This is a genomic window from Rosistilla carotiformis (genome assembly GCF_007753095.1).
Classification (GTDB): Bacteria; Planctomycetota; Planctomycetia; order Pirellulales; family Pirellulaceae; genus Rosistilla; species Rosistilla carotiformis.
Genome location: NZ_CP036348.1, coordinates 1 through 57671, shown reverse-complemented (window position 1 = coordinate 57671; position 57671 = coordinate 1). Strand labels below are relative to the sequence as shown.

49 protein-coding genes and 1 pseudogene (1 of these 50 running past the window's edge) are annotated in these 57671 nt (G+C 55.6%); 35 read left to right on the top strand and 15 right to left on the bottom strand.

What is annotated here, in order from left to right:
- The 12 genes and pseudogenes from Poly24_RS00255 to Poly24_RS00200 all read left to right on the top strand — a co-directional run.
- Positions 1 to 510, top strand: the end of a protein-coding gene (locus Poly24_RS00255) for a sulfotransferase (protein ID WP_197452212.1). Its footprint begins 516 nt before the window's first position; the window shows 510 of its 1026 coding nt (coding positions 517–1026); its start codon lies beyond the left edge, outside the window; the stop codon is at positions 508 to 510.
- A 117-nt stretch (positions 511 to 627) separates the two neighbouring features.
- Positions 628 to 1902: an ABC transporter ATP-binding protein gene (locus Poly24_RS00250; RefSeq protein ID WP_145088818.1), complete on the top strand. Its 1275-nt coding sequence runs from the start codon at positions 628 to 630 to the stop codon at positions 1900 to 1902.
- A gap of 26 nt (positions 1903 to 1928) precedes the next feature.
- Entirely contained in the window at positions 1929 to 2696 is a 768-nt protein-coding gene (locus Poly24_RS00245; protein WP_145088815.1) for a methyltransferase domain-containing protein, read from the top strand.
- 3 nt (positions 2697 to 2699) lie between these two features.
- The gene (locus tag Poly24_RS00240; protein ID WP_145088812.1) at positions 2700 to 3602 is read left to right on the top strand and encodes a hypothetical protein; all 903 of its coding nucleotides are present in this window, start codon (positions 2700 to 2702) and stop codon (positions 3600 to 3602) included.
- A gap of 98 nt (positions 3603 to 3700) precedes the next feature.
- On the top strand, positions 3701 to 4987 hold the full coding sequence (locus tag Poly24_RS00235; protein WP_197452211.1) for a glycosyltransferase family 4 protein: 1287 nt from the start codon (positions 3701 to 3703) through the stop codon (positions 4985 to 4987).
- Between the two features lie 207 nt (positions 4988 to 5194).
- Positions 5195 to 5686 (top strand): acyltransferase, encoded by a 492-nt coding sequence (locus Poly24_RS00230; protein ID WP_145088807.1) that lies wholly within the window; start codon positions 5195 to 5197, stop codon positions 5684 to 5686.
- 2 nt (positions 5687 to 5688) lie between these two features.
- A complete protein-coding gene (locus tag Poly24_RS00225) occupies positions 5689 to 6819 on the top strand; it encodes a glycosyltransferase family 4 protein (protein ID WP_231753381.1) in 1131 nt (376 codons plus the stop codon).
- Positions 6816 to 7727: a sulfotransferase family protein gene (locus tag Poly24_RS00220; protein WP_197452210.1), complete on the top strand. Its 912-nt coding sequence runs from the start codon at positions 6816 to 6818 to the stop codon at positions 7725 to 7727. Before Poly24_RS00225 ends, Poly24_RS00220 begins: the two co-directional genes overlap by 4 nt.
- 323 nt (positions 7728 to 8050) lie before the next feature.
- Entirely contained in the window at positions 8051 to 8968 is a 918-nt protein-coding gene (locus tag Poly24_RS00215; RefSeq protein ID WP_145088798.1) for a glycosyltransferase family 2 protein, read from the top strand.
- A gap of 218 nt (positions 8969 to 9186) precedes the next feature.
- A complete protein-coding gene (locus Poly24_RS00210; protein ID WP_145088795.1) occupies positions 9187 to 10158 on the top strand; it encodes a glycosyltransferase family 2 protein in 972 nt (323 codons plus the stop codon).
- A gap of 1142 nt (positions 10159 to 11300) precedes the next feature.
- Positions 11301 to 12486, top strand: a pseudogene (locus tag Poly24_RS00205) (IS3 family transposase); the annotation flags it as partial.
- Between the two features lie 770 nt (positions 12487 to 13256).
- On the top strand, positions 13257 to 14282 hold the full coding sequence (locus tag Poly24_RS00200; protein WP_197452209.1) for a glycosyltransferase family 4 protein: 1026 nt from the start codon (positions 13257 to 13259) through the stop codon (positions 14280 to 14282).
- Between the two features lie 549 nt (positions 14283 to 14831).
- On the opposite strand, the gene Poly24_RS26795 is transcribed toward Poly24_RS00200, so the two are convergent.
- On the bottom strand, positions 14832 to 14999 hold the full coding sequence (locus Poly24_RS26795) for a hypothetical protein (RefSeq protein ID WP_197452208.1): 168 nt from the start codon (positions 14997 to 14999) through the stop codon (positions 14832 to 14834).
- 422 nt (positions 15000 to 15421) lie between these two features.
- Between Poly24_RS26795 and Poly24_RS00190 the strand changes: the two genes are divergently transcribed.
- The 11 genes from Poly24_RS00190 (at position 15422) to Poly24_RS00140 (ending at position 28299) form a co-directional block, all read left to right on the top strand.
- Positions 15422 to 16075 (top strand): acyltransferase, encoded by a 654-nt coding sequence (locus tag Poly24_RS00190; protein WP_145088785.1) that lies wholly within the window; start codon positions 15422 to 15424, stop codon positions 16073 to 16075.
- Positions 16072 to 16545, top strand: a complete 474-nt coding sequence (locus Poly24_RS00185) for an acyltransferase family protein (protein ID WP_145088782.1) — start codon at positions 16072 to 16074, stop codon at positions 16543 to 16545. Before Poly24_RS00190 ends, Poly24_RS00185 begins: the two co-directional genes overlap by 4 nt.
- A gap of 277 nt (positions 16546 to 16822) precedes the next feature.
- Complete coding sequence (locus Poly24_RS00180) at positions 16823 to 17263, top strand: acyltransferase family protein (RefSeq protein WP_145088779.1); 441 nt, start codon at positions 16823 to 16825, stop codon at positions 17261 to 17263.
- A gap of 432 nt (positions 17264 to 17695) precedes the next feature.
- Positions 17696 to 18085, top strand: coding sequence for a four helix bundle protein (locus Poly24_RS27740; protein ID WP_145102526.1), 390 nt, complete (start codon positions 17696 to 17698; stop codon positions 18083 to 18085).
- A gap of 162 nt (positions 18086 to 18247) precedes the next feature.
- Complete coding sequence (locus Poly24_RS00170) at positions 18248 to 19621, top strand: O-antigen ligase family protein (protein WP_145088776.1); 1374 nt, start codon at positions 18248 to 18250, stop codon at positions 19619 to 19621.
- A gap of 178 nt (positions 19622 to 19799) precedes the next feature.
- Positions 19800 to 20267, top strand: coding sequence for a DapH/DapD/GlmU-related protein (locus tag Poly24_RS27710; protein ID WP_145088773.1), 468 nt, complete (start codon positions 19800 to 19802; stop codon positions 20265 to 20267).
- Positions 20268 to 20469: 202 nt separating this feature from the next.
- A complete protein-coding gene (locus Poly24_RS00160; protein ID WP_145088770.1) occupies positions 20470 to 21762 on the top strand; it encodes a glycosyltransferase family 4 protein in 1293 nt (430 codons plus the stop codon).
- A complete protein-coding gene (locus tag Poly24_RS00155; RefSeq protein ID WP_231753379.1) occupies positions 21759 to 22889 on the top strand; it encodes a glycosyltransferase family 4 protein in 1131 nt (376 codons plus the stop codon). Before Poly24_RS00160 ends, Poly24_RS00155 begins: the two co-directional genes overlap by 4 nt.
- Positions 22890 to 22975: 86 nt before the next feature.
- Positions 22976 to 24115 (top strand): glycosyltransferase family 4 protein, encoded by a 1140-nt coding sequence (locus Poly24_RS00150; protein WP_391556900.1) that lies wholly within the window; start codon positions 22976 to 22978, stop codon positions 24113 to 24115.
- The gene (locus Poly24_RS00145; RefSeq protein WP_197452206.1) at positions 24105 to 25385 is read left to right on the top strand and encodes a glycosyltransferase family 4 protein; all 1281 of its coding nucleotides are present in this window, start codon (positions 24105 to 24107) and stop codon (positions 25383 to 25385) included. Before Poly24_RS00150 ends, Poly24_RS00145 begins: the two co-directional genes overlap by 11 nt.
- A 370-nt stretch (positions 25386 to 25755) precedes the next feature.
- Positions 25756 to 28299 (top strand): polysaccharide biosynthesis tyrosine autokinase, encoded by a 2544-nt coding sequence (locus Poly24_RS00140; RefSeq protein WP_145088762.1) that lies wholly within the window; start codon positions 25756 to 25758, stop codon positions 28297 to 28299.
- 232 nt (positions 28300 to 28531) lie between these two features.
- Here Poly24_RS00140 and Poly24_RS00135 read toward each other — a convergent pair whose 3' ends face one another.
- Positions 28532 to 29545, bottom strand: a complete 1014-nt coding sequence (locus tag Poly24_RS00135) for a YheT family hydrolase (protein ID WP_197452205.1) — start codon at positions 29543 to 29545, stop codon at positions 28532 to 28534.
- Positions 29546 to 29834: 289 nt separating this feature from the next.
- On the opposite strand from Poly24_RS00135, the gene thpR reads away from it, so the two are divergent.
- Positions 29835 to 30410 (top strand): RNA 2',3'-cyclic phosphodiesterase, encoded by a 576-nt coding sequence (gene thpR, locus Poly24_RS00130; RefSeq protein ID WP_145088756.1) that lies wholly within the window; start codon positions 29835 to 29837, stop codon positions 30408 to 30410.
- Positions 30411 to 30521: 111 nt separating this feature from the next.
- Here thpR and Poly24_RS00125 read toward each other — a convergent pair whose 3' ends face one another.
- Together Poly24_RS00125 and Poly24_RS00120 are read right to left on the bottom strand one after the other, a co-directional pair.
- Positions 30522 to 31052, bottom strand: coding sequence for a hypothetical protein (locus tag Poly24_RS00125; RefSeq protein ID WP_145088753.1), 531 nt, complete (start codon positions 31050 to 31052; stop codon positions 30522 to 30524).
- 213 nt (positions 31053 to 31265) lie between these two features.
- Complete coding sequence (locus Poly24_RS00120; RefSeq protein WP_145088751.1) at positions 31266 to 31631, bottom strand: 2Fe-2S iron-sulfur cluster-binding protein; 366 nt, start codon at positions 31629 to 31631, stop codon at positions 31266 to 31268.
- 284 nt (positions 31632 to 31915) lie between these two features.
- On the opposite strand from Poly24_RS00120, the gene recA reads away from it, so the two are divergent.
- From recA to Poly24_RS00090, 6 genes are all read left to right on the top strand, one after another.
- Entirely contained in the window at positions 31916 to 33049 is a 1134-nt protein-coding gene (recA, locus tag Poly24_RS00115; RefSeq protein WP_145088749.1) for a recombinase RecA, read from the top strand.
- A gap of 34 nt (positions 33050 to 33083) precedes the next feature.
- On the top strand, positions 33084 to 34580 hold the full coding sequence (locus Poly24_RS00110) for a trypsin-like peptidase domain-containing protein (protein WP_145088746.1): 1497 nt from the start codon (positions 33084 to 33086) through the stop codon (positions 34578 to 34580).
- Positions 34581 to 34764: 184 nt separating this feature from the next.
- Positions 34765 to 37578, top strand: a complete 2814-nt coding sequence (alaS, locus tag Poly24_RS00105) for an alanine--tRNA ligase (RefSeq protein WP_145088743.1) — start codon at positions 34765 to 34767, stop codon at positions 37576 to 37578.
- A gap of 549 nt (positions 37579 to 38127) precedes the next feature.
- A complete protein-coding gene (locus Poly24_RS00100; protein WP_391556928.1) occupies positions 38128 to 38544 on the top strand; it encodes a hypothetical protein in 417 nt (138 codons plus the stop codon).
- Entirely contained in the window at positions 38534 to 38986 is a 453-nt protein-coding gene (locus Poly24_RS00095) for a MarR family winged helix-turn-helix transcriptional regulator (protein WP_145088737.1), read from the top strand. Before Poly24_RS00100 ends, Poly24_RS00095 begins: the two co-directional genes overlap by 11 nt.
- Positions 38987 to 38990: 4 nt before the next feature.
- Complete coding sequence (locus tag Poly24_RS00090) at positions 38991 to 40400, top strand: alkyl/aryl-sulfatase (RefSeq protein ID WP_145088735.1); 1410 nt, start codon at positions 38991 to 38993, stop codon at positions 40398 to 40400.
- Positions 40401 to 40469: 69 nt separating this feature from the next.
- Here Poly24_RS00090 and Poly24_RS00085 read toward each other — a convergent pair whose 3' ends face one another.
- Positions 40470 to 41378 carry an alpha/beta hydrolase gene (locus Poly24_RS00085; protein WP_197452204.1) on the bottom strand — a complete coding sequence of 303 codons (909 nt, stop codon included), beginning with the start codon at positions 41376 to 41378 and terminating at the stop codon, positions 40470 to 40472.
- A 135-nt stretch (positions 41379 to 41513) separates the two neighbouring features.
- Positions 41514 to 42971: a hypothetical protein gene (locus Poly24_RS00080; protein WP_145088732.1), complete on the bottom strand. Its 1458-nt coding sequence runs from the start codon at positions 42969 to 42971 to the stop codon at positions 41514 to 41516.
- Between the two features lie 251 nt (positions 42972 to 43222).
- Here Poly24_RS00080 and Poly24_RS00075 point away from each other — a divergent pair, with 251 nt between their 5' ends.
- From Poly24_RS00075 to Poly24_RS00065, 3 genes are read left to right on the top strand one after another with little or no spacing between them, the layout of a single operon-like run.
- Positions 43223 to 44383 (top strand): ABC transporter substrate-binding protein, encoded by a 1161-nt coding sequence (locus Poly24_RS00075; protein WP_145088729.1) that lies wholly within the window; start codon positions 43223 to 43225, stop codon positions 44381 to 44383.
- Positions 44383 to 45156 (top strand): ABC transporter permease, encoded by a 774-nt coding sequence (locus tag Poly24_RS00070; protein ID WP_145088726.1) that lies wholly within the window; start codon positions 44383 to 44385, stop codon positions 45154 to 45156. Before Poly24_RS00075 ends, Poly24_RS00070 begins: the two co-directional genes overlap by 1 nt.
- Positions 45153 to 45932 carry an ABC transporter ATP-binding protein gene (locus Poly24_RS00065; RefSeq protein WP_145088723.1) on the top strand — a complete coding sequence of 260 codons (780 nt, stop codon included), beginning with the start codon at positions 45153 to 45155 and terminating at the stop codon, positions 45930 to 45932. The genes Poly24_RS00070 and Poly24_RS00065 overlap by 4 nt, the downstream gene beginning before the upstream one ends.
- A 33-nt stretch (positions 45933 to 45965) precedes the next feature.
- Here Poly24_RS00065 and Poly24_RS00060 read toward each other — a convergent pair whose 3' ends face one another.
- From Poly24_RS00060 to Poly24_RS00050, 3 genes are read right to left on the bottom strand one after another with little or no spacing between them, the layout of a single operon-like run.
- The gene (locus Poly24_RS00060; protein WP_145088720.1) at positions 45966 to 48038 is read right to left on the bottom strand and encodes a BatA domain-containing protein; all 2073 of its coding nucleotides are present in this window, start codon (positions 48036 to 48038) and stop codon (positions 45966 to 45968) included.
- Entirely contained in the window at positions 48035 to 48994 is a 960-nt protein-coding gene (locus Poly24_RS00055) for a DUF58 domain-containing protein (protein WP_145088717.1), read from the bottom strand. The genes Poly24_RS00060 and Poly24_RS00055 overlap by 4 nt, the downstream gene beginning before the upstream one ends.
- Positions 48991 to 49995 carry an AAA family ATPase gene (locus tag Poly24_RS00050; RefSeq protein WP_231753378.1) on the bottom strand — a complete coding sequence of 335 codons (1005 nt, stop codon included), beginning with the start codon at positions 49993 to 49995 and terminating at the stop codon, positions 48991 to 48993. The genes Poly24_RS00055 and Poly24_RS00050 overlap by 4 nt, the downstream gene beginning before the upstream one ends.
- A 432-nt stretch (positions 49996 to 50427) precedes the next feature.
- On the opposite strand from Poly24_RS00050, the gene Poly24_RS00045 reads away from it, so the two are divergent.
- Both Poly24_RS00045 and Poly24_RS00040 read left to right on the top strand, forming a co-directional pair.
- Positions 50428 to 50847, top strand: a complete 420-nt coding sequence (locus tag Poly24_RS00045) for a hypothetical protein (protein WP_145088711.1) — start codon at positions 50428 to 50430, stop codon at positions 50845 to 50847.
- Between the two features lie 35 nt (positions 50848 to 50882).
- Positions 50883 to 52079, top strand: coding sequence for a S26 family signal peptidase (locus Poly24_RS00040; protein ID WP_145088708.1), 1197 nt, complete (start codon positions 50883 to 50885; stop codon positions 52077 to 52079).
- Between the two features lie 137 nt (positions 52080 to 52216).
- On the opposite strand, the gene Poly24_RS00035 is transcribed toward Poly24_RS00040, so the two are convergent.
- The 6 genes from Poly24_RS00035 to Poly24_RS00005 form a co-directional block, all read right to left on the bottom strand.
- Positions 52217 to 52681, bottom strand: a complete 465-nt coding sequence (locus Poly24_RS00035) for a 6-pyruvoyl trahydropterin synthase family protein (RefSeq protein WP_197452203.1) — start codon at positions 52679 to 52681, stop codon at positions 52217 to 52219.
- Between the two features lie 16 nt (positions 52682 to 52697).
- Positions 52698 to 53279 carry a GTP cyclohydrolase I FolE gene (gene folE, locus Poly24_RS00030; protein ID WP_197452202.1) on the bottom strand — a complete coding sequence of 194 codons (582 nt, stop codon included), beginning with the start codon at positions 53277 to 53279 and terminating at the stop codon, positions 52698 to 52700.
- 78 nt (positions 53280 to 53357) lie between these two features.
- Positions 53358 to 54626 carry a diaminopimelate decarboxylase gene (gene lysA / locus Poly24_RS00025; protein WP_145088700.1) on the bottom strand — a complete coding sequence of 423 codons (1269 nt, stop codon included), beginning with the start codon at positions 54624 to 54626 and terminating at the stop codon, positions 53358 to 53360.
- 32 nt (positions 54627 to 54658) lie between these two features.
- Positions 54659 to 54976, bottom strand: coding sequence for a DUF721 domain-containing protein (locus Poly24_RS00020; RefSeq protein ID WP_145088697.1), 318 nt, complete (start codon positions 54974 to 54976; stop codon positions 54659 to 54661).
- A gap of 8 nt (positions 54977 to 54984) precedes the next feature.
- Positions 54985 to 56100: a DNA polymerase III subunit beta gene (gene dnaN / locus Poly24_RS00015; RefSeq protein ID WP_145088694.1), complete on the bottom strand. Its 1116-nt coding sequence runs from the start codon at positions 56098 to 56100 to the stop codon at positions 54985 to 54987.
- Positions 56101 to 56579: 479 nt separating this feature from the next.
- Positions 56580 to 57671, bottom strand: coding sequence for a helix-turn-helix domain-containing protein (locus Poly24_RS00005; RefSeq protein WP_197452201.1), 1092 nt, complete (start codon positions 57669 to 57671; stop codon positions 56580 to 56582).

Here is a 57671-nt window from a genome sequence, read left to right as displayed (position 1 = left end):
TTGAGCATGCTGCTCGCGGAGGCGCCTGCGGTCTTCGCTGATGTGTCCGAATTCGACATTCGTGAAGCGTTTTCTCGCATGTGGTTATTTCATCAAGCGGAAGCAGAGCGATTTGCAAAGTTTACGTTCTACTATGATGAAATACTTGCCCATCCCGCATCAGCGATAGAAGAGCTTTGCAGATCCGGATTGCTCGACTTTGCATTGATGAAAAAGTATCTTGCGAAGTTATCCAGTCCCCGGGAAAAGCCCGACACTCCGAGTGCGGAGAAAGAATTCAATGAAATCTTTTCTCGACAACGAGATAGATACTGCAACTCCAAACTCGGCGACCTTTGCAAACATGGTGGCACCAAAAATGATATCCGCCAAATGGTCCACGAAGGAATCTTGCATCAGTGCAACACGGTGAGTTCTGAGTTAGCCAACATGCGATCAAGCAAGTTTATCCTGTGGTGGTATGGAAAGTTCATTAACCCGAATATCTATGGGACTCCGAATGACCTCTAGAGTAAGCTGTTGCTGCCGAAAGGCTGTGGCAGGTTGGTGCAATTTGATTGTGTATTGCTCTCGATACTTATCAAATTGCAAACATTGTTCTTTGTCGGGCAGTGGAAAGGAATTCGGATGTCATCGGACATAGCAATCCGCATCGAGGGTCTGTCAAAGAGCTATCGGTTAAATAGTCAGTCAGGTGGCAACAATCGCAATCTTCGCGAGGCCTTTTTATATCGATTGAAGCATCCGCTTCAGCGTGGAACGTCGGAGGACTTCTGGAGTCTCAAAAATATAGACCTTGAGATTAAGCGTGGCGAAGTGGTCGGTATCATTGGTCGAAACGGAGCTGGGAAGTCGACTTTGTTAAAGGTATTGAGTCGAATAACGGAGCCGACAGCCGGGCGAATCGAATTGCATGGCCGAGTTGGTGCATTGTTAGAAGTGGGAACCGGGTTTCACCCCGAGTTGAGTGGGCGCGAAAACATATTCCTGAACGGTGCTATACTTGGTATGGGGCGTTCAGAAATCAAAAAGGAGTTTGATGCAATCGTGGAGTTTGCCGGCGTTGATAAATTCCTTGATACGCCTGTAAAGCGTTACTCGAGCGGCATGTACGTGCGGCTTGCATTCGCCGTCGCCGCTCATCTGAATCCAGAAATCTTGATAATCGACGAGGTTTTGGCTGTAGGAGACGCGGAGTTTCAGAAGAAATGCCTTGGGAAAATGCAGGAGGTTGCCGCTGGCGGTAGGACCGTGCTGTTTGTTAGCCATAATTTGTTAGCAGTTTCACAGCTTTGCACATCCGCATGCCTACTCGCTGGCGGGGGGCTTGCCGCGTCCGGTACAACGCTTGACGTGTTGCAAAGGTATCGATCCTCACGCGAACATTCAAATCATTTGTGGGAGAATCCAAGAGCTAATTCGCCTTCGGAGTGGCCAGTTGTAATCGAGACATCCTGTCGGCAGGCGGGTGACATCGAAGGCGATTTTGATTGTGAACTACCAATTGACATCTGTGTTCGTTATCAATCCGGCTGCGTGGGAAAGCGAATTTACTTTGGGATATGGCTTAAGGACGATAGTGGTAATTTGGTGCTGACCAGCGCGAACGCGCCAGGAATGTCGATCGAGCCCGATTTGTTTTATGACCATGAGCTACCGCAAGGGGTTTACGAATGCGTTTGTACGATTCCAGCGATGCTTCTTAATCAAGGTAGTTATAGTGTTACCGTGGTGATGGGCGAACCTCCGTTTCGGTCGCGTGAACGCCTGGAAGACATCATTGCATTTCGGATGGCGGACCGAGAGCCACGGAAGGACGCGCCACTTAATTGGCAAGGCATCGTTCGCCCGATTCTTGATTGGAAGACCATTCGCACGTCAGATATATCTGATGGTATTTGAAGATACATACGAAAGAAGTTGCAATCGTGAATGCTAAATCAATGGAAGGATTCTTCTACTCGGAAAGAGATCGGCTAACGAGACGATCGGCCGAGATTATTCTCCAATCGCTGCAACCGGTGGTCGAGTTTCGCTCGTTAATTGATGTCGGTTGCGGAGTGGGGACGTGGCCGGCGGTTGCCAAGTCGGAATTTGGCTGCCAGCGCGTGCATGGAGTGGACGGCGAATGGGTCGATCAGACGCTGCTGCAGATTGACAGATCCGAATTCACCGTCACGGAGCTCGCCAACGGGAAGGGGCCCGACGTGCAGGCGCTCGGGCGATGGGACATGGCGGTTTCCCTCGAAGTTGCCGAACATTTGCAGCCACAGGATGCAGATTGGTTTGTCGAATTATTGACGTCTCTCAGTGATGTTGTGCTATTCTCCGCTGCGATTCCTCGCCAAGGTGGGTTTGGGCATCACAACGAACAGTGGCCTAGTTACTGGGGGGAAAAGTTTAAAGCTGCGGGGTATCAATGTGTCGATTTTATCCGACAGACGCATTGGGAAGATGATTCCATCCTTCCTCACTATCGTCAGAACTGTTTTGTCTTTATGAATCGAAATAGAGGTGAGCCGATTGATGGTTTTGAATCCGTGTTGTCGGAGTTTTCGCTTCCCATGGCAGCAGTGCATCCATTTTATTGGATGCAGCGAACGGAGGAGCACCCCGTTTACTTTCGACATGCGTGCTCTGTTGCCGTGAAAGCGTTTCGAGATGCTGTGAAGCGACGCTGTGGTTTTGCAGGCTAGCGGATGGTCATCGATAAAATCATCACCCTTGCAAACGAGCGGGTGCGTTTACAACTAAATGTTTTGATCCGCTCATTGCGAAACGTTGGTTGTGATTTACCCGTCTGGGTCATTCCGTACGATGATCGAACAACTTTCCAACTTCCGGAAGGTTGCCAGTGGTGGGCCAATGAAGAACTGTACCAGTGGATTGGTCGGCACGGGCTGTCGGGAAACCATCGGCAGTTTCAAACGCTCACGACTTCGAATTTTCAATATGCCGATGTTGATATTGTGTTCCTGGCGGACCCACGTGGCGTGCTCGAGTCCCACACGGGATTGGTTACCGCAGACACCGAGTGGAGTAAGCCGTTCAATGTAGCGGTGGAACACAGCAAAGCGTTGTATGCGAAAGAATCGTCAACATGGATGTTGCAACGATTTAACGCGGGCCAATTCGCATTGGATAGAAAGCTCTACGAAAGTACCGAGTTAATTGAGACCGCGGAATCAGAGAACTGCGCGGCCACCTGTATCGGGTCCAAGCAGCATGCGCAACCGGGCGTAAACCTGTTGGTGCATCAGAAAGGTGTTAAGACAACCAACCTCACCTTGGCACCTCACAATCTACAATCGACTTGGGCGGGGGATTATCCTGGTGAATACGATTCTATTTGGGGGCGCCGGGGGCAGCCGTATCTGATCCATTACGCGGGAGAGTCGATTCCATATAGAGACCTGCCGATCAATCGCTTGTTTAAAGAATATTTGTCTTCGTCTGAGCGCGTCGAGTGGGAGGTGCAATGTGAAGACAAGCTGGAAATGTTGAAGCGTAAATACAGCCCGCCACCTATTCACAAACGGATTCTTCATCGTCTGCGTCCGATTTGGAACCGATTGTTGTTTCAGGCAAATCGAAACACGTGATGCGGGCAATTCATCCCAACAACTCCATGTTTGTGCCCTCCGCAATCGGTTGCCAAACTACCAAGGTAGGTTCAACGAATGAGCGCCCCCGAATCGCGATGGACATCACCATGATGATTCCCATGCGGGGATCGGCGAGTCGCGTGACTGGAGTTGGGCGGGTCGTAGAACAGGTTTTCTCTGGCCTGCAACAGTCGGAAGGGTTGCGTCTACGGCCCGTCGGTGCAACAAATCGAATTTGGCAATCTGTCATTGAGAATGAATCGGTCGTGCGCTGGGTTCGCGAACATCTGCCGCATTCTTATCGTGCTGAAGGTGCGTTTGCGCTTCGGCTGGCATCTTTGTCTTGGGCCTATCGTTTGGAATATGATTGCAGCGCGCATCCGATCGCGTCAGCAAATCTTTTCCAGCGGATTGTATTGGCGTTGGTCCGGCGTTGGAACAAGGCAAATTTGAAATTGACGATCTCTGCTGAGAACACGGATTTGTTCATCAGCACATTTTTCGCATGTCCGTCTGGGTTGGATTCAAGGGTTCCGCGACTATCTTTTGTTTACGATCTCTATCCATTGCGATTCCCCGACAATGTGACTCGTCACACCGCGTCGCAACTTGAATCGTTGTTCGATGATCTCGATGCGCAACGGGACCATGTGATCGCTATTTCGCAATATACAAAAGATGACTTTTGCCAGTGGACGGGGTTCCCACGGGAACGCGTCACGGTGGTGCCTCTTGCTGCCTCGGATTTGTTTCGCCCAATTGAGGCTGGTGAATGCCGCGGCATTCTCGATAAATATGGCATTGCGGATTCGCCATTTTTCTTGAGTGTCGCAAATCCGCAACCCCGGAAGAACACCTCAATTGCAATTCGTGCATTTTGCCAATTTCTCAAAGCGACGCATGAGAGTGATGCCCAGTTGTTGCTCGTCGGCGATCCGTCTAGTGGGTATGCTGTTGACGAGTTGCTGCGAGAGTTGAAGCAAGCCGATGGGATGCAGGGGCGGATTCAGATGATTGGTGGTGTGGAAGACCAAGACCTACCGGCTTTCTATTCTGCTGCGACCGCGTTTCTGTTTCCTTCTAAATTTGAAGGCTTTGGTCTTCCCGTCTTAGAGGCGATGCAGTGCGGAACGCCTGTGATCTGTAGCAACGCCACGTCGATTCCGGAAATCGTTGGCGACAGCGCGATCCAATGTCGACCCGATGATGAGGATGCGTTTTGTGCGGCGATGCTTCGCGTATTTCAGAATCCCCGCGTCGCGGATGATCTGAGGCGAGCGGGTTTGGAACGCGCACGAGAGTTCAGTTGGGAAAAAACGGTGGACGTCGTGAAGTCGTTGATCAACAGGGTGATCGCAGAGTCGACGGCGCAGCGCCATTGAAGTGGGAACTGGCCTAAACCGAAGCTCGCTCGAAACGCTACCTTGTCTATGAATCTACAGACAAAAAAGATTGTAACTGGGAAGGGTTTGCGTACACCTGCGCTAGCGCCTTTGCGGGCTTGTCGTCGTTGGTTGATCCGACAGGCTTGGAGTTGCAAACAGGCCTTCGGTGACTGGTATTGGAATGGATTCGTGGAACATCTGGCGATGCCCAGCACATTGCGGATGTGGTTGTTGAAACGAAACCCCCGGCTATCGATACCAGATGGGACATTGGTTCAATCCGGATGCTATTTCGAATCGAATCCGATTTCCTTTGGTCGCGGTGTCTACGTGAACAAACGCGTTCAGTTTTATGGAGAAGCGGAGATACGACTGGGCGAGAATGTTGCCGTTGGTTTTGATACCGTGTTTACGACGACGACGCATCTGGGAAAGTTTGAGGATCACAGAGCCGCTGGTGGCGAAGAACACCCGATTCGCATCGGCGACGGAACGTGGATCGCTGCGCGGGTGACCGTGTTGCCAGGGACGATCATCGGTCGTGGATGCATTGTTGCGGCGGGCGCTGTGGTCCGAGGGGAATGTCAGCCCAATGGCCTGTATGCAGGGGTTCCGGCGAAACGAATTCGCGATCTTCCTACAGGGGCGTTAGCGCGGCGACCAGGCTTCGATTCGGAGTGCGCCGTAGAGAAATGAAGTTGAAGCATCCAAGCGAGATCTCCGCTGTCGGCATTTTTTCACTACTTGATATGAGTGGCTACGGCGGTCTGGAAACGTATGTACGCGACTTAACACACGGTCTGTCGGAAGATGGAATCGATGTCAACTGGAGTGGCGGGCAAGCACCAGGTGGACGCGAATGGCAGTCCGTTTGGCAACCGCGGATCGATCGGTTGTTGCCGGTGATGACCAGGCCATCAATGCGGTGGATTCCAAAAAGGTATTCACGATTGGCAGGTTGGCGGCAAGCGAAAGCGGCAGCCGATTGCTGTGATGTGATTCATGTGGTGGGGACGGGTTGGCAGCTGTTTGGATTTCCATTGCTCGCTGCGGCAAATAGGTTGCGGGTTCCTGTCACCTGTTGGCCGGCTGTCCACCCTGGGACTTGGGGCGATGCGCCACTCGATGTAGATCTCTACAATGCGATGGACGCGATTTTTGTTCAGTCGGACTTCGAAGCCAACCACCTTGCCTCGCTTGGGGTCGTGTCACCGAAATTCATTCGATGTGGATGTGCGTGTTCGCAAGTTGGCACAGGTGACGGGGAACGATTTCGACGTCGTTACCGATTAGAGGGCCACCACACGGTGGTGTTGTTCGTCGGTCGCAAGTCGCGCGCGAAAGGTTACCATCGGCTGCGCGAAGCGATTGCTCGGTTGCATCAAATGGGGCAGCCGGTCTCTTTAGTTTCCATCGGGCGCGATTTGGAGCCACCGTACCCGAGCTTGCCCGCCGAAATCGATATCGACTTGGGGCCGGTCGACGATGGAATCAAGCAAGATGCTTTGGCGGCTTGTGACCTATTTGTACTCCCATCGGAGGCGGAATCCTTTGGGATCGTCTATTTGGAGGCGTGGCGCTATGCCAAACCAGTGGTCTGTGGAAATGCTGCCGCGTCGGCTGAGCTTGTGGAGCGACATCAAGGTGGATGGGTTAGCGATGGTACCTGCGAATCGATCCTCGCGCAAATTCAAAAGTTTCTCAAGAATAGGTCACTTGCGACCCAGTTGGGTTTGGCTGGCCGCCGTGCTGTGGAAACGGATTACACGCTCGAAGTAATTGTTGAGAAACACAAAATGACATGGCAAAAGTTGAAAGATTCGAAATGAAGACTCCAGTATTTATTGTTGGTGAAGCACGTTCAGGCACATCGATCGCGCATCGTTGTCTGCTGCTGCATCCCTCGTTTCGACTCGCCAATGGTTCCTCGACGGCACTGGCGGAAACCAGTGCATTTGTCCATCCAACCAGGATCGTCGATGACTTTCGCGAGGATGCCGGGCTCTGGGAATATTTACTGGGGCGGGACGATATCGGATCAGAGATCGTTTCGAAGCTGCGGCCATGGCGAAACGTGGCAATGCGTACATGGCCTGCCTATCGATTGGCCAAAAGGTTCCGGATGGGTTCGCGCAACCTATGGAATGCCGGCCGATATCCTGAAATCTTGCGCTGTTATTTTGCTGCGGCACAGCGTGCGCGAGGGCAGGAACGATTGCTCGACAAATCGCCGACCCATGTCTTTGTGATCCCGGAGATTTTTTGGACGTACCCGGACGCAAAAGTGATCTATTTGATGCGTGATCCCGTAGATACATTTGCGTCCTACAAAAAGCGGTATGAGCGAGAGAAGGCAGCCGGGGCATCGGAACAGAGTCTTCAATGGCTCCATGTCACGATCGATGGATTAACAACCAGGCTCCGCAAAAATTGGAAGCGAGTTCAACGCGCCCACCAGAGATGGCCCGATCATGTTGCCGTGATCCGCTATGACGCATTTGTAGGCGACTACGACAATGTAATGCCCGCCTTGCTCCGCTGGCTCGATGAACCGGAAATTGTTGTGCAACCGACGCAAACCGATGAATCATGGTCCGCAGATCCTCAATTGATGGCCGGTCTGCGTCCGCGAGCGGAATCCAATGATGAAGTGATTTCAAAATCGGAAGTCGAAAAGATTCACGCATTGATGTCCGATGCGGAATCGATCCTTCCTCGTTTCATTTGTCATTCTTGAAAATTCTATTTGCCAAAATGTATATCGGATGTTCTGATTCGACTTGCCGACGATGGGGCTTTAGCCAAGCTTGAGTCATTGGGCGTCCGAAAACGACGGTCAGCTCTCACGTAGGGGCTTCCCAAGATCTATTTTGACACGATGAACTTCGATAGCGATCCTAATTGGCAGCCTTCCGATGGGACTGTCACCTGGTTGGCTGCAGATCAAAGAAGAGGCTAGCTAAATGCGATTCCGCATCTCAAAACGCATTGCGCTAAAAATGACACAACTTGATTGGATTCAGAGATTTTTAGAACTGCAGATTTCGGGAGGATCAAGCTATTAATTCTCTTACGGCGACTGTTATCGTTCCGACTCGCAATCGCCCAGATTTTGCAGATCATTGCCTAAGATTGATCTTCTCTCAACTTGAAAAATCTCAATTGGCGAATCGCGTGTCGGTGATGATAACAGACGATAGCGACAATTCTAAGACACAGGAGCTTGTCGAGTCGAAGTATCCGAAAGTGCTGTACCAGCATGGGCCCAAAAACGGACCAGGCGCCAACCGAAACTCAGCGGCTCGTATGGCTACTTCGGATTGGTTGATTTTTATTGATGACGATTGCAGTCCGCAATCCAATTGGTTGGAATCTTTCGTGTCGATGTTGGATCAACATAGCCCTTCAAGCCCCATTTGTTGGCTTGGAGCAACGATACGGGATGGTGAATTGCCCTCGCTTAAGTATGAAGCACCTCATAATCCAGAAGGGACAAATGGGATTACGGCCAATTTCGCGATATCACGTCAAAATTATTTGGCGGTGGGGCAGATTGACGAGCGATATCGAGTCGCATTTGAGGATATTGAATTTTTCGCGCGGTGTCAGGCATGGGGGCTCGAAGTATCTGCAGCTCCTGAGGTAATCGTGCTTCATCCAATCCGTCGTATACCAAGCCCAAGGAAGCTTTCTCAGCGTTGGCATGGTAAAGTCGTATTCGCTCTGGACCAGGGGGCATCGCCAGGTCGCGTCTTGTGGAACCTTCCGTTGCATGCTGCCCTAGTGATTCGTTCTCGTTATCGCGGCGCACCTTGGAATGTGGACAATCTGTATTCGGTATTCCTGTTCGGCGGCGAACTTTTATTCACGATTTTTCAAACACCGGCGTGGGTGTTGCGCGAATCACGAACGAGCAGAAGTCGCTTTTGGAGCAATCATTTGAAGTTCCATCCCGCCGTTCCAAAGTATGGATTTTAGAGAATTTCTGCAACGAAGTTGCCGCAAGGTTGCACTGATCAAAACGCCGCGACAATGGGTTCGCAAACACTGCTTCCGTTCGGCATGCGAGCTCACTTCAGCAGTACAGCAAAACATCTATTCCCGTTTCCCAACTCAGCCTATCATAATGCCTGATGTGGAAAATTGGTGAATCCTGACTCTTTATATAAGTCTCTCGCAAATGTGTACACGCAATTATGAAAGTAGAACAAAGTAACTTGGTTTCAGCAAATGATGCCGCCTTGAAAAATATCGTTTCGGCAATTGTCATCTGCACGGATAGGTTGCAAGAAGCAATCGAGTGCATTGCTAGTCTTGATCTTCTCGGCGATCTTCTCGGTGAAGCCTTGCTATTAAAAAATGCTCCCAAAGAGCCTTGGCCCGAAAATGCGTTCGATCACGTCAGCCAGAAAGTGCGCGGCAAGCTTCGGATAGTCGAATCTGAAGAACGCGTATTCCCAACCACAGGACGAAACCGCCTCGCATCCATTGCCTCTGGGGACATTTTTCTGTTTCTCGATGATGACTCGCTCATACTCTCAAGGTCTGGGATTGTAGCAGGCGTTAGTATTCTGAAATCTGACCCTGCGGTTGGATCCATTGCGTTCCCCCAGTCGACAAAGAGTGGTGAAGTATCGGCTTCCGCCCAGCCCGCGCCGGTTAACTATCCGTGCTATGCATGCGGTTTCATGACATGTGCGGCTTTAGTAAAAGCCTCTGTTTACAGAGAACTTGGAGGCTTTCAAGAACTACTGCAAATGGCCCATGAAGAAAATGAATTTTGCAAACGTCAGTGGGACTTGGGGCTTGCGGTGGTCTATTTACCGATGACATGTATCGCGCATGAGCCTACTCCAACTGCACGCAACAGTTCTCAGCGGTTCATGCTCAATGCACGCAATAGTTGGTACCAAGCAGTTTTGCATGAACCCCTGTGGTTACTCGCTATAACAATTGCACCACGGTTCATTCGTGCGATCCAATACCTTCGGCATTCGGTGTCGTATGTTGGTGGCAACTGGATTTCGCTCTATTTTCAAGCAATCCGTGGTTTTTTAAAGGACTTGCCATATCTTGTGATAAATAGGCGTGCATTGAAAATTGCGACATTTCGCAAGTGGCAAAGAATGAAGACGGAGTATCCAGCATATCGTTCTTTTCAGGGGTGATGCACCACAATCTGCATCAATGGAACCATTGTACATTACATTTCATCGTTTAGCTTCTTCTATCTAAGGCCATCTACGTGATCGATTATTTGGTTGGCGCGATTGACTATCACTCATGGGCAGACGTTTGCTGTTGGTATCATTCGGCCAGAAGGACAGGATTTCGTGGTCCCGTAGTGCTTCTTTGCTATGAGCATCTAACGGAATCTACAATGGCACGCATCGCATCGCACGGAATCGCGGTTATACGCTGCGTAAGCAGACGGGGCGTAAACGAAGAGCGATTTCGCGATGTTGCCGCCTTTGCATCAACTTTAGCAGAAGAGGATCGTCTGTTGGTCACGGACGTGCGAGACGTTGCCTTTCAGCGACCCATTAGCGAAGTGCTAGATGAAACTTTGAAGCAGTCTCAGATAGCATGTGCGTCTGAGGGTGTAGATTATTGCAACTCGACATGGAATATGGAGAACCTAAAGTCAAATTTTCCAGATCGAATTAACGAAATTTCCGACTTTGAAATCTATTGCGCTGGTGTAATAGCCGGAAAGGGTGGGGTTCTAAGCGAATTTTGTCGCAAAATCTGGGAAACATCGATTCATGCGAATTCTTTTAATGGAGATCAGATCGCCATGAATGTCGTCCTACGTACCGAACCCTTCACGAAATGTACGAATTTCTTAGACGTCAATAATACTTCTATTTGTCACTATGGAAGTCTCGCACACCACAATACGGATCTCAGTGTGCGTGTAAAAAACGGAACTTGTGTCGCAAGTGACGGAAACCCAGTAGGAATTGTGCACCAATATACCCGGGATAGATCTACGCGACATTCTGTACTTCGAAAGCATAAGGTGCTTTTGACTTTTTACACTGGCAAATTGGGCGAAGCGGTAGGCAAAAGGCTTGGGTATGTACCTGGTTGGACCCCGTACTGGAAACTTTAGGCTCGTATCAACGTAATGTCTTAGCGGGGATCCCCTTCCAGGGTTGCTTCGTGGCCCGTAATTGGCATGTGCTGCATGCCAACGATATTTTGCAGTGCGTTAGCAGACACTTGATCGACAGCCGGAGTGCTCCCCAAAAACTGATCCAGGTGGTATGAGAATCTAGAGCCCGATGATGAGCAAGGAGATTCTCGAATGACCAAGAAACGAAGACGCCACACACCGGAGCAGATCGTCAAGAAACTTCGCGATGCCGAGGTGATGCCCAACGCTGGCAAGAGCATGGAAGAAGTCTTGGAAATGCTCGAAGTGAGTGAAGCCACCTTCGATCGTTGGCAAAATCGATTCGGTGGGATGAAGAGCGAGGAAGCCAAACGGCTCAAGGAACTTGAGGGTGAGAATGCGCGCTGAAGCGACTTCTTGCTGAGGCAGAGCTCGACAAGGCGATGCTCAAGGAAGCACTTCGGGGAAACGACTGAGCCCGTCCCAGAAGCGGCAAACCGTCGAACGGTTGCGACGGAAGTTCTCCGTGTCTGAGCGTGGGGCCTGCCGTGGCGTTGGATTCTCGCGGAGCAGTGTTCGTTATGCACGCAGAACCAACAACGATGACGAATCGATTCGCAAACGATTGCATGAACTGGCTCGGGAGCGTCCCAAGTTCGGCTATCGCCAGATGACTCGCCTGCTGAGATTGGAAGGGTTTCGAGTGAGCTTCAAGCGTATTCAACGGATCTGGCGAGCAGAGAGCCTGAAAGTGCGACGAAACCCGAAGAAAAAGCGAGCGAACGGAACGTCGAAGAACGCGTGTTCTCGGCTTCGAGCTCAGCGTGCCAATCATGTTTGGTGCTGGGATTTCGTCTTCGATCGCACCACTAACGGCCAATCGCTGAAGTGGCTTTCGATCGTTGACGAGTACACGCGTCGCTGCATTACGTTGGATGTCTCGCGGACCATGACCAGTGAAGATGTGATCAACCGTTTGGCAGAGTTGTTTGTAATGCACGGCGTTCCGGAAGCGATCCGGAGCGACAACGGTCCCGAATTTGTGGCCAAGGCGATTCAAGACTGGCTGGCTCCCTTGGAGGTCGCCACGCTGTACATCGAGCCTGGCAGTCCTTGGCAGAACGGATATGCCGAGAGCTTTCACAGCCGACTGCGGGATGAGTTATTGAACATGGAAGAGTTTGACAGCGTGCGTCACGCTCGTGCCCACGCTTCGGCCTGGCGAGAGGACTACAACGGCTATCGGCCGCACAGTTCACTCGGTGGTCTACCCCCAGATGAGTTTGCGCGTCGCTGTGCTGATTCCGCTACGTTTGCTGCGCAAACTCCGCTCCATCAGCACAGCGAAACCAAACCTGTTACCCAACCCTTACCCTCACAACACCTGGATCAAAAACGGGGGCATTCCAACAGGTCATGTATGCCGCCATCTTCGGTCCTCCGATTCGTAAAATTCACATCGTTTTTTGACTGTGGCTGCTGGCCCGTTCATCGCTCAACAGCCCCGTAAGGGGAAATAACCAATCAACGGTGAGTGGTAAATTTCTAGCGATGACGTCACAATCCTTGGTCGGACAAGAAATCAACTTGCCATTCTCCCTGCGGGATAATCATATTACTGGAAATGAGTGCTTGGTCGCCACCGGAGTAAGGTTCGCGGATCATTAATACGGTATTTTGGCAAATTCATTGATTCGATCAGAAGAAGGTCTCGATGCTCAAAGCTCGGTGTGAAGTGATGTCTGGATTGGAGCGAACACAGAACGCGGTTATTCTAAACGGCACAAGAATCGATAATGACGCTGTCATTGCTACTGGAGCTCGAATGGTGCGTTCCATTTCGGAAATGGAAATTTTGACCGGTGTTGCGGCAAACAGGATCGGCGTTCGATTCCAGAAGAGTAAATCGCAGTGAGAATTGATGCCACGGGATTTGTCGGCGATCAAGCCGGAAGTGTTGCATCCGCCAATGCTGTTATACTGCGTGGTCTACTATCGAGATCGCATCAGATTCAGTTTTTCACAAAACCCAGCTTTGTTGATCCTCGAAGCATTCGGCTGACTCCCCAGGAAGCGGGCAACATGGGTGTAGTAGACTGTACGAATGGGAGGGCGGATCGTTTGCGAGAATTGACGGCAAGCTTTCCAATGATCCATCGCGTAACCGGATGGTTTGATGTCGGCACTTACAACCACGGACTGGTGAACCGGATGCAATCATCGAGTCGTCAGGGTGAAGGAAGCAATTTGAGCCTGTGGATGGGGGATTTTGTGCGAGGTCGTGTTGTCGGGGTTCCGTCGGTCGGCTACTTGCAGGGGCCACCGGCAACCGACGCGCGATCGATTGCTCGCCATCGGGATCTCATCATTCGGCTCGCCGGTTGGGGTTGTTATCTCAAGCTGCGTGCCTATGCGGCGTGGCGGATGGGAGTGGGGTATCCCGATCTTTCGCTCAGCGACTATTTGATTGTCGGCAGTCAGTGGTCGCGGTCCGATCTGATCATCGGTCAGCGGTGTGATCCAGATCGCGTTTACGCGATTCCTTATCCGATCGACTTGGCACAGTTCCAGCCCAGCGAACGTGCTCGGGAAACGACTGGGCGGCTGAAGCTGCTGTGGTTAGGGCGGTTTGTTCCTCGAAAGCGTTTAGATTTGTTTTTGGATGGGTTGGAACTGGCGATTCGCGGCGGGTGCGACGTCGAAGCGCTCGTGATTGGAAGATCTGGATTTGTACCGAACTACGAACAGTTGTTGGACGCCTTCCCATTCCCCGATCGACTGCGACATCGGCCGTCGATTCCTCGCAGCGAGGTCCCTGGCGTGTTGACGGAAGTCGACGTGATGGCACAACCGAGCGATGACGAAAATTTTGGCTCCTCCGTCGCGGAAGCTTTGGCCTGTGGTGTACCCACAATTGTCGGCGCGACCAATGGCACCGGCGACTACATCTGTCCACGTTCAATTCGTCTGGCCGACGACAAACCGGAGACGATGGCGGCGGCGATTGTCGCCATGGCCGATGCCAAAAAACGGGGCGAACTTGTCGATCCTGGGCCGAGTCGCGGCGTAGCCGAATTGCACTTTGATCCTGAAAAAGTGACGGATCAGCTGGAAGCGGTTTTGAAGTTGGCGGTGGAGAGTAGGCAGTTGTGCGAATTCCTATTGGGTGACTGAGTGGATATTGGAGTTAAACTTGATCGAGATGCTCAGAAATTGACATTGCATCAAGCATCGCGATCGATCGATCTCGTGGTTCAGGCGATTCCGCCGGCTCACGACGCGATCGGCGAATACACCGCGTTTCTTGCTGCAGAATTGGGGAAAAGCGTTCACGTGCGTATTCTGACGACGCGTGATCGCCCATTAGAACCACTCGGTGGCGTTGAAATCGACGCGTGTTTTTCGCTGCATGGGAAGCGGAGGTTCGATGGGCTACAGCGAGCATTGGCAACCACTCAAGCGGATGCGGTGGTCCTGCAGTACAATCCGTTTGCTTGGGGACGTCGAGGCTGGGCTCCAGATTTAGGTCACACATGGCTGGCCGCACGGAAAGCAAATCCAAGCGTGTGTTGGTCCACGATGTTCCATGAAACGTACACGCTCAGTCCAGGGCTTCGGGCGTGGGCGATGAGGCAATATCAAAAACGTCAGTTTCGTCTGCTGGCAGAACATTCGGATGTCTGTTTTTTCTCCACGGGTACGTGGGCTGATGAATTTGCTAGATCAGATCCATCGGCCAAAGCGATCCATTTGCCCGTCGGGGCGAATTTGCGTGAACCTGCCGTTTCCCGTCAGGCAATGCGAAGCCGATGGGGAATCTCCCGAGAGGATTTTGTTGTTGGCGTATTTGGAGGTGGCCACCAATCCCGCATGTTGAATCGAATTGAGCATGCTGTCGATGCTATTTCAAACTATGTCACGCCCCGCCGTGTTGTCTTTCTGCATGTAGGAGGCAATGCAATTGCGTGGTCGATGAAACGCTGCAAAGTGATCGCGACGGGGCGACTTCCCGATGTCGATGCAGCCGGTGCGATTTCCACAATGGATTTGATGATTAATCCTTTCACCGATGGCGTCAGCACGCGACGTGGATCTGTGATTGCTGCGTTGCAAAACAGCGTCCCCGTGTTGACGACTTTCGGGGCCGTATCCGAGCCACTGTGGCGAGAGGTTGAGGATTCGTTCGTTTTTCTCGCTCCACCACGAGACGAAAACTTGTGGAGCGAAGCCACGCTCCGCGCTGTGCGTGCCATCGAGTTGGATGCAGCGGAGATGCGTCCTGCCGCGCGGGAATTTTATCGACACAACTTTTCATGGGCTTCCGTTGCCAGTTCGCTTCTGAATCATTGCAGCTTGTTGAAGTCGAAATGTTGAATTATTTATGGCGTCACCGTATCCAGGCAGAAAGCTTGGCAGGAAATGTTAGGCTTTGGGGGAAACGGCTTTGGACGTTTCCGGAGCTTTTCATGCTGTGTGTGCGTCGGTGGATGTTGCTATTACGCAATTGTGATCTTGGTCCGATGGCCGTCGTTTCACCGCTTTGTCTTCGAGGCAATCCGGCTAGGCTGAGAATTGGGGATGGCTCAATTATCGGTCGAGTCGAGATTCATCTACTGGACGATGTCGATATTGGCGACAATGTTGTTGTGAATGACGGTGTGCAGTTGCTAACGGGATCGCATGATGTTCATGCCAGTGACTACCGGCACATCACCCTTCCGATCAAGATCGAAGACTTTGTTTGGGTTGCCACGAGATCAATTATTCTGCCAGGGGTAACACTGGGCAGAGGGGCTGTGGTGGGGGCTGGATCGGTTGTCGCACGCGACGTCGCGGCTGGAGTAATTGTTGCTGGCAACCCCGCGCGTGAGATTGGAAGGCGTGACTGCTCGCAGCTAGGCTATCTGCCATCAAGGAATTCGGCAGCCATGGAAGCGTGGCTTGGAAGGACCGATTCGACGAAATGACGCAAGGACGATTTCGTCTGTTTCTCGCCTTTGTGGTCGTCATCCATCACAGCTTTCCGCTGCTGGTGTGGGCCCGGGCGGTGGGTATGTTTTTTGTGCTGTCTGGCTGTTGGATTTCGCGGTTGTGGCGGCTCAGCTATTCGCGGAAACCGTCTCCCTATCGCACCTTCTTGATCAACCGCTGGTGGCGGATCGCCCCTCTGTTTGTCACTGTGCAAGTGATCGCTGTGTGCCTCGCCTGGGCTGGTTTCTGGGTGACCAAAACCACGGCGATTTCCGATTGGCGATGGTGGGTAACTCAGCCGACGGTCATTGGCTCGACTCAATTCGGGCGTTTGCTGCCACCCTCGTGGTCGCTCGATGTGGAGATGCAGTTTTATCTCGTCGCTCCCATCATTCTGATGGTCGCGGCGCTATTTGTCGGCCCACGGCAAGCTGACTTCGACAGTTCGCCGAACGAAAACGACTAGCGGCGCACTGGAATTCAGACGGATCGTCTGCCATCTCATCCACCTGCCGCCGAGGTCGAAGCGGGAGGAGTTGCTGTTGAAGGTGGTCTGGCAACTTTGGCTGCGATGTTTGCAATCGTCATTGGTCTGGTCAGTGGGGCGGCTTGAACATGGGGCGATAGTCGAAACACCTCGCTTGGACGTCTTTGCGTGGTTGTTTTTCATCGGGGTCGTTTGCGAGCTGGTTTCGTGGCGTCCCTCTCGCCGCGCCGCAGTCGTCAGTGCAATTATTGGTCTGTTGGGCATGGTCTCGAGCGCCATCGCCTTTCCAGAGACCCGTGGTTTGGTTTGGATGGCCGGATCCGATGGAGGCGGTGAAGCCGCGAAAAACGGTTCACTCTTTTTTGTCTTGACAACGTGTATCGCTTTGCCGTTTGCCATTCGCACTGTCCATCAACCCTCCTCCGCGTGGGATCGTTGGCTGGGGGATTTGTCGTTTCCGCTGTATCTGTTCCACTGGATCCCGCGCGACTGGTATTACGCCAACGTCGACTGGTCGCTCGGTAGTATGCGAAATGGAGGATTGCTGATCGCCAATTTCGCGTTCGCTTTTGGTGGCGCTATTCTTTTATTGCAGTTCGTCGATCGGCCGGTGCAACGGTGGCGGCAACGTTGGGTGAGGGGAAGGGGGGAGGAGCTGTCGATTACTCACAAATATCCCCAAGAGGCTGTGACTTAGTGAGTAGCCGCACTCGAGATCCGTGACCGGCGAGGCGCTAGCCGCCGGTTTTTCCCTCATGAATGCATTGAGTTCCGAACCGGCGGCTAGCGCCTCGCCGCTCACTTGAAAAGAATCACAGCCTCGAAGGGATTCAAGAAATTAGCCGTAGGTAGGCGCAAACGCCACCTACGGTTCCTAATTCCATCGCCTCTGTGACCGCGAAGCCGGTCACAGAATCCTATGCAGGTGCGCTGCGACCGCCTGCGGGGGCGAAACGTCGCGACTCGCTACATTCCGGTGGTATCGCGTACGCTCAGCCACTGGCGAATGGCTGCGGGCGCCTGAGGCGTAGTTGCGACTTGTGGGTAATCGACAGGGGGTGAGGAGTAGTCAGTCGCCATTTGGCCGGTTGGATAAGAAGTGGAGAGTGGGCAGCGAAAAAAATAAGTGATGGGCTGGGCAGAAGAATCAGGTTCGTTGGTGGTAAGCAGTGGGTCCTATGTCGTTTATCAGGGGTGGGGCGTGGCTGGTTTTGAAGATTTGGACGTTTGGAAACGCGCGGTGGAGCTGAGCGCTCAGGTCTATTTGCAGCTTGCTCAGTCCCGTGATTTTGGCTTCAAGGATCAAATCACGTGGTCGGGATTGTCGATTCCTTCGAATATCGCAGAGGGGATGGAACGATCGACGCCGGCCGATCAATACAAGTTTCTCGACTACGCCCGAGCCTCATGCGGCGAATTTCGAACGCAATCGATCGTAGGCCAAAAAGCGGGTTTCGTTACAAATGACATTGCCCAAGGATGGATCAATGGTTTGATCCGCTCCATTCGTGACCGATAGGGATGAGAGAGTTGACAGAAATTAGTTAGCAGTGGACAGTTTGCACGAGAAAAACAACTGTCGACTGGTAATTCTCGTCAGTCTTCACTGCCAACTGACGACTTCCCACTTTAAATTTCATCCTTGTCGGCCAACTGACGACTGGAAACTGCCCGCTTTTTCATGTTTGAAATTAACACTTTTATCGTTGCGTTCCTGATCTGCTTTCCCGCGGTGGTGATGGCGTCACAAAAATCGACTTGGTTGATCGATTATCTTTTTTTTGTTGTGGCGCTGAATCGTGGGGTTCGCCGCATCGTCGACTACAACAACGGCTACTTCAATCCTCTGTCGCTAATTAGTCTAACCCCGATCATCGTCGGTGGGTTGGCGGTGTTGGTGGTGCTGGTCGAATTGAATCGCCGCGATCATCAATTTGGGCATCGGACAGCTAACATTCTGTACCTCTATGGCGGTATCGTTGCGTATGCCTTTGTGATTGGGTTTGTGAACGCAAAATTCGGAGCCGTCTATGCGTTGGGGGACTATATCGCGCCGATCGGGTTGATGGGCTACGGTGCCTTATGGTCAGACGACTCAGCAACGGTCAATCGCTGGTGTCAATCCTTTGCCGCCTCGGTCTTGGCGGTTGCCGTGTATGGCATTTGGCAGTTTTATACGATTCCCCCCTGGGATGCCTTTTGGTTGGTGTCGGTCGAGATGACTGGATATATGGGGACTCCCGAGCCGACGAAGATGACACTCTTTTCAACGATGGCCGAACGGGGACCTGTAGCATTGTATCTGAGCGGCGGGTTGACGCTGCTCGCCTTGCGTCCCCAGACCCTTGGCTGGCTTCGCTGGCCGTCGGCGGCGGTCGTGTTGTACGCGATGTTGTTGACCTATTCCCGAACTTCGGTGATCTTTGCTGGCTTGGCAATCATCCTGTATCCCATGCTTAATCGTGGATCGGGGATTGCACCGGTGCTCGCTCTTTCCTTGCTGGCGTTGATCGGTGGACCTGCGTTGATGAGTCGGATGCCGGGGCAGGCGTCGGCGCGCGTCGAAACGATTGGAACGATCCAAGACGATGGTTCTTTTAAAGGTCGCATCCGGTTGCTGGGGATCGCGCTTCGAAACTCGATGTCCCAACCGCTAGGGCTTGGGATTGGTGCGGGGGGGCTCGCATCGCGGGTTCAAAAAGCGTCCAAAACGGCCGTTCTCGATAGCACGGGGTATGCCGATACGTTGGCGACCTACGGCTGGATTGGGTTCGTGATTATGATGACGGTCCTGTATCGATTGTGGCGGGCGTCGTCCGACTTGGTTGCGTGGGAAATGGATGATGCCAACGTCTGTATTTTTCGGGCATGGTTCATCGCGGGGATGGCGGCGCTGTTCTCGGGGAACTGGCTGGCGGGGGCCTCCTTTTTTTGGCTTCTGGCGGGGTATTGCCTGGGGCGCGTCGATGCAATGGAGGAGGAAGTGGATGAAGAGGAAGAGTTCGATGATGAAGACGGGGAAGATGAGGGTTCTCGGTACGCATTGGACTACTGAACTTTGTTTTTGAGTTCGCTTTGCTGTTTCAGTGTGCGTGTCGTGCTGCGGAGCTATTCACTGATTGTGGAATCGAAATGCGGATTTGTCCGGTTGCCGGCTGGTACCGCAACTTTCGTCGTTGCACATCCTTGTTGGGATCCCGTGTCTGCGATGGGCAGGCCCTGAAAGCTTTTCTATGCGAATCCGATCACCTGAATGGATATGGAAATTGTCGCGCCGCTTGCACGTCGGTGGATTTCGGCGGACGGCGCGGATCGTCAAAACATTGAATTTTTTTATCCACCGGGCACTGCTGCCGGCGGAGGCGATCGTGGGACAGAACATTACACTTGAACACTACGCGTTGGGAATTGTCATGCATCCGAACGTGACCATCGGCGAAAATTGTCGGATCTTCCACCATGTCACGATCGCCGGGGAAGTTGTGATTGACGCCCCCGAACGAGTCGTGATTGGTGATCGGGTAACGATTGGTGTCAATGCGGTGATCTTGCCGCGTCCCTATCGCGGGCTGACAATCGGGGATGATGCCGTCATTGGCGCTGGCGCCGTCGTGACCGGCGACGTGCCACCGCGTGCGATCGTGGTCGGTGTTCCGGGGCGTGTGGTGCGAATTCGTAGCGAGGAAGAGATCCGGCAGTGATCCAACCGGCGATTTATAAACGATAGGTCGACTGGGATAAAAACGGATCTTCCTATCGCCATTTTCAATTGAAACACGGCCCGCGAATCACGCGAATAAAATCGCTCAAACTCTTTCTCCCAACTGACTACTGCCCACTTTCCCCCTCACAACTGGATTCCGAACCCTGACAACTCCTGCCTCGTCGCTGCGGATCGCTTTTGTGATCATCAATGCCAATCGGCATGAAGGGACCTCGCGCGCTGTCTTGGAAGTTGCCCAACGGTTGGTATTGCGCGGCCATCACGTCGACCTGATCGCGCGGACCGTGGAAGCTATCGAAGGGACCGGCATCCATTGGATCCGAATCCCGGGGCCGACACGCCCCGAATTTTTGGATTTTGCCACATTTAAACGCCGCGTCGATCGGCGACTCCGCAATAATCACGGCTATGACATTGTTCATTCGGCTGGCCCCAACACGTCGCTTGCCGATGTCTATACGATCCAAACTGTGCATCCCATCAAAGTGCAACAGACTGCGGAAAGTCGATCCGAAGCGACAGCGGGCTGGCTGCGTCGATTGTCGTGGGGGGCCTACGATCGCTATGTGATCCGCTGTGAAAAACAGGCGTATTTGGCATGCGGGCCAACAGGACCGCGCGCCTTTTTGCCAGTCTCCGAGGGAACGAAGCAGGAGTTGTTGGAGACCTATCCTCAAGTCCGTCCCCGATATAGCTCGACTTCGCCGGCGCGCAACGTTTCACAAAACGGTACCGAATCAGAACACGATGATGAATCTGCAGGCGGGAGCGAATCGGGTTCTGTTCGTGTGATCCCCAACGGTGCCGACTTGGATCGATTTACACCCGCCAACCGGGAATTGCACCGCGACGACGTTCGCCATGAACATGGCATTGCCGATGACGATTTTTTGCTTGCCTTCAGCGGAGGCGATTGGCGTCGCAAGGGGCTTGATCTGGCACTGCAAGCACTGGCAAAGCTATCCGACCCGAAGATCAAATTATTGGTCGTGGGGCACGATCGCTCGGGGGGCGACGTGCGTCAATTGAGCGACAAGCTAGGTTTACAATCCCGTGTCACGTTTGCAGGATTTCGCAGCGATGTCCATCGTTACTACGCCGCTGGCGATCTATTTTTGTTTCCGACATCGTATGAAGCCTTCAGCCTGGCAACGATCGAAGCTGCAGCATCTGGATTGCCAGTGCTGATGCCCGACGTGAGTGGTGCGCAGGAGTTAATTGGGTGCGGAACGACGGGCGCAATGATCCTACGCGACCCACAGCACATAGCCGCTACGATCATGCGTTTTGTTGAATCGAATGAACTGCTGGCGCGATCAGGCGTCGCCGCCCGCACGTTGGTCGAGCAGCGATTCAACTGGGATGTGATCACCCAACAAACGCTGGATGTCTACCAACACTTGATTGCACGTCGTTCGTCCGGCGCGGCGAGCAGCACCATGGGACAGCCGTCCATAGAGACAGTCACTTGAAAGTTTTGATCGCCAGCCACGCATGCGCACTGCCGCAGAACCAACAATTGTTCGCGCTCGCTGCGCAGCGACGGAACTGGGATGTCGCGATGGTGATCCCCAGAGTGTGGAAAGACGAATACGGTCGGTCGATGCCGGCCACGTTGTATCCCGGCTTTGATGCCGACTTGATTCCGATCCCCGTGCTGGGTAACGGCAGTGTGCCGTTGCATTGGTACCGAATCAACGCTGCAAAATTGTTGCGGGCGGTGCAGCCCGATGTCGTCTATTCGCACAACGAGGCGTATGCGCTTTCGACGATTCAGTGGTCGCGTGCGAATGCCAGGACGGGGCGAAAGCCATTTGGCTTTTTCTCGTGTCAAAACCTCGTCAAACGATATCCGATTCCTTTTCGCCAGGGGGAATCGGCGGTCTATCGAAATAGTTCGTTCTTTTTTCCGATCACTGAAACCGTCGATCAGGTGCATCGCGAGAAGGGGTATCGCGGTTCGTCGACGATCATTCCGTTGGGCTTTGATCCCGAAAAATACCATACCACCGTCGATATCGAGACCCGCCAACGCAAGGCTTCCAACCGCTCGCAACGGCTTGCCTTTGTCGGTCGCATCGTCGAGGAAAAGGGCTTGGTCACGTTGGCGCAGGCGTTGGGCAAGATTCGCGACTTGGATTGGGAATTGATCATCGTGGGGGCCGGGCCTTTTGAAGGCGACGTCAAGGAAGCGATGCGGCAGCATGGAGTGGCGGGGCGCGTGCAGTGGCGCGGGTTTGTCCGGCATGACGAAACCGCAAAGTTTTTTGATTCGGTCGATTGTCTTGTTTTGCCGTCGGAAACCCGACCCAATTGGCGGGAGCAGTTTGGACGGGTGATCGTCGAATCGATGGCCTGTGGCACGCCAGTCGTCGGCAGCGATTCGGGAGAAATCCCCAACATCATTCGGCAGACAGGTGGTGGATTGGTCTTTGCGGAAGCGGACGCGGAATCGTGCGCTAGTTCATTGCGAAAAATCATCACCCAACACGACGCCCGCGCGGCGATGGCGATAGCCGGAAATCGATACGTGCACCAGCATTACAGCCTGTCCGCGCTAGCGGATCGGTTTGCCGATGCGATCGAAAATGCGACATGATCCAAGCAGGCCTGAGACGCGCAGCGAGCACTGGAAAGACACCACAGGATGCTATCGACACATCAATCGGGGCACAAATGACGAGATTGAAATTTGTACATCTAGGACTTGGTTGGATTGGCGATCGAGGTGGCGGGCTGGAACGATATCAGCATGGGATCTGTACGGCGCATGCGCGACTCGGTTGCGACGTGACCGCCTGGGTGCAGAGCCGAACCGAGATCGTGGACGAATTTGACTACAAAGCAATCGCCTTTGCCTCGCCCGTCGAAAAGCGGCTCAGAAAACTTCGCAGTCTGGGGTACCTTGCCGAAGAGCGCTTTGGCGTCCGTGACTTTATTTTTGTCTCGCACCATGCTTCGGTTGGCGGATGTTTGGTAGACCTTTGTCGGCGGGTGCCCCACGTGGTTCATTTTCATGGTCCGTGGGCCGATGAAGCAACCATCGAGGGGGCGCCGTGGTGGAAAACGACGCTGCAGCGGCGCCAGGAGCGACTTGCTTATCATTCGGCCAGCCGCATCATCACGTTGAGTCGCTCGTTCAAACAACTTGTGGTGGAACGATATGGCGTCTCCGAGAGCTTGGTTCATGTGGTGCCTGGCGCCATTGATGCTGCGATGGCCGATCCCGGCATCTCGCGAGCCGAAGCGCGACAACAACTGGGGTGGCCGGCGGACAGGCCGATCGTCCTCGCCATGCGACGTCTCGTGAAACGAGTCGGTGTCGATGTCTTGGTGCAAGCCATCGATCGGTTGATTCGCGACCATAAATCGGCTTCCGATCTGCTGGTGATGATCGGCGGTACCGGCCCGATGCAAGACGATTTGAAAAAATGCATCAACGACCTGGGCTTACAAAACAATGTGCGTCTACTGGGATTTGTCCCCGAAGAACAACTCAGCACCGCTTATCGAGCTGCCGACTTCAGCATCGTTCCGACTCAGTCGTTGGAGGGGTTTGGCTTGGTGACGCTCGAGTCGATGGCTGCCGGAACGCCTGCCATCGTGACTCCGGTGGGCTCGCTGCCCGAAGTGATTTCGCCACTGTGCAATTCACTGATCTTGGGCGGAACGTCGGCAAGCGAAATTGCCGATGGCCTTTATGCGATTGTGCGCGGCCAGGTGGAAACACCCAACGACGATGTCTGTCGACGTTACGTTCGCGATAACTATGACTGGTCCGTTATCGGACCGCGGGTGCTTGAGGTTTACCGAAGTGCTTGTTGACCCGGCTCGGCAAGGAGACTCGAATGCTCATGTTCTGTTTCTGGATCAGACGGGGCAATTGGGTGGTGCCGAACTTTGCCTACTGGATATTGTCTCGGGCCGAGCGTGTCCCACCGACCAAGTCCTCTTGTTGCAAGAGGGGCCGTTCGAATCCGCACTGAGGAAACGGGGCGTCTGTGTTTCGACGCGTCCGTTGAGTGAACGCGCGGCGGCGGTGCAAAAGTCGAGTGGTGTATTCCGTGCCGCGCGTTCGCTGTGGGAAATGGTTCGCCATTCTGGGGCGATTCGCGATGTGGTCTGCCAGGCGGACCTGTTATACGCAAATACGGCGAAAGCGTTGGTGGTCACCTGGCTTGCGGCGGTGCGTTACCGGAAACCCTTTGTCTATCATCTGCACGATATTCTTTCGGCGGATCACTTCAGCGGTTCCAATCGACGGTTGTTGGTTTTTCTGGCGAACAGGGCGCAGCATGTGATTGCCAACTCCGATTCCACGCTCGATGCATTTGTCGCTGCAGGTGGGCGTCGCGATCTTGTTTCGGTCGTTTACAACGGACTGGATGCGGGGCGGTACGACGCTGCCATCGCCGACACCGAAATCCACCGCGCGGCGGTTCGTAATTCGTTAGGGTTAGATCAACAACCTGTAATTGGTCTGTTTGGGCGGTTCGCAAATTGGAAAGGTCAGCACCTAGCCATCGAAGCGCTTCGGGAACTTCCCAACACACACCTATTGTTAGTTGGCGATGCGTTGTTTGGTGAAACGCAGTATGCCGATCTGTTGCGTCAGACGGCAATTCGGCATGGCGTTTCCCAACGTGTCCATTTCTTGGGGTTTCGGGACGACGTACCAGCAATTATGCAAGCGTGTGATCTGGTGCTCCATTGCTCGACAGCGCCGGAGCCTTTCGGGCGTGTGATTGTCGAAGCCATGTTGTCTCGCAAGCTGGTGGTTGCATCGCGTGGTGGGGGCGCTGCTGAAATTGTATCCGATCGTGTTACCGGGCACCTGTTTTCACCGGGATCCCGTGCGGATCTGATCGCTGTTCTGAAGCAAACGTTTCAAATGGCTGCCATGGATCGAAATCAGATGCTTGAGCGAGCACAAAACGAGGCAAAAGAACGGTTTGATTTGCCCGGTCGAATTACTGAAGTCAATTGCGTACTCAAGCGAGCGTTAAGTTCGTCCAGAAACCTGTGGACTTCTGGAGGCGTTGCGCAGCGACGACTCGCCAGCCATATCGATGCATTGAAAAGGATTGCTCGTTAGCCGAGTTTTATCTCGGTCCTGTTGCATGTGCAGACTCCGTTTCCCAAACGAAATATGGAGCCAGCGCTTACGGATGGGAAGTTCCCCTTGCCACTTACTGGCGGGGCAGATCTCCGCCTTGCTCGTGGGCAGTTGAAGTGGGGCACGGGCATGCTTGACGCCCCTCCTGCGCTGGAACGCTTTAATCGCTAAGGTTTCACTGAGCGGTGATCTCGGCGAGATCGTGAAAATCGCCCGCGAGATGCAGTTTAGAGTAAGAAATATTGCGAAAGTACTCATGGTCGCTAGTATCGCAAATTTTTAAAGTGAGTACGCTGAAGTCCCTTCTTATGGATTTTCAAGTGTTTTGGCTGGGGGGCATGGAAACGAAATGAATACAAATCGAGTTTCAAGTGAGAAGCCGCTTTCACGAGGAATCGGAAAGCGTCGAAACGATAATAAGTCCTCGCGCAAGGGCCCCGAGATGCAAATCGACTGGGTAAAGCTCATTTGGGGAGGGCGCTGGCTGCTGTTGCTTGGACTGTTGGTTGGCCTTGGAGCGGGCTATTTTCATTTCAAAACGTTACCGCCAGAATTCCTGTCCTCATCCGACGTCCAGATTATCGAATCGACGACCAATAAAAATATGGCGGTCGACGGTGTCGAAGTTGCTGCGTCTCGCTCTCTCGCCGATGAGGCACTGGTGATGCGCAGCGAATTTATTTTGCGACGCGCTGCCGAACTCCCCGAAATTGTGGAGTCTGCTGAATTTGCGGGACTTGGTCCCGAACAGATCGCTGGTTTGATGGGCGGGCGTGCGTTAACAATTGGACCGGCGACTGAAGAGTCGAATAGTGTCTTTCGCGTTCAGTTCGTCAGTGACAGCCCAGTAATCTCCAAATTGGTTGTTCAGGCTTTGGTCGATGCGTATGGCCTGCACTTGCAAGATCAGTATCGAAATGTCAGTCAAGAGACCCTTGATTTGATCGAGTCCGCTCAAAAGGACGTATCGAAAAAATTGACGGCACTGGAAGAAGACTATGCGAAATTCAAAACTTCATCAAATTTGATTTATCACGATGACAAAATTGCCAGCGTTCATCGCGAAAATTCCGGTGTCTATTTGTCTCAGATCCAAAGCCTGACGCTCGAGCGCGCCAAGCTGAACAGCGTCATGGATTCGGCCAAGCTGGCAATCTCGGAAGAGAAACCTTTGGAATCGGTTTTGATGTCGCTGAGGAATTTGGCTGTTGATGATTCGAAACAAGACCTCGCGAACGACGCAGTTGCTTTAAAAATGTCGAGTATTGAACGTAAACGCATTGTCGATCAGCTTCGGACGTCAGCTCGAATCCGAGAAGAGAAACTCCTTCCTCTCGAAATTGAACGGAAAAAACTGTCTCGATCCTTTGGAAGTGGACATGTGGCGATTAAATCGCTCGACGAGGAGATTCAGGTTGTCAAGCGACTGATCTTAGACGCTGTTCAAACGGAGGAACGTTCCATCGCGGAATTGGAATCCGCGTGGGCTGAATTGGACGAATTGGCGTCAAATCAACCTACCACAAATCCAGAAGATGAATTAAGGCGGCAAGTCCGGCTTGTTTTTGACTCGATGACTCAGAAGCTTCAGTCCGTCGAACAGGAAATTGGTGAAATTCAAACGGCTTACCACACTGCAGTCGAGGCAGCCAAGGCGGAAAGCATTGCGGAATCCCGATCCGAGCAGTATGTGCGTGAGATTGAGCGTCAGCAGCAACTGTACGATCGGATCGTTGCGCGATTGGATGAGGTGAATTTAATTTCAGAAGGTGAAGGGTTAAAAGTGATCCCTCTGAACACTGCCAACTACGGATACCAAATTGCACCTGTCATGCTTAAGTCGTTGGTGATGGGAGGTTTCCTGGGAACCGTGTTAGCATTTGGGTTGGCATTTCTACGTGAGATCTCAGATCGTTCGTACCGCAGCCCGCAAGAAGTGTCGGAACATACGGGGTTGCCTGTCATTGGACACATTCCAGTATTGAAGAGATGGAAGGTTGACGCAGATCATGTGGGGGCAGCATTGGATTCGCGGTTATGCACATTCTTCCAGCGGAAGGGGATGAATTCGGAGGCGTTCCGCGCACTTCGAACCGCCGTCTTCTTCAGCAATCAATCGGGAGATAATCAAATTCTACAAATTACTAGTGCGACACCGTCGGATGGAAAAACGACAACTGCCGGAAATTTGGCGATCACGATGGCTCAAGCTGGCAAGAGTGTCCTAATTTTGGACGCCGATTTGCGTCGTCCGCGCATCGCAAAACTGTTTGATCTTAGGGCTGATAAAGGACTGGCTTGGGCAATCGAACAGATAACGCTGTCGAAAGAAATTGATGATTTGATGATAAATGAGGCAATTCAAGATACCGTGGTGCCCAATCTGTCCGCGATGGTCGCTGGCAATCCTCCCGATAACCCGTCCGAATTAGTAACAAGCGAAGCGTTTGAACAGATCCTTAGCGCACTGCGAGTCAAATTTGACTTGATCATTATTGATACACCACCCATGCTGGCCGTCAGCGACCCCAGTAATGTAGTGCGGCGTGCTGATGGTGTGATCCTGGTTGCTCGACTTCGAAAAAATGTTAAGCCAGTGGTCGCGCAAGCATCACGAATGTTAGAAACCCTTGAAGCGAATGTATTAGGAATCGTCATCAATGGAGTTGGTAGTCGTGAAGCTGGCGCGTACGGAAAAAGTAGCGGGAGAGAGGGCTACTATAACCAAGGTGAATACTACAAGTATGGTTATGGATATTCGTATGGAGCGATAGCCAATGATTCTTCGAGAGAGTATTACGAAGTTGAAGCACCGAAACAGGCTGCACCGGTTCAGCAGACCCAGCATGTTCCCAGTGCATGCGGGGCGGACTTGACAAACCACACTAGCTAACGATAGATCACGAAAGATTTTTAGTCCTTATTGCCTCGGAAGTTATCCCACGCAATCTATGCGGCGTTACCCGGGCTATTAAGCTCACGTATCCTCCACCTTCATGAAAGCACCTCACGAAACCTTGGTTTTGTGGGGTGTTTTTTGTTGGTATGCTTCCACTGTTGGATCCCACGCTCGTCGATCAGCCACACTTTTAGGCGGCGAGCAAACGGGGTGCGTCTCGCGCCTTCTAAGAATCGGACGTCGGTTCACTGCCGGGGAAAGCGAACCAATTCAGCAGCTTGGCGTCCATCCAGTAGCGGTCGCCGGTTTCGAGTTGCCGGCCGCCGATGAAACCGACGTGTCCGCCGCGGCGAGTGGTGTGCAGTTCGACGTGTCCGGGCCAGTCGGCGTCGCGAAGGCAGTCGATCGGGATGATCGGATCGTCTTCGGAAGCCAGGATCATCGTGGGGACTGCGATCGCCGATGCCAGCGGCGCCGCGGCGGCTTGCGCGTAATAGTCTTCCACGTCGCGGAATCCGCTGAGCGGAGCGGTGACAAGACCGTCGAAATCCCACAGCGTTTTGGGGTGAGGATTCCAATTGATTGCCCGCCAGTCCTCACGCTGCTCGACCAACGGAGCGACCCGCGCCCGCAGCTTGCGGATGAAGTACCGGCCGTAGGGGCGCATCATCCAACGGCTCATGTTGCGGCAACAGTGGGCCGGATCGATCGGCGGAGCGACCGCTGCGGCTCGTGCGATCCGTTCGGCTGGGAAATCGGGGATCAGGATCCCTTTGCCGATCTCGCCGAGCATCTTTAATAAGATGTTCCCTCCCATCGAAATGCCGATCGGCCAGATCGGCGAATCGTCGCACAGTTCGGCGAGCCGCGTGATGGCGGCTAATAGATCGCCGCTGCGACCCGAATGCGGCAGCTCGCGCGCCAGATCGCGACCGGCACCACAGCCGCGCATGTCCATGCGAAAGACACGGACACCGCAGCGGTTCAGTTTGTCGGCCATCCGAATCATATAACTGGCCCCATGGCAGCCGCACAAACCATGTAGCAAAATGGCGACCGGTTGGCCGGCCGTCCAACCCGGCGGGGTATCATCGTGCAGAACGATCTGATCCCCGTCGTCCAAGACGACGCGATGCTGCGTCGCCTTGTAGGGAATTTGGGGCGTGGGGATCAGCGTCGTGGCGAGCGTTTGCAGATGTCCCCCCAGCAGCAATGGATGAGGTTGAAACGAAAGGGACACAGCGGCGAGTTCCTTGGTTTGGAGAAGGTCAACAAAAACTTTGAGCCCTCCGGTGGCGAAGACGCCTGCCCCCGACCGGACACAACGCAGGGCTAATCTCATGTTAGCCGTGAGGCAAATCAACGATCGCACGACAGCTTACGGTTCCATCGAGAACCGGACGCTAGCCCGTGCCCTTTGGTCCCTCCAAGCGAAACACGGATCGGTCCCGACCGACCCAACCCACGTGCTGGTGCCGATTTTTGATGCACCAGCTATAATAAGAGTTTCTTGATTTGGATGTCTAGCGATGCAGAAGATTCGATCGTTTATTGCGATACCGCTCACCGATGAAATTCAGAATGCCGCGGGTCGGATGGTCGATCGGCTTCGCGAAGCGGCAACGGGCGTGAAGTGGGTCGATGCCGATAATCTGCACCTGACGCTGAAGTTTCTCGGCGACGTCGACAATGTCGAAGTCCCCGACGTCTGCAAGGCGCTGCGGAAGTGCTGTGAAAACGTGGCCCCATTCCCGCTGACGATCCAGGGAATCGGTGGCTTCCCCGATCTGCAACGAGCCCGCGTCGTGTGGGCCGGCGTCGAAGATCAATCCTCCGGTTTGTGCCCGTTGGCCGAATCGATCGATATCGAAATGGGCAAGCTCGGCTTTAAACGCGAGTTCCGCGACTACACCCCTCACCTCACCCTGGGTCGATTGAAAAAGGGAAGTCGTTTAGGAGAGGACTTCATCGCCGCGGCGGAAAAGGAAGCCGATACCGTATTGGGGATGGTCCATGTTCAAGAAGTGCATGTCTTCGCGAGCTTCATGGACAAACACCAGAAAGGGCCAACGTACAACGTAATGGACCGCGTCGACCTCGACTGATCGCCGCGTCCCCTTTGCCCCCAACGACCGCGCCGACGATCGATTGCGTCGGTTCGGTCTGAAGCCCGATCGGTCTCGCGGGCCTCCAATGCGCCCGCCAACTGGCTCGGCTTATTCGATCGGTGTCAGCTCGGTTTCCTCCAACGCCGGTTCGGCGGGAACCGGACCGTTCGCTTGGGGTTGATCCGAGCCGCGCTGCGTGGAGATGGTTTGCTCCATCTCGTTGCGGTTTCGCTCGCGAATCTCGAGGATGAACTTCAGCACTTGTCGTTGCTGCGGATCCAGCACCGCCCCGATCTCGGCCTCGCGACTGGCGGCCAAAGCGGCGATCTGCCGCTGCAGCACGTCGATCTGCGATTGGTAGCCCTGTTGGATTTGATAGATCTTGCGTCGCTGGGAATTGGTGATGATCTCCGAATACCCCGGCGGCAGTCGCTGCGTTTCGACGCCGCTATCGGATTCCAATTCGCCATCGAGCTGTGCCGCGTCGCTCGCTTCGCTAGCCGCCGATTCCTGTTCATCTCCCGACAGGTCGTTCGCCACCGGAGTGGTCGCGTCTTCTTGTTGTCCGATCGAACGAGCTGGCAGATTGGCAACGATCGCGACCGCAGCCAACAACAATAGAAATGCAGAACGTTTCATCCGAGTGTTCCCCCAATGCGAGACGGTTGTGCCTTGAAGCCTCTGTCCAAGCTGAAACGCTAGAGACTTCATCGGTTCTAACAACAGGTCATCACGACCTCTGCTCACCATCAAAGGACGCGTAAACGCGTCGCTCACCGTGCCCGATCGGGGGAAATTTTCGACTCAGTCAGCGGGTTGCTTGGACACGACCGAAAAATCGATCGCAGTTTCTTAAGACTTTTCGACCCATTGCGGTTCGGGTTCGATCGCTTCGGCACATGCGCCACCTTGGTCGGCGCGACCGCTGCCTTCGAGTCGGCTGATCAACTTGATATGCTGATCCTGTTCGCACAAGATTTGGCAACTCAATCGGACGCCCGGTTGGTCGATGCCGCGAGCCGACAGCGTCGCTTGTTCGGCTTCGGTCATTTTCGACGGTTCGCCCGCGATAAATTCAACGCGGCAGGTCGTGCAGCGGCATTTGCCACCACAGGCATGCAGTTGATCGGTTCCGGCGATGTTCACCAGCGCGTTGACCAAACGTGTCCCGGCGGGAACGTCAAATTCACCCTGACCTTCAATAGTTAACTTTGGCATTGAAAATGCTCCTGTTGATTGTTTTATGGGGGCCCCTTTGTCAGGGGTTCCGTTGTTAGTCCGCCGTTAACCTAGCAACCGATCGCTGCCTGGGACCAGAGGTGTCACGCCGCGAGCCAATACTATTCACAGAGCAAGAGAGACTGTTCTCAAATCAAGTGGTTGTTGGTCCCCGATACAAAGGGTACTATCCGATTGTCCACTTTTGGCGAGCAGACGATGCTTACGAGCGGGTCCGGCAAGCGGGCAAAATCATTTGGGAAAGCGAATCGAAAGGGATCACCATGGCCAAGAAAGCAGCAAAATCGAGTGCAAAAGCAGGCAAGATCGACCCAGGCATGAAAGCCGTTTTGGCGCGTGAGCCGAACTTGGCAGCCACCCTGCAGCAGATTGAAAAATCGTTTGGCGATGGGGCGATCATGCCTTTGGGTGCTGAATCCCAATTAAAGATCAGCGGGATTCCAACCGGCAGCTTGTCCCTGGACATGGCCCTGGGCGGCTTCGGGCTGCCTCGCGGCCGGATCATCGAAGTTTACGGCCCCGAATCGAGTGGTAAGACGACGCTAGCATTGCACGTTGCCGCCGAAGCACAAAAAGCGGGTGGCATCGCGGCGATCATCGATGCCGAGCACGCCTTTGATCCCGGTTGGGGTAAGAAGCTGGGTGTCGAGCTCGATTCGCTGTTGGTCAGCCAACCCAGCAGCGGGGAAGAAGCGATGCAGATCACCGAAATGTTGGTCAAAAGCAACTCGGTCGACGTGATCATCATCGACTCCGTCGCGGCGTTGGTACCGCGTGCGGAACTCGAAGGCGAAATCGGAGCGTCGCACGTCGGGCTGCAAGCGCGTCTGATGAGCCAATCGATGCGGAAGCTGACCGGTGCGATCGCCAAGAGCAAATCGGTGGTGATCTTCATCAACCAGATTCGCGAAAAGATCGGCGTGATGTTCGGCAGCCCCGAAACCACACCGGGCGGTCGGGCGCTGAAGTTCTACGCCAGTTGCCGGATCGACGTCCGTCGCATCGGTGCACTCAAAGATGGCGAAGAACAGGTCGGCCAACGGGTCAAATGCAAGATCGTCAAGAACAAGGTGGCACCACCGTTCCGGATCGCTGAATTCGATATGATGCATAATAATGGCATCAGTTTCGAAGGGGATATCCTGGACCTGGGACTCGAACACAACGTGCTCACTCGCAGCGGTGCTTGGTTCAAGTATGGCGAAACCTACCTGGGACAAGGCAAGGAGAAGGCGCGTAACTTCCTGATCGAGAACACCGAAACGCGCGACGAGATCCGCGATCGGATCATGACCGCGGGCGGGTTCGCAGGCCCTGTCGAAATCGGTCCCGAGGACGACGCGGCCAATGCGGATGACTTGAGCGATGTCGATGAAGAAGCGACGACCAACAGTTAACAACGGCTTCGATTTGCGGACAGGTTGATTCAAGATGCGACAAATTGCTTTCCTCGTTGTCATTTTGTTCTCGGCCTGTCCGACTCCAGCACAGCAACCGCCCGACGCGTTGCTGTCGATGCAGTCGGCGTTAACCAATGCGATCGATCGCGCGGGGCGTTCGGTCGTTGCGATTGCTCGCGTTCGGAAAGATCTGCCCGCCGATGCGATGGGCGATCTGAAATTCAATCTCCCCGGGCTCGGTCGACCGCTGATCGATCCGAGCAACCCGGCGTTTGTTCCGACAGAGTTTGCGTCGGGCGTGATCGTTTCGGCCGACGGCGACGTGCTGACGAACTTCCACGTCCTCGACGATCCCAAACAGAACGACTATTACGTCTGGCATCGTGGAATCGGCAGCCAGGCGGTCGTCCAAGCGACGCCCGCCGAAGTCCTAGCGGGCGACCCGTGGACCGATCTAGCGATCCTGCGAATCGAAAACGCCAAGGATCTCCCCGCGATCAAAATGGGCGATGCGTCGCAGATCCAACGCGGCATGTTTGTGATCTCTTTAGGCAATCCGTACGCTATCGCTCGCGACGGATACCCCAGCGCCAGCATGGGGATCGTTTCGAATCTCCAGCGAGCTGCGGCACCGCGGCCCGACAAGGAATCGCGCGGGCAAGCTCCCCCTAGCCAGCAGTTGCACGAATTTGGGACCTTGATTCAAACCGACGCCAAGTTGAACCTGGGGACCAGCGGCGGAGCGCTTGTTAATCTGCAGGGCGAGATGATCGGGCTGACCACATCGCTGGCCGCGGTCGCTGGATACGAACAATCGGCCGGGTTTGCGATTCCGATCGACAAATCGATGCGAGCCGCGATCGACAAATTGCGTGAAGGCAAAACGCCCGCGTTCGGCTTCTTGGGTTTGGAACCGGCCGACCTCCCCGAACCTCAACGGGCCCGCGGGCTGCGTGGAGCGATCGTTCGCCAGGTGCTGCAAGGCATGCCAGCTCAACGGGCTGGTTTGCGCAGCGGCGATCTGATCACCAAGATCGACGGGCAACCGATCGATGGCGCGGCGGGATTGTTTCGCGAGATGAGTCGCCGACCGGCGAACGCCCACGTCCAGATGACGCTGCTGCAAGGCAACCCGCTGACCGACGACTTCCAATCCAAAATCGTCGACGTCACGCTGGGGAAGAAATACCTCGCGTTGACCAAACCGGGCTACAGCCGGTTTCCCGAACCGAGCTGGCGTGGATTGCGAGTCGACCACGGGACGGCCCTACCGCCGGGCCAGTTGTTTGGGTTCTCGCGGCCTCGGGAGATCCTGCCCGTCGCGGTGATCAGCGTCGATCCCGGCACGCCCGCTTGGAACGCCGGGCTGCGACCGGGGCAATTCGTGCAGAAAGTGGGCGACAAATCGGTGCCAGATCCCGATACCTTCTATGAGCTAGTGAAAGAGCAGACCGATGCGGTCGCGCTGACGATTGTGGGCCCCGGCGATCGCGAGCAACGGATCTCGGTCCCGACGAGCATCCAATAGTCGCTGCGGCAATGCGAAACGCGAAGGTTTGCGGGGAATACCCCGAAACCGCGGCCGGACCGTTTCTGCCGACTAGGCAAGCTCCACAGCTCATGCTACCTGTTGGAAAACTCCATTTCTCGTTAAAAATGCAGTTTTGAAACTTCGCCTCCCGCGCCCCACCCGACTCAAAAGAGCAGCATCGATGAAGACCGACGAACTGCGTGAAATGTACTTGGATTTCTATGTCAGCAAAGGACATACGCTGCAGGGGAGCGATGTGTTGGTGCCGACCTGGGATCCCTCGGTGCTGTTCACTCCCGCCGGCATGAACCAGTTCAAGGATCACTTCCTGGGCAAGGTGAAGCTCGATTTCACGCGGGCGACGACCTGCCAAAAGTGTCTGCGAACCGGCGACATCGAAAACGTCGGCCGCACCGCCTACCACCACACATTCTTTGAGATGTTGGGCAACTTCAGCTTCGGCGATTACTTCAAGACCGAAGCGATCCACTGGGCTTGGGAGTTTCTGACCAGCAAAAAGTGGCTGAACATTCCGGCCGAGCGGTTGAACGTGACGGTCTACAAAGACGATGACGAAGCGTTTGGGATCTGGCACGAAAAGATCGGCCTGCCGACCTCCAAGATCGCCCGGATGGACGAGGACGAAAACTTCTGGCCTGCCAGCGCGCCGAGCCAGGGCCCCGATGGCGTCTGCGGTCCCTGCAGCGAGATCTATTACGAATTGGAAGGGGGCGAATCGGTCGAGATCTGGAACCTCGTCTTCACCCAGTTCAACCGCGTCGGCAGTCCTCCCGACAACCTGCAACCGCTGCCCAGCAAAAACATCGACACCGGAATGGGGCTGGAACGCTGCGCCAGCGTCCTGCAGGGTCAACCGACCAATTACCACATCGATAATCTGTTCCCGATCGTGCAAGCGGCCGCCGAAGTCTGCAGCCGCAATTATTCGTTGGACAGCGACGATGGTCGCCGCTTGCGACGGATCACCGACCACGTCCGCGCCTGCACTTTTTCGATCCACGAAAACGTCTACCCCGGCCCCGACAAAGCCAAATATGTCGTCCGCCGCTTGATCCGCCGCGCCGTCTTGGACGGACATCAAATGGGTTTACGTGAACCGTTCCTGCACCAAATCGTGCCGGCGGTTGTCGAACAGATGAAGAAGCCGTATCCGGAACTGGCTGAATCGGTTCAACGCGTCACCCGCGTGATGCAGAAAGAGGAAGAAGCGTTCTTCCAAACGCTCGACGCCGCGCTCTCGCGGATCGATCAGATGTTCACGCGGATGGAAGATGTCGCCGGCGTGATGGTCGACGGCAACGAAGCGGCCGACCTCTACAAAACCTACGGCGTCCCGCCGGAACTGTTGCAGACGCTGGCGTCGGAAAAGAACCTGACCTTCGATTGGGACGGGTACAACAAATCGATGGACCAACACGCTGTCGATAGCGGTGCGGGGCAGAAAGAGCTGTTCCAGACAGGTCCTTTGGAAACGCTGAAGGAATCGCTCCGCGAGACTCCCTTCCTGGGCTACGAACAGATCTCGGCCAGCTGCCACGTCAAAGGCATCATCGTCGGTAACACCGATGGAGACGAACATCTGTTGGGCAAAGTTGCCGCGGGCGGGGCCGATCAAGAACTCCGCGTCGTCTTGGATCACTCTCCCTTCTACGCCGAAAGTGGCGGCCAAGTTGGCGACGTCGGGACGATCCACAACGACGATTTTGAGTTCCATGTCACCGACACGCAGAAACATGCCGCGTTGATCGTCCATTACGGACACCTGGTTCGCGGCACGATCCAAGAAAACGCAACGGTCACCGCCGACGTCGACACCGAGCGACGCGACGCGATCCGCCGCGCTCACTCGGCGACTCATATCCTGCACCACGCGTTGCAAAAACATGTCGGGCAACACGCCCAACAACAGGGATCCAAGGTCGAAGCCGACGTGTTGCGATTCGACTTCACCAACCAAGAAGCCCTCTCCGAAACGCAGATCGAAGCGATCCAAAGCGACGTCTTGGAACATGTCGCCGCCGGCGATCCGATTCGCTGGGACACCGTCCCGTTGGCCGACGCCCGCGCTGCCGGAGCGATGATGCTGTTTGGTGAAAAGTACCCGGACCCGGTACGGATGGTATCGATGGGAGAGTTCTCCAAAGAGTTGTGCGGCGGCACGCACTTGGATAACACCGGCGACGTGCAAGCGTTTGAATTGACAAGCGAGGAGAGCGTCTCCAGCAACACCCGGCGGATCGTGGCGTTGACGGGCGAAAAAGCGAAAGCGTATCGCCAACAAACAACTGAGATTCTCGAAGCGGCCGCCAAACAATTGGGCTGCCCCGTCGCTGCGGTTAGCGAAGCGACCAAGGGCTTGATCGATCAGGTTCGCAAGCTGAAGAAACAACTGGCCAGCGGAAACGCTGACGTCCAAAAACGAACTCCCGTGACCGGCGGCGGTGGCGAGGCGAGCTATGCGAAGATGAAGTTGATCGTCCGCGATACCGCTCGAATGTTGAACGTCGCTGCGGCGGACGTCAGCTCGCGGATCGATGCCCTGTTGGCCGACGAAAAGTCATTGATCCAGCAACTGGCCAACCTGACCGCCGGTGAACAAGTGACCGCCGACGATCTTTTGGCCGACGCCGAAACCGTAGGCGAGGCGCTGTTGATCGTCCGGACGATCGATGGTGCCAATCCGAACGTGATCCGCCAGTTGATCGACCAGCTGCGCAAGAAGAGCGACAAGCCGGTTGCGGTTCTGTTGGCGACGGTTGTTGGCGGCGACAAGGTGATCTTGGTCGCAGGGATCAGCAAATCCCTGGTCGAAGGCGGGATGAGCGCTGGCAAATGGGTTGGCGAAGTGGCAGCGGTCGTCGGTGGCGGCGGCGGTGGCAAACCCGACCTGGCTCAAGCCGGCGGCAAGGATCCCGAAAAGCTCCCCGCTGCGATCGACAAGGCGAAAGAGGTCGGCCGATCGATGATCGGCTAAGACCCTTGGTGTGACTTGGTTGAACGGAAATGAGGACTTCCGTTGCAGCATGGTGAATGGAGGCGCGGCCGGTGCAGTTGCTCAGCCTCCACGACACCTTCAAACCGCGCATCGCTCAAGCATTGAATCTCTCAAGATTCACGTCGCGGCCGCCTCCGGTCCGATCCGCGTTGCGATGGCGTGACGAGGCGCATCGGTTGGACTTCTTCCAACAGTGTCGTGTTCTTTATCGACACAAAATCGCGCCGCGATGACTCTCCGCAAACTGTCTCGCCTGGGGGACAGTTTTTCTGAAAAACGCTGGTCTATTGCTCAAAAGAGCAGCCTTTTTGCTGGGCTTTCACGGCGATAGCGCCATCGGATCAAGTGCTTTTTAGTTCCCAAATCTGTTGACCGGACATCCAATACCTGTAACATACAGCTACCTGGCTGCGGGATCGCGACAACCGTTGCTGATGCCTCAACTCAACAACACTTCCTCATTAACTCATGCACGGGACAGATGTTTTGTCAGTAGAAACACGCAGCATCCGAATCCCGCGTGTCGCGATGGCGGTACGACTTCTGTTCGCCCTTTTTCTGCTGAGCACCGGGATCATGACGATCGGCTTTGCCATCAACGGGTATCCCGTCGGCGATCCACCAGGAGATGTCGGTCGATTCATGATGGCGCTCGAAAAGACGGGCTATCTGATTTTCTGGGTCGGCTTTTTCAAAGCGGTTGTGGGGGGACTGATGTTCGCGCCTCGGACCGCCCCCTTGGCTGTGCTGATGTCTCTCCCTTATGCCTTCAACATCCTGCTGTATGTGACGCTCTTCGCCCATCAATATCTCGTCGTCGGGCTTCCCGATTTCGCAGCGTGTGCGCTGTTGCTTTATTGCTACTTCGATTGGTATCGCCCGATCTTTGCAGGACCTACGACGGCGCCGGGTCAGGTTTCTTGTGGAGATGGAAATGCACTTTGATTCCGAATCCTCGCCCGGATTTGCCATAGGGCGTGTCGCTTATCTGATTCGTAGTGGGATGGCGGCAGAGCTGAAGAAAGCCGGCTGGCCCTTTTCCCCCGAGGAAACACAAACGTTGATCACGTTGTCCGACGCCGGTGAACCGAGGAGTATGAACGAGTTGGCATCGCTGATGATTCGCGATCCCACAACCGTGAAACGCCAGTTGGATCGGCTGGTCGAACATCAATTTGTCGAACGCAGTGCATCGACCGAAGACGCCCGGATTGTGATGATCCACTTAACTCGCAGAGGCGAACAGAAACTGCAGAAGATCCTCCCACTGCTGGATGACTTGCGAAAAACTGCATTGCAGGGAATCCCCAAGTCTGACTTGGAAACAACGCAAAACGTGCTACGAAAAATGCAGATCAACTTAAGAAACCACGTCGCAAAGGATTAAGCTCATGAGTAAAAACAGATTCTCATTCGACCTTTCTCGGTTCACTGTCGGCGCAGCGAATGCCTGGCTACTCGGCATCGTCGCGCTGACCGCCACGGTCGCCCATGGCCAAACGCAAACCGATCCCGACACGGCGCTGCGGATGCTGAACGCTCAACAGCAGCAGTTTGAGAAGGGAGTTGTCCAAGTCGCGGACAACGTCTTCACCGCGGTTGGTTATCACGGCGCGAACACTTCGATGATCGTCGGCACCGACGGGGTGATCATCATCGATACGCTCTTCGGTCCCAGCAGTGCAGCCGACGCGGCCGAGGCGTTTCGGCAACACAGCGACAAACCGGTCAAGGCGATCATCTATACGCACAGCCATGGCGATCACATCGGTGGCGCCAGTGCGTTTGTCGGCGACGCGAAGCCCGACATCTACGCCACCGAGAGTTTTGGTTCGGCCGAAGGCGTCAACAAAGCTGTCGATCCGATTAAGCAGAAGCGAAACGTACGCCAGTTCGGTCGCAAGCTCTCGCCGGCCGAAAGCACCAACCGCGGCGTTGCCCCGGCGGGTACAAAAGATGGCGACCGCGGCGAAGGGTTTCTTCCACCGACCGTCACCGTTCCCAACAGCGGACTCAAGACAACGATCGCGGGAATCGATATCGAATTCCACATCAGCCCCGGGGAAACCGACGATGCGATGTTTATCTGGCTGCCCAGCGAGAAGGTGCTTTTCGCAGGGGACAACTTTTACAATTCCTTTCCCAACCTCTACGCGATCCGTGGCACCGCCTATCGCGACGTGCTGAATTGGTCCGAAAGCGTTGGCAATATGGCCACATTAAAACCACATGTGGTCGTCCCCGGCCACACGATGCCGATCGCAGGAGAGGCAGCGGCGACCGCGGCACTGCAGGATTACAGCGATGCGATTCGCAGCGTGTACGATCAAACGGTGCGAGGCATCAACGCCGGAAAAGGTCCCGACCAACTTGCTCACGAAGTCGAACTCCCCGAGCACCTTCAAGACAAACCGTACCTGATTCAGTTCTACGGGACGGTGCCGCACGCGGTACGCGCCATCTATTGCGGGTTGTTGGGTTGGTACGACGGCAATCCAACGACGTTAAATCGACTGGAACCCAAGATCAAAGCGAAGAAGATGGCTCAGCTGGCCGGCGGGACTGCCGAACTAACCGCTCAGATGGAGTCCGCCCTGGAGAATCAGGATTACCAGTGGGCGCTGGAGCTGTCCGACCACGTGAAATGGCTCGACGATGCCGATCGGAAGCTCGCCCGCAAAACAAAGATCGCGGCGTTACGAGGCTTGGCAGCGAGAGAGTACAACGCGCCCAACAGAAACTACTACCTCAGCTATGCCAACGAACTCGAATCGGGCCAGTTGAGCAACGTCTGGTTTTAATCGCGATCCGAGTTTGGATCCGAGCGTTCCCGACAACGCAAGTTGTCGGGAACGCCGCGGTTGCACGGGCTACTTGGCCGCGGGCAGGATGCCTCGGGAGATCATCCACTCGTGGCATAGCATCGGCCAGTGTTCGGCGCCGGGGCGGCCTGCGGCTAGGCCGACTCCGTGTCGGCCCTTCTCGAAGATGTGCATCTCGACCGGCACCTTGTGCTTGTGGCAGGCCAGGTAGAAGTGGATGGAGTTCTGCGGCGGCACGCCGGTATCTTCGCTGGTGTGGAACAAGAAGATCGGCGGTGTCTTTTCGGTCACCTGCGATTCGTTCGACAGCGACTCGACAAGTTCTTCGGGTGCGTCTTCGCCCAGCAGATTGCGTTGGCTGCCGCGATGCGTGTACGGTTTGTTCAGACCGATCACCGCGTAACACAAAACGGCAAAGTCGGGGCGGCAGCTGACGCGATCGATCGGATCCGACGCGTCGGGATTCCCGTCGTCGAAGTGGGTCGCCGCAGTCGATGCCAGGTGACCGCCGGCGGAGAAGCCGAGGATGCCGATCCGATTTGGATCGATGTTCAGTTCAGCAGCTTGAGCGCGAAGGGTGCGGATCGCTCGCTGGGCGTCCATTAACGGATAGGGATGTTTGTAACCGGCTCCCTGGTTTCCTTTGCCGCGATGGCGGTACTGGCAGATCGCTGCGGTGACGCCGAGATCCTGCAACCATTTCGCGATCGCATGCCCTTCGTGATCGATCGCCAATCCGCCGTAACCACCGCCCGGCAGGACAACGATCGCCGGCCGTGGCGCTTCGCCCGTCGCCTGATAGATCGTCAAACTGGGCAGATCGCCTACCTCGGATCCCCCCGCGCCGGGGGCTCCATCTTTCCAAAGCTTTTGAGGCTGGGGGGTTTGGGCAACAACGATGTTGGACAACATCAGGCAGGCCAAAGGTGCAAACAGAACGGTTTTGAGCTTCATCATGGGGGGTCTCAGGTCGAGTTGGGGGAATTCGGGGGTGCGAAACGATCACAACGAGCTCGCTCGATATGCCGTTTCAGCCATCGCCAACATCATACTCACCCCAGAACGAGTGTGTGTGCCATGGCCGCGGGCAGGTCAATTGACGTTGTCGGCGAACCGCAGGGCGTAGAGATCGGCGTCGATCATCTTGACCCGCAACCGAATCGTTTTCCCACGCAGCGCGCTGAGGTCGGAGCCCGAATTCCAAGTTGCGGTTGCCGCCAATTCGTCTCCAAAAAGTTCGGGCATCTCCTGCATCGTGAACCCTGGAATCGGTTCCCCCTTTTCGTCCTGGACCTCGATCTGGATGCTGCCAGCTGCGGAGGTGGCGTAGTTGAGCAGCAGCGCGTCGCCATCGAACTGGATCGGCCGCGTGGTGAACTCGCCATGTTTGCCGCCGCCAGCATGAACAGAAGCAAATCCCTGTTGGCGGACGGTCAACCGACGAATGCGGTGGTCGGCGTGTCGATAGTGCTCGCTGATATAAAGCGACCACTCCCCATCGCCTCCGTCGTAGATACCACACGCGACCATGTTGCTGCGGTCGGTCCAATTTTTGGGATCCAACCCCGGCCTCGCCCAAGCTTGCAGGAAGGGGCGATCCCAGTGGACCCCATCGCGGCTGGACATGAAGATCGCATCGGAGAGGCCGCTAAACTCGTGCTCGGGAATCTTCCGCCGTGCAGGTTGGAAGCGCTTGGGGAACGACAGCAACAGATGGGGCGCGGTCGGACAGGGGATGGTGGCCGAGGTGTAAAAGTGTTCTTTCGGCGCATCGTCGGCATAGCGATGGGGAACGCCAGGGGACCATTTCAGAAAGTCCTGGGAATGGTTGCTTTGAATCGCCCGCAGTTTGTCCTCCACGGAAAAGATGCGGCTGAAACATGCGTACCGGTTTCGCACAGCGTCCCAAAACGCGAGGTTCTGAGAATCGAACGCCCCCTTGGTAATGACCGGTTCCTTTTGAAGCTTTCGCCAATGAATCCCATCGGCCGATGCAAAGGCGTACAGACCGCCTGGCGTTTCGCCGTATTGCCAGTTCTTTCCGGGCAACTTCACTCCACCCAACGCTTTGAACCGGGCATCGGGCTCGGCGGCGGGATTGGTATCGAGAAAGGGGGCGAAGTTGTGCGATTCGACTCCACGCCAGATCACGTTGTTTTCTTTGGTCCCCCCCGCCTCGATCAATCCCAACTTCGGCCGCGTGAAGTGAATCCCATCGTCGCTCTCGACGACACAGGTCAGCTGCGATTCGGAATGGTCGGGGCCTCCGTCGGATCCGCGATAATACAGCCGAACCTTTTCGCCATCCTGAACCACCGAAAAATAGGCACTCGTCGGTCCCTCCCAAGGTTTGTCGGTCGTCAACACGATCTCACGGCGAACCGGTTCGTGCAGCTTCAATTCGACGTTCTGCTTGGAATCGATCAGGTATTCATCGACAAACAGCTCCCAACGCGAGCCGAGAATGCGAGGTTCCGCGGAAAGACCGGATGAAGCCAAGCAGGCAAGGATCGTGAGTGCCGAAAGCATGCGAATGCGGAGAGGTATCATAAGACTGACGACTCCAGAAAGGCGGGGTTTTGGGTAGCGGGATCGATGCAGGCGAGACGATGACGGTTGCGAGGCGACCGCAAATCGGAGGGCATGGTGTGATCCCACAGCGGGCTTACATGGCCCCCATCATAGCCGGGTCGCAGCGGTCATGCGCTCTGCGCCGCTTCGGATGCGCACCGACGCAAATGCGTTGTATACTTGCGCTCAAAAGTCGACTTAAACCTCAAAACCCGAAAACCCAGCTGTTCATGTCCTCCTTTGGCAAACTAACGCTAACTTGCCTTTGCCTGCTGGGCACCGTGACGATCCTGCATGCCCACTTCAATCTAGGCATGTTCGATCCGCCACAGCAGATCGCCGGAGACGAGAATGGGGCGACGCGAAAGTCGTTGCGAGTCGGTCATCTTCCGGTGACCTGCCATCTGACCTGCCCGGTCACCAGCTGGGTCAGCAAACATTCGCAGCAGCATTCGGAATTCGTTTCGTGGCGGTACACCAGCTGGCCGGCGATGACCGAAGACATCGACGCAGGGAATCTCGACGCCGCCTTCATTCTGGCTCCGCTGGCGATGGTGATGCAGCGGCAGGGAACGCCGGTCAAGATCGTCCATCTGGGGCATCGCGACGGCACAGCGATCGTCGTCGAAAAAGACTCACCCTACAAAACGTTTGCCGATCTTCGCGGCAAGCGGATCGCGATTCCGCATCGCTATTCGAACCAACGCATCCTGATCGAAAAGCTGAAGGATGAGTTCGGGTTGACGAACGCGGAGATCACGCTGATCGATTACCCGCCGCCGGAGATGCCTGCCGGTTTGAAATCGGGGCAGTTCGAAGCCTACATCGTCGGCGAACCGTTTGCCGCCAAAGCGGAGATGGACGGCTTTGGCCGCGTCCTCTACTTCACCAAAGATATCTGGCCCAACTTTATCTCTTGTGTCTTGGTCGTGACCGAGCGGTTGATCGAGCGCGATCCTGAGCTGGTAACCGAACTGGTGCAGGGGATTTCGGCATCGGGAAAATGGATCGACCAAGGAGACGATCGCTTGATGGCCGGGCTGGCTGTCGAAGGAACGCCGTCGGCCGATGGCGATGCGATTCCCGAACAGTTCGGCCGCTCGCCGCGGATGCAGGCGGCCTGGATCGCCGCCCGACAAGAATATTACAACCAAGATCCCGAGCTACTGAAGTTTGTCCTAACGCGCCCCTTGGACCGCGTCAGTTACAGCCGGTTGGATCTCGCCAAAGAAGACTTTGCCGAGATTCAAGATTACGCCCAACGGCTGGGCTTCTTCAGCTTTCGCCCCGTGACAGCCGACGATCCGTTTGGATTCGACGACTACTGCGACCCCTCGTTTGAGCAATCGGGGATGTGGTCGCTGCCGCTGAAATCCGAGGAGCCGCAGTGATGCTTGCACGCAAGATTCTGTTGGGCACGCTGGGGATCGTGATCTTCCTGTTGATCTGGCACTGGGTCACCCTGGGGAACAGCCGGACCGACGTTCCTGGACCTTGGTTGGCGTTCAACGGGCTGATCGAACTGGCCGGGCAAGGCGTGTTGTGGCGGTACGTGATCGCTTCGGTCTTCCGTGTCGCCTGGGGGTTTTTCCTGGCCGCGATCGTTGGGATTCCGTTAGGCCTGGCGATCGGTTGGTCGCTGTGGATTCGCGAGTTATTGAATCCGTTGGTGCAAGCGCTGCGGCCGATCTCGCCGATCGCCTGGCTGCCGATTGCGGTCCTGGTCTTTGGTGGCGTGCAATGGTGGGAACCAAGCGATCTGGCGGCGATCTTCTTGATCTTCCTGGCGTCGCTGTTTCCAATCGTTACCGCCGCGACATCGTCGGTCGCTGCGATCGATGAAAAGTATTTGCGAGCCGCCGAGAACTTTGGCGTACGCGGGCTGCCGCTGCTGCGATTGGTGATCCTGCCCGCCGCGATGCCGCAGATTTTGACGGGCCTGCGTTTGGCGATGGGGATCGCCTGGGTCGTCGTCGTGGCGGCCGAGATGCTGGGCGTTCAATCGGGGCTCGGGTTTCAGATCAACGATTCGCGGAACAACCTCCGCTACGATTTTGTTGTCGCCGCGATGTTGGTGATTTCGGTGATTGGGATGCTGTTGGATTCCGCGATGTCGCGGATCGAACGGACATCGTTGGCACGCACTGGGATGGCAAGACGATGACCCAACCAACACCCAAGATCGAACTTCGCGATCTGCAATTGGAATACCGCGGCCGCGATGGGGCTGCGATGCCGGTGCTGCAATCGATCGATTTGACGGTCCGCGAGGGAGAGTTCATCTGCATCGTCGGCCCTTCGGGTTGCGGCAAGTCGACGTTGTTAAACATCGCCTGCGGATTCCTGCAACCGACCCGTGGCCAGGTGTTGATCGACGGCACGGTCGTCCAGCGTCCCGATCGACGCCGTGTCTTTATCTTCCAGAACAACGCCGTCTTCCCGTGGCTGACCGTCCAGCAGAACATCGGATTTGGACTGTTGGATCAATCGCCGAAAGAGCGCGACGAAGCGGTCCGGCATTACACCGAAATGGTCGGATTGACCGGTTTCGAACAGGCCTATCCCCGCGAACTCTCCGGCGGCATGAACCAACGGGTCGAGATCGCGAGAGCGTTGGCTGCCGATCCCGATGTGCTGTACATGGACGAACCGTTGGGTGCGCTCGACTTTTTGACTCGCCTGAAGATGCGGACCGATCTGGTCGAGATCTGGCGGCGGACGCAGAAGACGATCCTATTCGTAACGCACGACGTCGAAGAATCGGTGCAATTGGCCGATCGCGTCGTGGTGATGAGTCCACGGCCGGCGGAGATCCGCGCGATCCTCGACGTCGACCTGCCGCGTCCCCGCAACCTCGACTCCCCCGAATACCTCGCGATCCGCGACAAGATCTTCCGCACGATGGGACTGGACCATTCGGGCATGCAAGCCGAAGTGTGAAGTAGTGAAGACGTAAAACCAGAGAACGCGACGCTACGACTTCCGACCGGCCAGGTAGCCACCGAGCCACGTTTCGGTAACCAAGATGCCGAGGGCGGCGAAGATCATCCATTGCCAGATCTTCTGCTGGCTTTCCAGCTGGACATCCTGCAGTTGTCGCTGGCGGTCGGCGATCTGTTCCGCCGATTCGCTCCGTTGCATCTGCAATCCGTACTGCTCCAATTGGTCCGCTCCGATCGCGACGGTGCGGCTCTCGCTTTCGGGCAGGTTCATCGCAAAGCTGCTTTCGACACCGCTCTGGATCAACCGATAGACGCCCGGCTGTTTCAGTTCTTCCAGTGGAAGATCGGCTTCGATTTCGCGACGCGATCCGTCGGGCGAGACCAGTTCACACGGCGGCGTCACCGGCAATGCACCCTCCGATCCGATCGCGTAACTCGCTTCCAGCGGCGAGCGGTTGGGACCTTGTTCGAGCATCCCGGAGATCAGTGGGACAAACTTGGTCGACAGTGCCAACTGGCTCTGCTGCGGCTGCCATCCGGCGGTCAGAACCCACAGCCGCCCTGCCCCGATCGAAAGTTCGAGCAATGCCGGATCGTTGTCGTCGAACTCGGCGACCGTTCGCCAATCGTCCTCCTCCGCCAGCGTTAACCGTCGGTGCGACCAGAACCGAATCTTGGTGAAGTCGTTGTATTTGGGATCGGCAAAGGGGGCGAACAGCGGATGCTGGAAATCGATTTTCGCCAGCATGGCATAGTCGCCGACCTTGGCTTCTTCGATCGCAAGCGATGGGGAATCGGAGAGTTCCCGCAGCGAAGCGGCGATCGCGGGATCGTCTTTCGGATCCGCATCGATCACAAACAACAGATGCCCACCGTCGCCGAGGTATTGTTTTAGACCCGCCATCGCCGCGGACGGGACCACATCGGCAACGATCACCAACGGCGTTTGCTGCGGTTTTAAATCCGCCGGCAGCCCGCCGGGTTCCACTTGTTCAATCGCGACTTCGCGGCGAGCGTTCCCCAACGTCGCTTGGTTGAGAAAGTAGAACAGCCCGCTCTGCGGATCCTCCGCCTGCGAACCGACATACAAAACCCGCTGCTGCAATTTCGGCGGAAGCGCGACATAAACTTGGTTGTCGAAAGCCTGCGGGTCGCCGACAAATCGCAACACATGCTGCGTCCCCGTCGGCGGATCGACCGTCACAACGCGGCTCTCCCCCGGCGGAACCTGCACGATCCGATCCTCTCCCTCCTTGCCACCTTCCCAAAAGTACATGAATTGCTCGTTGACCGAATCGCTTGTGTTGTGAAAGCGAACCCGCAACTGAGGCTTCTTCGAATCGCCGCTCGCGACCGGTTGAGGCAGCACGACGGCGCTGAGGTTCCCTTTTTCAGCTGGTTCGACCGACGCGATCGATACCGCGATCGATGCCGGCCATTGGTATTGTTGCAGCGGAATCAGGTCGTTCCCTTCCTGCAGATCGCTGACAATCACGATCTCCCCGGCGGCAACGTCTCCCTCTTCGATCGATTCGGCCGTGTTGTGCAGGATGTCGGCCGCGGCGATCAACGCGGATCCAAGATCCGATCCGCCGTGACTTGGCGTGATGTCGGCCATCGCCCGGCGGATTCGTTCGGCTTGCGAACTCGCCTCGCCAACCGTTTGATCATCCCAGCCGATCACCGATGTGACAACGGAATCATAGGTCAGCAGCGCTATCTGATCGTTTGCCGCCAAATCGTCGGTGACCGACGCGACCTGTTGTTGTGCCTGTTGCCAGAGATCGCCCCGCAACATGCTGCCGCTGGTATCGACTAACACGACAACTCGCCGCCCGATCGGATCGGACTCCTGTTGGGCCAACGACCGCAAGAAGGGACGAGCAAAGGCCAACGCCAGCAACAGGATCGCCAACGCCCGCAGCAACAGCAGCGGCCACTGATCCAAACGACTGCGTTTGGTAAGCCGTGGCGGCGACTGGGTCAAGAACATCAGCGAACTGAATTCCGCTTGCGCCTTGGGTCGCCGGCGGATCAAGTGGAACAAGATCGGCAACGCGATCGCAAGTGCTCCTAGAGCGTACAGCGGAGCCAGGAAACTCATGTCGCCGCTCCTCTCGCCGCGGCCGAAAGACTGCCACCGCGCAGCGGCCCGCGACTGCGACGCGTCTGCAGACTCAACAACTGGTACAGCGCTTCATCCATCGGCTGGTTGGTGACCAATTGCGTCAGGTCGATACCGAGCGATTCGCAAATCGCAACCAACTGGGTTTCATGTTCCTTAAAGTTCGCTTGGTACTGAGCTTTGGCGACCTCGGGATCGATGTACAGTTCTTTCCCCGTTTCCATGTCGCGGATCATCGCGGCTTGCGGCAGGGTGAATTCGATTTCGGCCGGATCGTTGACTCGCAAGATCATCATCTCGTGACCGCGAGAACGCAGGTAGGCCAATCGCGTGCGAAGCATGTCGATCGGAGACAACAGATCGGAGATCAAGATGATCAGCCCACGTTTGCTGACCAGGGCGGCCAGTTGTTCCAACGGTTCGGAGAGATCGGTGCCGGTTCCTTCAAAGGATTGATCGAGACTGCCGAGCAAACGGTTCATGTGGCCGGGACGATGCCGAGCGGCGATGAATTCGTTGACCTTCCGATCGAAGGTCATCAGCCCGACCGCGTCGCGTTGTTGGGTCAAGAAATGGGCCAGCGTGGCGGCGAGCGTCCGCGTGTAGTCGGCTTTCGTATAGTCGATCGATCCGAAGCTCATCGACTTGCTTTGGTCGACCATCAGATAGCAGCGACGGTTGGTTTCGTCTTCGTAGCGTTTGATGTAGTACCGATCGCTGCGGGCGAACAGTTTCCAATCGAGCGTCCGCGGATCGTCGCCGAGCGTGTACGGACGGTATTCGCTGAACTCCACCGAAAACCCGTGGAAGGGACTGCGGTGCAAGCCGTTATAAAAACCTTCGACCACCGTTTTCGCTCGCAGTTGCAGATTCTTGATCCGCATCAGCGAACTGGGATCGATTTGCGCCGGAGCGTAGTTTGTCGAAGCACTCATGCCAGCGTGGTATCCAACAGCCGTTGGATCGTCTGGTCGACCGTGATCCCTTCGGCTTCCGCCTTGTACCCCAACAACACGCGATGCCGGAGCGTCGGTTTCGCCAACGCTCGGATATCTTCCAGCGAGACGTGGGAGTGGCCGTTGAGAAGCGCGCGGGCTTTGGCACCCAGGACCAGCGTTTGAGCGGCTCGCGTTCCCGCGCCCCATGTCACCCATTGGTTGATGAAGTCGAGCGATCCCTCGCGGTTGGGACGTGTTGCCGCGGCCAGCTGGACCGCGTACGAAGCGACTTCCTTGGCGATCGGCACCCGCCGGACCACCTCTTGGAATTTCAACACGTCGACGCCGGTAAACAGCGGTTGGATCGGTTCGGCTTTTTTCGACGTCGTCTGCATCACGACTGCCAATTCGTCTTCGTGCGGCAGGTAATCGATCAGCACGTTAAACAGAAAGCGGTCCAATTGCGCTTCGGGCAGCGGGTAGGTCCCCTCCATTTCGATCGGGTTTTGCGTTGCCAAAACGAAGAAGGGTTCGGGGAGCGGATGCCGCGAACCGGCGGCGGTCACCTGATGTTCCTGCATCGCTTCCAACAGTGCCGCTTGGGTCTTCGGAGGCGTCCGGTTGATCTCATCGGCCAGGATCACGTTGCCGAAGATCGGACCGCGGACAAACTTCATCGCCCGCCGACCATCGCCAAGGTCCTCGAGAATCTCGGTCCCGGTGATGTCCGCCGGCATCAGATCGGGTGTGAACTGGATCCGTTGGAAATCGAGATGAAAGATCTTCGCGACCGAACTGACCAACAGCGTCTTGGCCAGCCCCGGGGCCCCGGTGATCAGGCAATGTCCGCCGGCGAACAGGCTGATGATCAATTGTTCGATCACGTCGTGTTGGCCGATGATTACCTTGGCCAGTTCCGATTCGATCGCACTTCGCCCTTGGCGTAACTGCTGGACGATCTCGGCTTCTTGTTCAGCGGATTCGATAGCTATGGTCACGGTCGCTCCGAGAGGTGGGGTGATCTGATCGAACCGAGTCGCCGTCGAACGGGGATGTTCGACGAATCGCATCGGCCCATCAAGTATCCCCGATGCAAAACGCCGCGGCAACTGTTTGGCCGATGCGAGTCGAAGGAATCTGTTTTGGAAGCCGCGACGTAATCTGGGTTGGAAACAAAGTTGTCCCGCCCTGGAAAAAGCGGCAGTTGTGTTGGAAGGCGAGAGCGCTTGTACAGCGGTGCGGCGTTTTGCGCCGCGGGTTCTTTTCCTTTTTTCCGTTTCAATGCCCGAGCGGATGACTACAATCCGAACTTCGACAGCTCGATCGTTGGATGGTCGAGCAGCGAACTGGCGATTCATCTCGGGATCGGACGAACCTTCGTCTTGCCGACCGAAATAGCCTTAATGGAGTATGCCGTAGCGGAAGGTTGGATGATGACTGAAATCGATATCATGGAAGAACAATCAACAGCATTGGCGGTGCCGTTGAATCGAGGCGTCGTCTTTCGAGTGCCAGCCGCCGGGGCGGGGGTGATGTTGCTAGCGTCGTTGGGTTTCCACACCGCTCCGCCGCCGGACCTGCACGACATCGATCTGCCCGAGCTTCGTCAAGCTGCCGAATCGCTCGAATTCTTCGGCTACCGCGGCTGCGATCCGAACTACCATTATTTCTCGCTTCCCAATTCCCAAGGGCTGCGGTTACCGCAACAACAAATCGATCTACAGCCACTGCCGATCCAACTGGGGCTGTGTCTGTTTGTCACCTTCCGCAACGGTCGGTTGACCATTCCCGATCCCGTTGCGATGGCATCGGTCGAACCTCCGACGTGCGATTGGGCGCTGGGTTGGTGAACCGGCGTTACGCGTGGCCAGTGCTGGTGTTCCTTGTGCTGATCCCCCTCGCGGTCCGGATTGCAATGTTCCGCGGCATGATTCGTCCGCTGCTGGTCGCCAGTGAATCGATGACCCCAACGCTGTGGGGCCCGTCGGCGACGATTCGCTGCAGCGGTTGTGGGATCGATCTACGCTTTGTCGTTCGCAGCGACAAACCGCCTCGACACGTCACATGCTTCCAATGCGGAACCCGCCAGCGGATCGAAGCATTGCATGTCGATCGAGGGGATCGCGTTGTCATCGACACCGCCGCCTATTGGTTTCAAAACCCGAAACGCTTCGATTGGATTGCGTTTACCGACGACGATGGATCCCTTTCGGTCAAACGGCTGTTGGGGCTTCCCGGAGAATCGATCGAGCTGGCTCACGGCGATCTATTTGCGTCGGGGAAACCGATTCGTCGATCGTTGACGCAAGCATTGGCGACATCGATCCCGGTCGATGACGATCGATTCCGCAAGCAAGACGTCTCGCGATGGCGCTGCGATGACGACAGTTGGATCAAGATCGAAGATGGTTTTCGCTGTGAAACCCCGAAATCGGATGCCGATTCGCCATTGGTCTACCATCACGTCCAGGTCTATCAAAACAATCGCCCCGAGCGAGTGATGGACGATTATCCGGGGAACCAACAGGTTTCCCGACAGATGGTTCCCGTCGACGATCTGATCGTGCAAATGGAATGTTCCGCGGTGCCGGATTCGGAGCTAACGATCTCGCTCTGGGTTCGCGATCGGGTCTTGAGCGTCACCATCTTACGATCGGCCGAAGGTTGGACGACCGTGAACGCTTCGGAAACGAAACCCAAGACGTGGCGAACTCACAGTCGCAGCGACGATCATTTGACGGTCGCTCATATCGACGGCCAGCTGTGGCTGGCGATCAACGGCCAATCGCACGTCGTCGATCCAGTCGTCTCCGATACGAAACCGCCAGTCGATGCGAAGCAGCCGATTGCTATCACATGTCGATCGGGGGAACATCCGGTAACGATTGGCAACTTGCGCGTCGAACGCGATCTGCATTGGTGGCATCCCGATGCAATCGATCGATGGAGTGCGGCGACCACATTGCCCGAGCGGGGCTATTTTGTTGTGGGGGACAATGTTCCGGTTTCGATCGACAGCCGGACCGAACCGCTGCCGATCTCCCGCGACCAGATCATCGGCCGCGTGTTACCGTATCGATGAGCATCGATTACTAGTGGTTTGTCAAACATTGATTTTAGGATTGATGGTAGTGGACGAGGTCACGAGTCCTCATTATCTCTGCCGCGAAAGGACTCGTGACCTCGTCCACTACATTAAATTTTAGCGTTGACGCTGCACTAGTTTGCTGCGGCTTGTTGGGCAGCCATGTCGCGATTGTGTTCGTCCCAGTCGTCGCGGGTGTAGGTGACGACGGAGGTGTCGGTCTCGCGAACCTCCAACTGTTGCAAGCGGAAGCCCATCTCCGTGATTTCGGTGAACATCTTGTGAGCTAGATTCTCGACGCTGGTCGGACCGTCGAGCACTTTTAATTTGAAGTTCTCGCCCGTCCGCTGCATGTGATCTTGAAGCGTCGCGTACAGCGAATCGCCGGTATGGATCAACATCCCGTGATCGTATTGGTCTTTTAAATAGGGTTCGATCTTGGCGTCGAAGTCACCGAACAACGTCGACAACGCCCCCGAACGCTTGACTTCGAAGAAACATCGCAGACCGTAACGGTGTCCATGCAAGTTGCTGCATTTGTCGTCGAGTTCTTCGTTGCGATGGGCCGCGTAGAACTTGTATTCCTTTTGGATGATCACGATCGACAGCTCCTCTTTAGCTTTTGATCAACGACAGCACTTCGGCTCGGCTGGCCGCGTTTTTCTTAAACACGCCGCGAAGAGCGCTCGTGATCGTCTCGCTGCCCGGTTTGCGGACGCCGCGAATCGACATGCAGGAGTGTTCCGCTTGGATCACGACCGCGACGCCGCTGGAATTCAGATGCTTTTCGATCATGTCGGCGATCGTCTGCGTCATCCGCTCTTGAACCTGCGGTCGACGCGAAACCTCTTCGACAACGCGCGCCAATTTGCTGAGCCCGGTGACGCAGCCGTTGGGCAGGTAGGCGACGTGAGCGGTTCCGCTGAACGGCAACAGATGGTGTTCGCACATGCTGGTGAACGTGATGTCGCGAACGACGACGATCTCGTCGTACGATTCGGGGAACGTGACTTCCAGATGCCGTTCGGGCTGGATGTGCAATCCCGAGAACATCTCCGCGTACATATCGGCGACGCGGCGAGGTGTTTCCAATAGGCCCGACCGATCGGGATCTTCGCCGACCGCTACCAAGATTGTTCTTACCGCCTGTTTGATCGCTTCGAGATCGACCGGTCGACTGCTGTTTTTATCGTTCACGTTTATAGTGCCGTTAGGCCCCTTGGGTAAGGAGGAATCGCCGCTGCGTCGAATCGCATTGCCTGTTGCGATCAGCGTTCAGCTGGGGATCGTTTCGCTAGCCAACAATTGTTCGAAGGTCTCGCGACTGCGAATCACTTTGGCTTGCCCGTCTTCCAACAACAGCTCGGTCGCACGCAGCCGACTGTTGTAATTGCTGGCCATCACAAAACCGTAGGCCCCCGCATTTTCGAGGATCAACAGATCGCCAACCTCCGCTCGTGGAAGTTCCCGATGCGAAACAAAGCCACCTTCCTCTTGAGTGAAGATGTCCCCCGATTCACACAACGGTCCGCCGACGACCACGTTCACCAACGGACGGTCTTCGGCTCCGCTGCGGGAACAGATCGAAATCGGATGATGCGCCCCGTACAAGATCGGACGGGCCAAGTCGTTAAAGCCGGCGTCGACCAGGTAGAACATGTTTTCCCCCATGTTCTTGATCGCCCGAATCTCGGTGACCAGATAACCACACTCCGCGGCGAGGTAACGCCCCGGTTCGATCTCCAATCGCACCGCGTGGTCGAACTCGGTTTGCAGTTCCTCCCGGACCGTGTTCCACAACTTGTAATAAGCTGCCAGATCGACGTACGTTTCCTCTTTCTTATAACGAACGGGAAGACCGCCACCCGCACTGATCGTGGTGATCGTTCGGCCGACCGACAACGCCGCGTCACGCATCGAATCGCAGACCTTCGACAGGTGTTCCAGATCGGTTCCCGAACCGATGTGCATGTGCAAGCCGGTGATCGTGATCCCGTAGCGATCGGCGCGGCGTTGGCATTCGTCCAGGTCGCCGTGCCAGATACCATGCTTCGATTGCGGCCCGCCGGTGTTGGTCTTTTGGCTGTGCCCGTGCCCGAAACCTGGATTGATTCGCAACGTGATATCGGCTCCTGGAACGACTTCGCCCAGTTGGTCGATCATGTCGGGCGAACCACAATTGACGTGGATCCCGTGCTTTTTCACCAATTCCAACGCTTCGCGGTCGAAGATATCGGCGGTGTAAACGATCGGGTGCCCTTCCCCGTGTGGTTCGTATCCAGCGGCAAGCGCGCGATGGATTTCGCCGGCGCTGACTGCGTCGACCAACACGTTTTGCTTTCGCAATCGATCGAGGATCGCTATGTTCGACAACGCCTTTTGAGCGTAACGGATGTCGTCGAACATCTGCAGATCGGCAACGCGTTGTGCGATCACTGCGGAGTCGTAGACGTATAGAGGCGTTCCGAATTGGTTGGCCAAGTCGGTTATCGAATGTCCCGCGATTTCGGTTCGCGATGTGGCAAAGTTGGTTGTGATCGTCATCGTTTGCTCGGAAGTTTGTCTTTGACTTTGGTTTAACCGGCGCGGAATCGTATGTCTTTGATACCGCTCTGGGGGAATTCTTTTTGTAACGCTTTGATCAAGGCGCGTTTCTGGAACGACAGTTCTTGGATCGATACCGAATCGCTGACCGCGATTTCCAGAGTGCCGTTGCGAACGTTTCCGGGTCGACAGGTGTTGGCCAAATTGTCGCCGACCACTCGCCGCACGATCCGCTCCATTTCGTTGCCGGTCTGAACCTGAGCGTAACCGCGGCGAGCCATCAATTGATTGACGATCGACCCGATTTTTCGAGCGTGTTGCTTTTTTCTCTCTTCGGGTTCACGCGACATCTATCGACCTAACGGTCACGGGCCATCGGCATCACCACGTATTGGAAACCATCATCGGTCGTCAGCAAGGCGGGGCGATCGGACGATTCGATTTCCATCTGAACCGTTCGTTCGGCATCCAAAACCTTGCAGAAGTCGGCGAGGAAGCGGTGATCCAAAGTCACCTTGATCGGTTCGCCTTCGTATCCGATCGGCATCTCGACTCGCGATTCTCCCACCTCGGCGGTGTTCGCTTCCAACAGCATCGTCCCTTCACCAAAGGTGAAATCGATGCCGCGACTCTCGTGATCGGTCACGATCGCCGCTTGTCGAAGCGCCGCGTGCAGCGGACCAATCGTCAGATCGATCGTGACCACATCGTCGCGCTGGGGCAGAACCTGCCGCCAGTTGGGATAACGCCCTTCGACCAATCGGGAATAGATCGTGCAACGTGGCGTGCGAACCAACAGATCGTTCGACCGGGCAGCGACTTCGACGGTTTCGTCTTTGTCGTTGAGCGCCCGTTCGATCAGGCTGATCGATCGATTCGGGACGATCGTGTTGGTGCCGGAGGTCTTGTGTTCGCCGATGCTGACTCCGGTGCCGGTCATCGTTGCCAACCGGCGTCCGTCGGTACCAACCGCGGTGACACGTTCCCCTTCCATTTCCAACAGCACGCCGCCCAAGGCGTAGCGGCCGCTTTCGGCATCGGTCGCGAAGACGGTTCGGCGAACCAATTCGCGGAACAAACGGGTGGGGATCTCGTGGTACTTGGTCTCGAGGAACGTCGCGACGCTGGGGAATTCATCGGGGTTGGCGCCGGGCAGTTGGAAACGACTGCGGCTGCCAATGACTTTGATCCCAGTTTCGCTCGCTTCGAACGTCAGGTGTTCATCGCTGCTTTCCCGCAGAATCGAACTGACCCGCTGGACCGGCAGCAACGCGGTGCCATCGGTCTCGATCTCGACACCATCGACATTCAGGTGGATGCCGACTTCCATGTCGGTCGCGCTAAGCGTGACGGCACCGTCTCGAGCGATAATCTTGACGTTTTGCAGGATCGCTTTGGGACTTCGCGAGGGTGCGACCCCTGCTGCCAGCTGGAACGCGGCTGCAAAAGTTTCTCGTTCGCACGTGATTTTCATGGTCTTGGCTCCGTTTTGTTTAAGCCAAGTGTTTTACACCCAAAACGCTCCGGTTTGCAGTGGCCTGCTTTGCGAGTGCTGTCACTGCTTTTGAAAGTTGGTTTCCATTACTTAAAGAGATTTTAAATTACCGTCTTCTTAGGAATGTGACCGCCGAAATTGTCAGAAGCTGGACTTCGGGAGCCTTTAAGAACCGCCGAAACAAGCACTTAGAAGAATTCAAACGCTGTGGATAAGGCGTTTGATTCACGTTCAAAGCCGAAGGGCAAATGTCAGTGAATGGGGGGACTTTGAACACCCCGGCGGCCGCGTCGGAGAGAACCTTCGACAAAGGTGACAAAAGAAAACTTTAGACAAACAACTTATCCACCATAAAAAAGGAGCTGGCGGGCGGTTCAAAAGTCCTTTTGTAGCGGCTGCGTTCTCGATACCGCCGAGCCCAAGCGTAGCTCACAGCCGGGGTAGCGGCGTGGAATGCTTCAGCCAGCTTTCAGTTGTTCGGAGACGTCGTCGGCGACGCGAGCCAAGGCGGGGTCGGAGACGATCAATTGTTCGGCCGATCGAATCGCGTGGATGACCGTCGAATGATCGCGGCCGCCGAAGAACTGGCCGATCGCCTGCAGGCTTTGACGCGTCAGCTGACGCCCCAAAAACATCGCCATCGAGCGGGCGCGGACGACCTGTTGGCGGCGCGACGAACTCTTCAGATCGGATGTTTTCAGCTTGAAGCGACGGGCGACGGTGCGGGCGATCTTGGCGATCGGCGGTTCCTGTTGAGCGGCAAACGAGGCGGCGACGTCGTGAATGTCATCGTTTGCGATCACGTCGGAATTGGCATCCATCGCAACGAGCGCCAGCTGTTGCACGGCGGAGCACAATCGCGAAGCGGCGGCATCGGCGGGAAGATCGCTGTCGAGCTGAACGATCTGCTCTTCGGTGAGGCTGATCTCCCGAAGGCCTGCGTATTGGGCGATGATCTGGCGTCGGGCAGCCGAACGGGGCAGCTGGATCGGAATCGTCAGCCCCGGCAACAAGCGACTGGCCAGCGCCGAACGGATCCCTTCGATTTCGGTGGGCAATCGGCGGCAGGTGAGGATCGTCGGCAGATCGAGATCGATTCGCTGGCCGATCCGCGCGGCGAGTTCGTTTTGAGCGGCAAATTTTCCCGCCATCAGATGGACATCTTCGATCAACAGGATCGGATGTTGAAGGAACTGGTCGCGGAAATCGGCGATCGAATCGGAATCGACAGCATCGGCATACCGACGGGCGAAATCGATCGCCGGTTCGATCATCCCGCGGCTCCCCCTGCCCTTCAAAAGAGACGCTTCACGCTGGAACAACTTGCGGGCGATCGCTGATTTTCCCGATCCACTGGGGCCAACCAACAGAATCGGGTTTCCGCGTTGCAGGATCGAAAGATCGGACTGGCAAGTGAAGGCGGCCAAGCGATTTTCGGGGCCAGCGACGAAATGGGGCAGCAGCGGCAACGGTTCCGCTTTCGCCATACGAGGCCGCGACGCAGGGGGGCTCGACTTCGATAGAGGTATTAAAACGGGCAGATCGCTCAT

What these genes read in the sequence shown, in the direction of transcription:
- Poly24_RS00250 (WP_145088818.1), top strand. Translation starts at nt 628, where the DNA reads ATGTCATCGGACATAGCAATCCGCATCGAGGGTCTGTCAAAGAGCTAT.
- Poly24_RS00240 (WP_145088812.1), top strand. Translation starts at nt 2,700, where the DNA reads ATGGTCATCGATAAAATCATCACCCTTGCAAACGAGCGGGTGCGTTTA.
- Poly24_RS00235 (WP_197452211.1), top strand. Translation starts at nt 3,701, where the DNA reads ATGGACATCACCATGATGATTCCCATGCGGGGATCGGCGAGTCGCGTG.
- Poly24_RS00230 (WP_145088807.1), top strand. Translation starts at nt 5,195, where the DNA reads ATGCCCAGCACATTGCGGATGTGGTTGTTGAAACGAAACCCCCGGCTA.
- Poly24_RS00220 (WP_197452210.1), top strand. Translation starts at nt 6,816, where the DNA reads ATGAAGACTCCAGTATTTATTGTTGGTGAAGCACGTTCAGGCACATCG.
- Poly24_RS00210 (WP_145088795.1), top strand. Translation starts at nt 9,187, where the DNA reads ATGAAAGTAGAACAAAGTAACTTGGTTTCAGCAAATGATGCCGCCTTG.
- Poly24_RS00200 (WP_197452209.1), top strand. Translation starts at nt 13,257, where the DNA reads ATGATCCATCGCGTAACCGGATGGTTTGATGTCGGCACTTACAACCAC.
- Poly24_RS26795 (WP_197452208.1), bottom strand. Translation starts at nt 14,999, where the DNA reads ATGCTCAATTCGATTCAACATGCGGGATTGGTGGCCACCTCCAAATAC.
- Poly24_RS00190 (WP_145088785.1), top strand. Translation starts at nt 15,422, where the DNA reads ATGGGCTTCCGTTGCCAGTTCGCTTCTGAATCATTGCAGCTTGTTGAA.
- Poly24_RS00185 (WP_145088782.1), top strand. Translation starts at nt 16,072, where the DNA reads ATGACGCAAGGACGATTTCGTCTGTTTCTCGCCTTTGTGGTCGTCATC.
- Poly24_RS27740 (WP_145102526.1), top strand. Translation starts at nt 17,696, where the DNA reads ATGGGCTGGGCAGAAGAATCAGGTTCGTTGGTGGTAAGCAGTGGGTCC.
- Poly24_RS00170 (WP_145088776.1), top strand. Translation starts at nt 18,248, where the DNA reads ATGTTTGAAATTAACACTTTTATCGTTGCGTTCCTGATCTGCTTTCCC.
- Poly24_RS27710 (WP_145088773.1), top strand. Translation starts at nt 19,800, where the DNA reads ATGCGAATCCGATCACCTGAATGGATATGGAAATTGTCGCGCCGCTTG.
- Poly24_RS00140 (WP_145088762.1), top strand. Translation starts at nt 25,756, where the DNA reads ATGAATACAAATCGAGTTTCAAGTGAGAAGCCGCTTTCACGAGGAATC.
- thpR (WP_145088756.1), top strand. Translation starts at nt 29,835, where the DNA reads ATGCAGAAGATTCGATCGTTTATTGCGATACCGCTCACCGATGAAATT.
- Poly24_RS00125 (WP_145088753.1), bottom strand. Translation starts at nt 31,052, where the DNA reads ATGAAACGTTCTGCATTTCTATTGTTGTTGGCTGCGGTCGCGATCGTT.
- Poly24_RS00120 (WP_145088751.1), bottom strand. Translation starts at nt 31,631, where the DNA reads ATGCCAAAGTTAACTATTGAAGGTCAGGGTGAATTTGACGTTCCCGCC.
- recA (WP_145088749.1), top strand. Translation starts at nt 31,916, where the DNA reads ATGGCCAAGAAAGCAGCAAAATCGAGTGCAAAAGCAGGCAAGATCGAC.
- Poly24_RS00110 (WP_145088746.1), top strand. Translation starts at nt 33,084, where the DNA reads ATGCGACAAATTGCTTTCCTCGTTGTCATTTTGTTCTCGGCCTGTCCG.
- alaS (WP_145088743.1), top strand. Translation starts at nt 34,765, where the DNA reads ATGAAGACCGACGAACTGCGTGAAATGTACTTGGATTTCTATGTCAGC.
- Poly24_RS00100 (WP_391556928.1), top strand. Translation starts at nt 38,128, where the DNA reads ATGGCGGTACGACTTCTGTTCGCCCTTTTTCTGCTGAGCACCGGGATC.
- Poly24_RS00095 (WP_145088737.1), top strand. Translation starts at nt 38,534, where the DNA reads ATGCACTTTGATTCCGAATCCTCGCCCGGATTTGCCATAGGGCGTGTC.
- Poly24_RS00090 (WP_145088735.1), top strand. Translation starts at nt 38,991, where the DNA reads ATGAGTAAAAACAGATTCTCATTCGACCTTTCTCGGTTCACTGTCGGC.
- Poly24_RS00085 (WP_197452204.1), bottom strand. Translation starts at nt 41,378, where the DNA reads ATGATGAAGCTCAAAACCGTTCTGTTTGCACCTTTGGCCTGCCTGATG.
- Poly24_RS00080 (WP_145088732.1), bottom strand. Translation starts at nt 42,971, where the DNA reads ATGATACCTCTCCGCATTCGCATGCTTTCGGCACTCACGATCCTTGCC.
- Poly24_RS00075 (WP_145088729.1), top strand. Translation starts at nt 43,223, where the DNA reads ATGTCCTCCTTTGGCAAACTAACGCTAACTTGCCTTTGCCTGCTGGGC.
- Poly24_RS00070 (WP_145088726.1), top strand. Translation starts at nt 44,383, where the DNA reads ATGCTTGCACGCAAGATTCTGTTGGGCACGCTGGGGATCGTGATCTTC.
- Poly24_RS00065 (WP_145088723.1), top strand. Translation starts at nt 45,153, where the DNA reads ATGACCCAACCAACACCCAAGATCGAACTTCGCGATCTGCAATTGGAA.
- Poly24_RS00060 (WP_145088720.1), bottom strand. Translation starts at nt 48,038, where the DNA reads ATGAGTTTCCTGGCTCCGCTGTACGCTCTAGGAGCACTTGCGATCGCG.
- Poly24_RS00055 (WP_145088717.1), bottom strand. Translation starts at nt 48,994, where the DNA reads ATGAGTGCTTCGACAAACTACGCTCCGGCGCAAATCGATCCCAGTTCG.
- Poly24_RS00045 (WP_145088711.1), top strand. Translation starts at nt 50,428, where the DNA reads ATGATGACTGAAATCGATATCATGGAAGAACAATCAACAGCATTGGCG.
- lysA (WP_145088700.1), bottom strand. Translation starts at nt 54,626, where the DNA reads ATGACGATCACAACCAACTTTGCCACATCGCGAACCGAAATCGCGGGA.
- Poly24_RS00020 (WP_145088697.1), bottom strand. Translation starts at nt 54,976, where the DNA reads ATGTCGCGTGAACCCGAAGAGAGAAAAAAGCAACACGCTCGAAAAATC.
- dnaN (WP_145088694.1), bottom strand. Translation starts at nt 56,100, where the DNA reads ATGAAAATCACGTGCGAACGAGAAACTTTTGCAGCCGCGTTCCAGCTG.
- Poly24_RS00005 (WP_197452201.1), bottom strand. Translation starts at nt 57,671, where the DNA reads ATGAGCGATCTGCCCGTTTTAATACCTCTATCGAAGTCGAGCCCCCCT.